Source organism: Streptomyces sp. 17_S59 (genome assembly GCF_056930295.1).
The window spans coordinates 1,773,646-1,830,340 of sequence record NZ_JBXOWD010000001.1 but is presented as its reverse complement, the minus strand read 5'-3'; the positions used below and the strand labels follow the sequence as shown (position 1 = coordinate 1,830,340).

The 56,695-nt window shown below is 71.8% G+C and carries 48 protein-coding genes and 1 pseudogene (2 of these 49 running past the window's edge); 16 read left to right on the top strand and 33 right to left on the bottom strand.

Features of this window, described 5'->3' with window-relative positions:
• Both AC1Z4A_RS07955 and AC1Z4A_RS07950 read right to left on the bottom strand, forming a co-directional pair.
• Positions 1–354 carry the start of an MFS transporter gene (locus AC1Z4A_RS07955; protein WP_483677150.1) on the bottom strand. The gene continues 975 nt to the left of window position 1, outside the view, so only the first 354 of its 1,329 coding nucleotides appear in the window; its start codon is at positions 352–354; its stop codon lies off the left edge, out of view.
• Positions 355–512: 158 nt separating this feature from the next.
• Positions 513–1,160, bottom strand: a complete 648-nt coding sequence (locus AC1Z4A_RS07950) for a hypothetical protein (protein ID WP_483677149.1) — start codon at positions 1,158–1,160, stop codon at positions 513–515.
• 131 nt (positions 1,161–1,291) lie between these two features.
• Here AC1Z4A_RS07950 and npdG point away from each other — a divergent pair, with 131 nt between their 5' ends.
• Positions 1,292–1,996, top strand: a complete 705-nt coding sequence (npdG, locus tag AC1Z4A_RS07945; protein ID WP_483677148.1) for an NADPH-dependent F420 reductase — start codon at positions 1,292–1,294, stop codon at positions 1,994–1,996.
• Positions 1,997–2,072: 76 nt separating this feature from the next.
• Complete coding sequence (locus AC1Z4A_RS07940; RefSeq protein WP_483677147.1) at positions 2,073–2,285, top strand: hypothetical protein; 213 nt, start codon at positions 2,073–2,075, stop codon at positions 2,283–2,285.
• 62 nt (positions 2,286–2,347) lie between these two features.
• Here the strand turns inward: AC1Z4A_RS07940 and AC1Z4A_RS07935 are convergent, their stop codons facing one another.
• Entirely contained in the window at positions 2,348–3,157 is an 810-nt protein-coding gene (locus AC1Z4A_RS07935; RefSeq protein WP_483677146.1) for a site-2 protease family protein, read from the bottom strand.
• 207 nt (positions 3,158–3,364) lie between these two features.
• On the opposite strand from AC1Z4A_RS07935, the gene AC1Z4A_RS07930 reads away from it, so the two are divergent.
• The gene (locus tag AC1Z4A_RS07930) at positions 3,365–6,763 is read left to right on the top strand and encodes an AfsR/SARP family transcriptional regulator (protein WP_483677145.1); all 3,399 of its coding nucleotides are present in this window, start codon (positions 3,365–3,367) and stop codon (positions 6,761–6,763) included.
• A 52-nt stretch (positions 6,764–6,815) separates the two neighbouring features.
• On the opposite strand, the gene AC1Z4A_RS07925 is transcribed toward AC1Z4A_RS07930, so the two are convergent.
• The 3 genes from AC1Z4A_RS07925 to panB form a co-directional block, all read right to left on the bottom strand.
• Positions 6,816–7,661, bottom strand: a complete 846-nt coding sequence (locus tag AC1Z4A_RS07925; RefSeq protein WP_483677144.1) for an ABC transporter permease — start codon at positions 7,659–7,661, stop codon at positions 6,816–6,818.
• Complete coding sequence (locus AC1Z4A_RS07920; protein WP_483677143.1) at positions 7,658–8,680, bottom strand: ATP-binding cassette domain-containing protein; 1,023 nt, start codon at positions 8,678–8,680, stop codon at positions 7,658–7,660. Before AC1Z4A_RS07920 ends, AC1Z4A_RS07925 begins: the two co-directional genes overlap by 4 nt.
• A gap of 256 nt (positions 8,681–8,936) precedes the next feature.
• Positions 8,937–9,815, bottom strand: a complete 879-nt coding sequence (gene panB, locus AC1Z4A_RS07915) for a 3-methyl-2-oxobutanoate hydroxymethyltransferase (protein ID WP_483677142.1) — start codon at positions 9,813–9,815, stop codon at positions 8,937–8,939.
• Positions 9,816–9,990: 175 nt separating this feature from the next.
• Between panB and AC1Z4A_RS07910 the strand changes: the two genes are divergently transcribed.
• The 5 genes from AC1Z4A_RS07910 to AC1Z4A_RS07890 all read left to right on the top strand — a co-directional run bounded on the left by AC1Z4A_RS07910 (position 9,991) and on the right by AC1Z4A_RS07890 (position 15,083).
• Positions 9,991–11,607 (top strand): MFS transporter, encoded by a 1,617-nt coding sequence (locus AC1Z4A_RS07910; protein WP_483677141.1) that lies wholly within the window; start codon positions 9,991–9,993, stop codon positions 11,605–11,607.
• Entirely contained in the window at positions 11,604–12,293 is a 690-nt protein-coding gene (locus AC1Z4A_RS07905) for a TetR/AcrR family transcriptional regulator (RefSeq protein ID WP_483677140.1), read from the top strand. Before AC1Z4A_RS07910 ends, AC1Z4A_RS07905 begins: the two co-directional genes overlap by 4 nt.
• A gap of 271 nt (positions 12,294–12,564) precedes the next feature.
• Entirely contained in the window at positions 12,565–13,596 is a 1,032-nt protein-coding gene (locus AC1Z4A_RS07900) for an endonuclease/exonuclease/phosphatase family protein (protein WP_483677139.1), read from the top strand.
• Between the two features lie 61 nt (positions 13,597–13,657).
• On the top strand, positions 13,658–14,884 hold the full coding sequence (locus AC1Z4A_RS07895; RefSeq protein WP_483677138.1) for an MFS transporter: 1,227 nt from the start codon (positions 13,658–13,660) through the stop codon (positions 14,882–14,884).
• Positions 14,841–15,083, top strand: a complete 243-nt coding sequence (locus AC1Z4A_RS07890) for a DUF2277 domain-containing protein (RefSeq protein WP_483677137.1) — start codon at positions 14,841–14,843, stop codon at positions 15,081–15,083. Before AC1Z4A_RS07895 ends, AC1Z4A_RS07890 begins: the two co-directional genes overlap by 44 nt.
• Positions 15,084–15,107: 24 nt before the next feature.
• Here the strand turns inward: AC1Z4A_RS07890 and AC1Z4A_RS07885 are convergent, their stop codons facing one another.
• The 3 genes from AC1Z4A_RS07885 to AC1Z4A_RS07875 all read right to left on the bottom strand — a co-directional run bounded on the left by AC1Z4A_RS07885 (position 15,108) and on the right by AC1Z4A_RS07875 (position 19,204).
• Positions 15,108–16,685, bottom strand: coding sequence for a S1 family peptidase (locus tag AC1Z4A_RS07885; protein ID WP_483677136.1), 1,578 nt, complete (start codon positions 16,683–16,685; stop codon positions 15,108–15,110).
• Positions 16,686–16,760: 75 nt separating this feature from the next.
• Positions 16,761–17,249 carry a hypothetical protein gene (locus AC1Z4A_RS07880; RefSeq protein WP_483677135.1) on the bottom strand — a complete coding sequence of 163 codons (489 nt, stop codon included), beginning with the start codon at positions 17,247–17,249 and terminating at the stop codon, positions 16,761–16,763.
• 200 nt (positions 17,250–17,449) lie between these two features.
• Entirely contained in the window at positions 17,450–19,204 is a 1,755-nt protein-coding gene (locus tag AC1Z4A_RS07875) for an NAD+ synthase (RefSeq protein WP_483677134.1), read from the bottom strand.
• Between the two features lie 233 nt (positions 19,205–19,437).
• Here AC1Z4A_RS07875 and gadC point away from each other — a divergent pair, with 233 nt between their 5' ends.
• From gadC to AC1Z4A_RS07855, 4 genes are all read left to right on the top strand, one after another.
• Positions 19,438–20,916 carry a glutamate/gamma-aminobutyrate antiporter GadC gene (gene gadC / locus AC1Z4A_RS07870; RefSeq protein ID WP_483677133.1) on the top strand — a complete coding sequence of 493 codons (1,479 nt, stop codon included), beginning with the start codon at positions 19,438–19,440 and terminating at the stop codon, positions 20,914–20,916.
• Between the two features lie 45 nt (positions 20,917–20,961).
• Complete coding sequence (locus tag AC1Z4A_RS07865) at positions 20,962–21,834, top strand: alpha/beta fold hydrolase (RefSeq protein WP_483677132.1); 873 nt, start codon at positions 20,962–20,964, stop codon at positions 21,832–21,834.
• A 182-nt stretch (positions 21,835–22,016) separates the two neighbouring features.
• Positions 22,017–23,378, top strand: a complete 1,362-nt coding sequence (glnA, locus tag AC1Z4A_RS07860; protein ID WP_483677131.1) for a type I glutamate--ammonia ligase — start codon at positions 22,017–22,019, stop codon at positions 23,376–23,378.
• Between the two features lie 93 nt (positions 23,379–23,471).
• Positions 23,472–26,570 (top strand): bifunctional [glutamine synthetase] adenylyltransferase/[glutamine synthetase]-adenylyl-L-tyrosine phosphorylase, encoded by a 3,099-nt coding sequence (locus tag AC1Z4A_RS07855; protein ID WP_483677130.1) that lies wholly within the window; start codon positions 23,472–23,474, stop codon positions 26,568–26,570.
• Positions 26,571–26,634: 64 nt separating this feature from the next.
• Here the strand turns inward: AC1Z4A_RS07855 and AC1Z4A_RS07850 are convergent, their stop codons facing one another.
• From AC1Z4A_RS07850 to AC1Z4A_RS07825, 6 genes are all read right to left on the bottom strand, one after another.
• Entirely contained in the window at positions 26,635–27,489 is an 855-nt protein-coding gene (locus tag AC1Z4A_RS07850; RefSeq protein ID WP_483677129.1) for a phosphatase PAP2 family protein, read from the bottom strand.
• A 55-nt stretch (positions 27,490–27,544) separates the two neighbouring features.
• Complete coding sequence (locus AC1Z4A_RS07845) at positions 27,545–28,621, bottom strand: LacI family DNA-binding transcriptional regulator (protein ID WP_483677128.1); 1,077 nt, start codon at positions 28,619–28,621, stop codon at positions 27,545–27,547.
• Between the two features lie 25 nt (positions 28,622–28,646).
• Positions 28,647–30,281, bottom strand: coding sequence for a glycoside hydrolase family 13 protein (locus tag AC1Z4A_RS07840; protein WP_483677127.1), 1,635 nt, complete (start codon positions 30,279–30,281; stop codon positions 28,647–28,649).
• 111 nt (positions 30,282–30,392) lie between these two features.
• Positions 30,393–31,286, bottom strand: coding sequence for a sugar ABC transporter permease (locus AC1Z4A_RS07835; RefSeq protein ID WP_483677126.1), 894 nt, complete (start codon positions 31,284–31,286; stop codon positions 30,393–30,395).
• Entirely contained in the window at positions 31,283–32,227 is a 945-nt protein-coding gene (locus AC1Z4A_RS07830; RefSeq protein ID WP_483677125.1) for a carbohydrate ABC transporter permease, read from the bottom strand. The genes AC1Z4A_RS07835 and AC1Z4A_RS07830 overlap by 4 nt, the downstream gene beginning before the upstream one ends.
• Before the next feature lie 6 nt (positions 32,228–32,233).
• On the bottom strand, positions 32,234–33,535 hold the full coding sequence (locus AC1Z4A_RS07825; protein ID WP_483677124.1) for an extracellular solute-binding protein: 1,302 nt from the start codon (positions 33,533–33,535) through the stop codon (positions 32,234–32,236).
• A 314-nt stretch (positions 33,536–33,849) separates the two neighbouring features.
• Between AC1Z4A_RS07825 and AC1Z4A_RS07820 the strand changes: the two genes are divergently transcribed.
• The gene (locus AC1Z4A_RS07820; protein ID WP_483677123.1) at positions 33,850–35,259 is read left to right on the top strand and encodes an alpha-amylase; all 1,410 of its coding nucleotides are present in this window, start codon (positions 33,850–33,852) and stop codon (positions 35,257–35,259) included.
• Between the two features lie 107 nt (positions 35,260–35,366).
• Positions 35,367–37,943: pseudogene (pulA, locus tag AC1Z4A_RS07815) on the top strand (pullulanase-type alpha-1,6-glucosidase); the annotation flags it as partial.
• Positions 37,944–38,182: 239 nt separating this feature from the next.
• On the opposite strand, the gene AC1Z4A_RS07810 reads toward pulA, so the two are convergent.
• From AC1Z4A_RS07810 to AC1Z4A_RS07785, 6 genes are all read right to left on the bottom strand, one after another.
• Positions 38,183–40,123, bottom strand: a complete 1,941-nt coding sequence (locus AC1Z4A_RS07810) for a hypothetical protein (protein ID WP_483677122.1) — start codon at positions 40,121–40,123, stop codon at positions 38,183–38,185.
• A 94-nt stretch (positions 40,124–40,217) separates the two neighbouring features.
• The gene (locus AC1Z4A_RS07805) at positions 40,218–41,030 is read right to left on the bottom strand and encodes a tyrosine-protein phosphatase (protein ID WP_483677121.1); all 813 of its coding nucleotides are present in this window, start codon (positions 41,028–41,030) and stop codon (positions 40,218–40,220) included.
• A gap of 67 nt (positions 41,031–41,097) precedes the next feature.
• Positions 41,098–41,748: a rhomboid-like protein gene (locus AC1Z4A_RS07800; protein ID WP_483677120.1), complete on the bottom strand. Its 651-nt coding sequence runs from the start codon at positions 41,746–41,748 to the stop codon at positions 41,098–41,100.
• Positions 41,749–41,818: 70 nt separating this feature from the next.
• Positions 41,819–42,391, bottom strand: coding sequence for a winged helix-turn-helix domain-containing protein (locus AC1Z4A_RS07795; protein WP_483677119.1), 573 nt, complete (start codon positions 42,389–42,391; stop codon positions 41,819–41,821).
• 399 nt (positions 42,392–42,790) lie between these two features.
• Positions 42,791–43,777, bottom strand: a complete 987-nt coding sequence (gene sph, locus AC1Z4A_RS07790) for a sphingomyelin phosphodiesterase (protein ID WP_483677118.1) — start codon at positions 43,775–43,777, stop codon at positions 42,791–42,793.
• A 161-nt stretch (positions 43,778–43,938) separates the two neighbouring features.
• On the bottom strand, positions 43,939–44,307 hold the full coding sequence (locus AC1Z4A_RS07785; RefSeq protein WP_483677117.1) for an arsenate reductase family protein: 369 nt from the start codon (positions 44,305–44,307) through the stop codon (positions 43,939–43,941).
• 142 nt (positions 44,308–44,449) lie between these two features.
• On the opposite strand from AC1Z4A_RS07785, the gene AC1Z4A_RS07780 reads away from it, so the two are divergent.
• Complete coding sequence (locus AC1Z4A_RS07780) at positions 44,450–44,728, top strand: hypothetical protein (protein WP_483677116.1); 279 nt, start codon at positions 44,450–44,452, stop codon at positions 44,726–44,728.
• Between the two features lie 79 nt (positions 44,729–44,807).
• On the opposite strand, the gene AC1Z4A_RS07775 is transcribed toward AC1Z4A_RS07780, so the two are convergent.
• The 4 genes from AC1Z4A_RS07775 to AC1Z4A_RS07760 all read right to left on the bottom strand — a co-directional run bounded on the left by AC1Z4A_RS07775 (position 44,808) and on the right by AC1Z4A_RS07760 (position 49,518).
• Positions 44,808–45,659, bottom strand: a complete 852-nt coding sequence (locus tag AC1Z4A_RS07775; RefSeq protein ID WP_483677115.1) for a geranyl diphosphate 2-C-methyltransferase — start codon at positions 45,657–45,659, stop codon at positions 44,808–44,810.
• A gap of 88 nt (positions 45,660–45,747) precedes the next feature.
• The gene (locus tag AC1Z4A_RS07770) at positions 45,748–46,884 is read right to left on the bottom strand and encodes a family 2 encapsulin nanocompartment cargo protein terpene cyclase (RefSeq protein ID WP_483677114.1); all 1,137 of its coding nucleotides are present in this window, start codon (positions 46,882–46,884) and stop codon (positions 45,748–45,750) included.
• Positions 46,885–46,904: 20 nt separating this feature from the next.
• Entirely contained in the window at positions 46,905–48,332 is a 1,428-nt protein-coding gene (locus tag AC1Z4A_RS07765) for a family 2B encapsulin nanocompartment shell protein (RefSeq protein ID WP_483677113.1), read from the bottom strand.
• 277 nt (positions 48,333–48,609) lie between these two features.
• Complete coding sequence (locus AC1Z4A_RS07760; protein WP_483677112.1) at positions 48,610–49,518, bottom strand: sigma-70 family RNA polymerase sigma factor; 909 nt, start codon at positions 49,516–49,518, stop codon at positions 48,610–48,612.
• 113 nt (positions 49,519–49,631) lie between these two features.
• Here AC1Z4A_RS07760 and AC1Z4A_RS07755 point away from each other — a divergent pair, with 113 nt between their 5' ends.
• A complete protein-coding gene (locus AC1Z4A_RS07755) occupies positions 49,632–50,399 on the top strand; it encodes an SDR family oxidoreductase (RefSeq protein ID WP_483677111.1) in 768 nt (255 codons plus the stop codon).
• A gap of 94 nt (positions 50,400–50,493) precedes the next feature.
• Here AC1Z4A_RS07755 and AC1Z4A_RS07750 read toward each other — a convergent pair whose 3' ends face one another.
• The 8 genes from AC1Z4A_RS07750 to AC1Z4A_RS07715 all read right to left on the bottom strand — a co-directional run.
• On the bottom strand, positions 50,494–51,063 hold the full coding sequence (locus tag AC1Z4A_RS07750) for a Uma2 family endonuclease (RefSeq protein ID WP_483683534.1): 570 nt from the start codon (positions 51,061–51,063) through the stop codon (positions 50,494–50,496).
• 86 nt (positions 51,064–51,149) lie between these two features.
• On the bottom strand, positions 51,150–51,338 hold the full coding sequence (locus AC1Z4A_RS07745) for a hypothetical protein (protein WP_483677110.1): 189 nt from the start codon (positions 51,336–51,338) through the stop codon (positions 51,150–51,152).
• Positions 51,339–51,623: 285 nt separating this feature from the next.
• A complete protein-coding gene (locus AC1Z4A_RS07740; RefSeq protein ID WP_483677109.1) occupies positions 51,624–52,214 on the bottom strand; it encodes a hypothetical protein in 591 nt (196 codons plus the stop codon).
• On the bottom strand, positions 52,159–53,091 hold the full coding sequence (locus AC1Z4A_RS07735) for a hypothetical protein (protein WP_483677108.1): 933 nt from the start codon (positions 53,089–53,091) through the stop codon (positions 52,159–52,161). The genes AC1Z4A_RS07740 and AC1Z4A_RS07735 overlap by 56 nt, the downstream gene beginning before the upstream one ends.
• A gap of 764 nt (positions 53,092–53,855) precedes the next feature.
• The gene (locus AC1Z4A_RS07730) at positions 53,856–54,542 is read right to left on the bottom strand and encodes a pentapeptide repeat-containing protein (protein WP_483677107.1); all 687 of its coding nucleotides are present in this window, start codon (positions 54,540–54,542) and stop codon (positions 53,856–53,858) included.
• 71 nt (positions 54,543–54,613) lie between these two features.
• Positions 54,614–54,808: a multiple cyclophane-containing RiPP AmcA gene (amcA, locus tag AC1Z4A_RS07725; protein WP_483677106.1), complete on the bottom strand. Its 195-nt coding sequence runs from the start codon at positions 54,806–54,808 to the stop codon at positions 54,614–54,616.
• Positions 54,805–55,959 carry a cyclophane-forming radical SAM peptide maturase AmcB gene (gene amcB / locus AC1Z4A_RS07720; RefSeq protein WP_483677105.1) on the bottom strand — a complete coding sequence of 385 codons (1,155 nt, stop codon included), beginning with the start codon at positions 55,957–55,959 and terminating at the stop codon, positions 54,805–54,807. The genes amcA and amcB overlap by 4 nt, the downstream gene beginning before the upstream one ends.
• A gap of 564 nt (positions 55,960–56,523) precedes the next feature.
• Positions 56,524–56,695, bottom strand: the 3' portion of a protein-coding gene (locus AC1Z4A_RS07715) for a hypothetical protein (protein WP_483677104.1). It continues 14 nt past the right edge of the window; 172 of the gene's 186 nt are visible here — the last part of the coding sequence; its start codon lies beyond the right edge, outside the window — the gene reads right to left on this strand; the stop codon is at positions 56,524–56,526.

Below are 56,695 nucleotides of genomic sequence, written 5' to 3'. Positions count from 1 at the left end.
CGTGTTGAGCAGGAGGATGCCGCTCAGGACCGCCAGGCCCGCCTCGGTCCACAGGATCAGATTGCGGCGGTCGAGCGCGTCGGCGAGGGCGCCGCCGTAGAGGCCGAAGACGATCAGCGGTACGAGTTCGACGGCGCCGACCGCACCGACGGCGAGCGCCGAGCCGGTCAGCTCCTTGAGCTGCAGCGGTACCGCGACGATGGTCAGGAAGCTGCCGAAGACCGTCACCAGGCCCGCCAGCCACATGCGCCGGAAGTCCGGCGAGGAGTGCCAGGGGGTCAGATCCGGCAGCAGCGCGCGCAGCCGGGACGTGCGGGGGGCAGGGGGAGAGGGAGGGGGATGGTGATCGGTCACGGGGAACCATGGTCCGGGCCGGGGGCGTGGCGCGGCAAACGATTTTCCGGGGCCGGGGCCGGGGCCGGGCCAGAGCCGGGCTTCCGCCTGCCGGGCGACACGTCCGGCCCCCGGGGCGCGGTTGCCGCAAAGCCCGGGCCCGCTCGCGGGCCCCTCGCTCACCAGCGGTTCGGCACCGGTGCCGTCAGCTGGTCCGCCAGTCGCGACAGGCGGTCGCGGAAGCGGCGGTGGCCGCGCGGGACCGGCAGGCCGTTCTCCCCGGCGGCCGCGCTCACCAGGTGCTGGACCGTGTCCAGGTCCACGGCCGCCGAATCCGGCACGACCAGCGCGTCATGGGCGAGCGAGAGCATCTCCGAATGATCTGAGTGCTCCGAGTGCTCCGGGTGCGCCGCGCCGGGCGCGTCGCCGCCGTCCAGCGCCAGTACCGTCGCCCCGCCGCGCCGGGCGTCGTGCACCCGCTCCAGCAGCCCCGCCCCGGCCTGCCCCTCCGTCACCACCAGCAGCGTCTCCCCGCGCCGGGCCGCCTCCAGCCGGCCCAGCCCCGTCGCCAGGTGCGGCGGGGCGCCGGGCGGGACCCGGTGCCGGACGAGCGTGGGGGACAGCTCCGGCAGCCCGGCCCAGGCCGCCTCGTCCTCCAGGTGCGCGGCCAGGTGCCAGGGCTCGTACTCCGCCGTGCCCACCAGGAGCAGCCCCCCGCCGTGCGCCCCGACCGAGGTCCGCAGCGCCCCGGCGAACCTCCGGGTGGCCTGCAGCCACTCCGTTCCGGCGAGCACCTCGCGCAGCAGTGCGACCCGTACGGCGTCCATGACCGCATGCTGCCCCAACCGCCGCTGGCAAAAGCGCAGTTGCGGTGCGCCTCACCCGTTCGGGCGCGGGGCCCCGCGGGGCTCGCACACCCGGGGTCAGGGGGCGGAACGGGCGTGACAGTATCGCTGTCATGACTACTTCTGATGAGGCGAAGAAGGCTCCCGCGAAGGACCCTTGGGACCTTCCCGACGTTTCCGGCCTGGTGGTCGGCGTGCTCGGCGGCACCGGGGACCAGGGGCGCGGCCTCGCCTATCGGCTGGCCAAGGCCGGCCAGCGGGTGATCATCGGCTCCCGGGCCGCCGAGCGCGCCGAGGCCGCGGCCGCCGAGCTGGGGCTGGGCATCGAGGGCCACGACAACGCCGAGTGCGCGCGGCGCAGCGACATCGTGATCGTCGCCGTGCCGTGGGAGGGCCACGCCAAGACGCTCGAGTCGCTGCGTGAGGAGCTGGCCGGGAAGCTCGTCGTCGACTGCGTCAACCCGCTCGGCTTCGACAAGCAGGGCGCCTACGCGCTCAAGCCGGAGGAGGGCAGCGCCGCCCAGCAGGCCGCCGCCCTGCTGCCGGACTCGCGGGTCACGGCCGCCTTCCACCACCTGTCCGCCGTGCTGCTCTCCGACCCGGAGATCGCGGAGATCGACACCGATGTGATGGTCCTGGGCGAGAAGCGGGCCGACACCGACGTCGTGCAGGCGCTGGCCGGCCGCATCCCCGGCATGCGCGGCGTCTACGCGGGCCGGCTGCGCAACGCCCACCAGGTGGAGTCCATGGTCGCCAACCTGATCTCCATGAACCGCCGCTACAAGGCGCACGCGGGCCTGCGCGTCACCGACGTCTGACCGCTCGGGGGCATGGGGGACAATGACCGGGATCGTACGCACATGCGCCCCCGGACACCGGACAGGAGCCGCCCCCATGCCCCGTCTCGCCATCTACGCCTTTGTCGTCTGCGCCCTCGCGACGGCGGCCGCCGTCGTCTCCTTCGCGCGGGGCAGCTGGCTCGGTGCGGTGTGGATCCTGCTCGTGGGCGTCTCGTCCAACATCGCCTGGTACTACATCCGCAAGCAGAAGAACGACCGGGCTGCCGCGGCCGCTGCCGCCGGGCAGGGCGGCGGCGCGGCGGGCTGAGGCCGGTCGGCCGGGGCTTTTACGGCGCCGGTCAGCTGGCGCCGGTCAGCTGGCGCCGGTCGTCAGCCGACGTTGACCGTGTTCAGCGGCGGTATGTCCGGCGTGCCGCGCCAGAACTCGAACAGCTCGCGGCCCCAGTAGGTGTCCCACTCGGTCACGCCCAGGGTCCGCAGGATCGCGTTGATCATGTCGAAGAAGGCGTGGTTCACCTCGGGGATCCGCAGGAAGCCGAAGACCGCGAGCAGACCGATCCACGCGTACGGCGCCAGCTGGCGGCGCACGTTGTACGGCAGCCAGGGCTCGATGATGCCGAAGCCGTCCAGGCCCGGGATGGGCAGCAGGTTCAGCAGCACGGCGGTCACCTCGAGCAGGACCATGAAGGCGAGCGCGTAACGGAAGTTGTCCGGCGCCCCGTCCATCACGCCCAGCCAGAACGGGGCGCTGACCACGGCCGCGAACACCAGGTTCGTCAGCGGGCCCGCCGCCGAGACCAGGCTCTGCTTCCAGCGGCTGCGGATGCGGTGCTGCTCGATGAAGACCGCGCCGCCGGGCAGGCCGATGCCGCCCATGATCACGAAGATCACCGGCAGCACGATGCTGAGCAGGGCGTGGGTGTAGAGGAGCGGGTTGAGGGTGAGGTACCCCTTGGCCCCGACCGTGATGTCACCGCCGTGCAGGGCGGTGCGGGCGTGCCCGTACTCGTGGAGGCAGAGCGAGACGATCCAGCCCGAGGTCACGAACAGGAACACGGCGAAGCCGGGGCTCGCCGAGAAATCGGTCCACACCGCCCATATGGAGACCGCCATGATGGCGACGAGGGCGAGGAATACGGGGCTTATGCGCCGTTCGCCGCGGGTCGCGGTGAATGACATTTCTGTGTGCTCCTGGTGTCGGGTGGGGCCAGTGGATCCCGGCGGATCTCAGTGGCGGGTGGATATGGGTGGGACTGCCGGGGCGGGCCCCGGGCGTACGAACGTACCGGGCGACGGTACTTCGTCGGCCTCGGGGAGACGAAGAGGCGTAGCGGGCGGCCGTTGCGGGATGTTCTGGCCCGAGGGCGGCCGGGGGACAATGGGCCGATGCGTTACGGCATCCTCGGCTCCACACAGGCGTTCTCCGACGACGGCCGGCCCCTGGCCCCCGGCGGGGCCCGGCTGCGCGCGCTGCTGGCCGCGCTCGCGCTGCACCCCGGGCGGGTCCGCGGGGTGGACGCGCTGATCGACGACGTCTGGGACGGCGAGCCGCCCGCGGACGCGGTGGGTGCGCTCCAGGCGCTGGTGGGGCGGCTGCGGCGGGCCCTCGGGCCCGGGGCGGTGGCCTCCGAGGCCGGCGGCTACCGGCTGTGCGCCGAGCCCGACGACGTCGACCTGCACCGCTTCGAGCGGCTCGCGGACGAGGGCGAGCGGGCGCTCGCGGACGGCGACCCCGCGAAGGCGGCGGGCCTCCTCGACGACGCGCTCGCGCTGTGGCGCGGGCGGCCCCTCGCGGACCTGCCGGGCGGCTCCGCCTATGCGGTGCGGCCCGAGGCCCGGCACTTCGCCGCGCGGCGGGCACGGCTGGCGGCGGGCCTGGCCCTGGGTCATGTGGATCAGGTCCTTCCGGACCTGGCCGGGCTGTGTGACGCCCATCCGCTCGACGAGCCGCTGCAGGCCCTGCGGCTGCGGGCGCTGCGGGCGGCGGGGCGGTCGGCGGAGGCGCTGGCCGCGTACGAGTCGATTCGCGCGATGCTTGCGGAGCGGCTGGGGGCGGATCCGGGGGCGGAGCTGAGGGCGCTCCACGCGGAGCTGCTGGCGCCGGGGGCGGGTTCGGCACCGCCGGTCTCCCCGGCGGGGGGTGCGCGCCGTCGCGGCGGGGATCAGCCATCGGCTGCGTTCCCGGCGGTGCCGGACCGGCCCCGGCCGCCCGTCACCCCACCCCGCGGCAACCTGCGCGCCCGCCTCACCTCCTTCGTCGGTCGCGAGGACGATCTCGCCCTCATCCGTGCCGATCTCGCCGCCCACCGGCTCGTCACGCTGCTCGGACCCGGCGGTGCCGGGAAGACGCGGCTGTCGCAGGAGGCCGCCGAGGCCGCCGCCTCGGCCGACGGGGCCTGGCCCGACGGGGTGTGGTTCGCGGAGCTGGCTCCTGTCGACGATCCCGCCACCGTGCCCGAAGCCGTCCTCACCGCACTCGGCGCCCGCGAGACCGTGGTGCGCGCCACCGCCGCCGAGGGGCTGCGGGCGGCCACCGACGCCACCGCCTCCGACCCGCTGGCGCGGCTCGCCGAGCACTGCGCGCCGCGCCGCATGCTGCTCGTACTCGACAACTGCGAGCACGTCATCGACGCGGCGGCCGGTCTCGCCGAGACCCTCCTCGCGCAGTGCCCCGGCATCACCGTGCTCGCCACGAGCCGCGAACCGCTCGCCGTGCCAGGCGAGTTGGTGCGTCCCGTGGAGCCGCTGCCCGACCCCGTCGCGCTGCGGCTGCTCGCCGACCGGGGCGCGGCGGCACGGCCCGGCTTCCGGATCGACGACGACCCCGAGGCGTGCGCCGAGATCTGCCGCCGCCTGGACGGCCTGCCGCTCGCCATCGAACTGGCCGCGGCCCGGCTGCGGATGCTCACCCCCCGCGGCCTCGCCGACCGCCTCGACGACCGCTTCCGCCTGCTGACCTCCGGCAGCCGGACCGTCCTGCCGCGCCAGCAGACCCTGCGGGCCGTGGTCGACTGGTCCTGGGACCTGCTGGACGAGCCAGAACGGGCCGTGCTGCGCAGGCTGTCCGTCTTCTCGGGCGGCAGCGACCTGGCGGTCGCCGAGAAGGTGTGTGCCGACGGCAGGAACGACGGCACGTCCGTCGCTGCAGCGGACGTGGCCGCCCTGCTCGGCTCCCTCGTCGACAAGTCCCTCGTGGTCGCCGCCCCCGCGGGCGACGGCGAGATGCGCTATCGCCTGCTGGAGACCGTCGGCGAGTACGCCGCTGAGCGCCTGGACGAGTCCGGCGAGCGGGCGGCCACGGAGCGGCGCCACCTGGTGGCCTACCGGGAACTGGCCCGCACCGCCGACCCGTTGCTGCGCGGCCCCGAGCAGCACGCGTGGCTGGACCGGCTGGAGCTGGAGCACGACAACCTCCGCTCCGCGCTCCGGCACGCCGTCGCCGCCGGGGACGAGCAGGAGGCGCTGTGCCTGGTGCTCTCCCTGAACTGGTTCTGGCAGCTCAGGGACCATGGCGCGGACGCCCGCAGCTGGTCGCGGGCCGTCGCCGAGCTGGGCCCGGACCCCTTCGCCGAGCCCGTGACCCCGGCCCCGCCGCTGCTGGTCTCGTGCACGGAGCAGCCGCCGCCGATGCCGCCGGACCTGCTGGAGGAGGCACGGCGCGGGGTCCGGCTGGTCGGGCTCTCCAACATGGAGTCCGACATGCGGATAGTCGAGACCCCGGAGATGCAGCACCTGCTGCGGGGCATCGTCACCGCCTACGGCGACGGGCAGCCGCAGAACTGCCGCATTCCCGGCATGATGTGGTTCTACGCACGGCTCCTGACGGGCGAGATCCGCCAGCTCTTCGATCTCGTCGACACCGCCGTGGAGCGCTGCCGCAGCTTCGGCTTCGACTGGGAGCTGGCCAACGCGCTCCAGCTGCGCGCCAAGCTGTTCAACGACAGCGTGGACAGAATGGAGCAGGGCGTCCTGGACGCCGACGAGAGCCTGGAGATCTTCCGTGGCCTGGGCGACTCCTGGGGCGTGGCCGAGGCGCTGTCCGGCCGCGCCGAGGCCCGCGAGCGCAGCGGTGACTACGCCGCCGCGGCGGAGGACTACCGGGAGGCCATCCAACGCGTCGCGGAGCTGGGCTCCACCGGGCAGGTGCCCCTGCTCCAGGCCCGGCTCACGGACGTGCTCATGGAGAGCGGGGCGATCGGCCTGGCCGAGGCAGAGCGGATGATCCGCGAAGCGCTCTCGGACAGCGAGCGTCTCAACGGCGACGCCGCCACCTTCGCCCGCATCCAGCTCGGCCTGATCGTCGGCCGGTCCGGTGACGTCGCCCAGGCGAAGGAGATCTTCGAGGAACTCGCGGCCGTCTTCGACGACCGCTCCATTGCCGTGTTCGAGGGCATGATGAGCGGCCTGCTCGCCTGGACCGACGTCCTCGACGGACGGCCGCGGGACGCCCTGCCGAAGGTCCGCCGGGCGCTGTCGAAGGGCCACGACCCGATCTCGGAGCTGGTCGCGCCGCAGCTGGAGGCGGTGCAACTGCTCCAGGGCGCCCACGCTTACGCCGTGCTGGGCGAGGAGCCGGGCGGCGAGGAACACGCGCGGAAGGCGGCCCTGCTGCTGGGCGCCTGCGCGGCGCTGCGCCCGGCCGGCTTCAACGTCACCTCGATGGAGCGCGAGATCCGGGACCGGTCGGCGGCCCGGGCCTCGGCGGTGCTGGGCGCCAAGGCGTACGAGCTCGCATACGCCGAGGGCGCTCGCCTCTCCCCTGCGGAGGCGACCGCCCTCGTCTGACGTGCCCGGGGCCGCCGGCCCCGGCTCCCCGTTCCCCTTGCCCCCTCGGACCTCAGGTCTTCTTGCGGAACTTGGAGATGGCCAGGGGTGCCGTCACCAGCGTGATGGCCGCCGACCAGGCCAGCGTCATCCACACCGAGTGGGCCACGGCGCCGCCGTTGATGAGGGCGCGGGAGGCGTCGGCCAGGTTGGACAGCGGGTTGTACTTGGTGAAGCCCTCCAGCCAGCCCGGCATGTTCGTGGTCGGGGCGAAGATGGAGCTGCCGAACTGAAGCGGCATCAGCACGATCATCGCCATCCCCTGCACGGCCTGGGCACTGCGCATCGTCAGCCCCAGCAGGATGAAGATCCACATCAGCGAGGCGCCGAAGATCATGGCCAGCGCGACCGCGCCGAGCAGGTGGAACACGGACGTGCTGACGGTCAGCCCCAGCAGCAGGCCCATGACCAGCAGGATCGTCACCGCCACCAGCATCCGGCCGACCTCGACCACGATCTTCGCGATGAGGACCGAGGACCGGGCTATCGGCATGGTGCGGAAGCGGTCCATCACCCCCTTCTTGAAGTCGTCGTTGACGCCCGTGCCGACGGCCATGGAGATGTTCATGCCCATCATCGCCATGAGGCCGGGGACCAGGTAGTTGATGTAGTCGTGCTCGTTGCCCTTGCCGGCGATCGAGCCGCCGAAGACATAGGTGAACAGGAGGATGAAGATGACCGGCATGAGCACCGCGTCGAACATCGACTCCGGGTCCGCCTTGATCTGCAACAGGTTGCGGCGCGCCAGCGCGCCGATGTGCCGCAGGTTGGCCCGCAGGCCGATCCGGCCCTCGTCGGCCGCTGCCGCTGCCGCGTTGGCGGGCGTCTGCTGCTTCGGGTATGCCGTTGCCGCGCTCATGCCGCGACCTCCTCGAGTGCGTCGGTGGGTTCCGCTGCCGCGGGGGCGGACGACTTCTGGCCGGTGACGGCCAGGAACACCTCGTCCAGGCTGGGCAGATGGGTGCTGATCCCGGAGATCCGGAACCCGCGCTCCGAGAGCAGCCCGACCACGGCGGTGAGCTGGTCGTCGCTGACGATCGGTACGTTGACCAGGCCCTCCGCCTCGTCGGCCGTGGCACCGGCGATGCCGTCCAGGCCCGCCTGGGCGATCGCGCCGACCATGCGGGCCAGCTCGCCGCGGTCCGCCGGGCGGATCTGCAGGGTGCGCCCGCCGACCTTGGCCTTCAGCTCGTCGACCCGGCCGCCGGCGATCACCCGGCCCCGGTCGATCACGGTCAGCTCGTCGGCCAGCTGCTCGGCCTCCTCCATGTACTGCGTGGTGAGCAGGACGGTGCTGCCCTCGCCGACCATCCGCTGGACCTCGGCCCACACCTCGTTGCGGGTGCGCGGGTCGAGGCCGGTCGTGGGCTCGTCCAGGTAGAGCACGGCCGGGCGGCCGATCATGGAGGCGGCGAGGTCGAGCCGGCGCCGCATGCCGCCGGAGTACTGCATGGCGGGGCGCTTGGCGGCCTCGGTGAGCGAGAAGCGCTCCAGCATCTCGTCGGCCCGCCGCCAGGCCTCCTTGCGGGAGAGATCGAGGAGCCGCCCGATCATGTAGAGGTTCTCGCGCCCGGCGAGCTTCTCGTCGACGGAGGCGTACTGCCCCGTCAGTCCGATCACGCGGCGCAGCTGGCGAGGCTGCGTCAGCACGTCGTAGCCCGCGACGCGGGCGGTGCCGGCGTCGGGCCGGACCAGGGTGGACAGGCACCGCACGAGGGTGGTCTTGCCGGCGCCGTTGGGGCCGAGGACGCCGAGGACGGTGCCTTCGGGGACGTCGAGGTCGACGCCGTCGAGGGCTTTGGTGTTGCCGAAGTGTTTGACCAGGCCCCGGACTTCTACGGCGTTGCCGCGGGGGGTGGGGGTGTTGATTCGCGTCATGCCGCTTACGGTGTCAGCGGCTGCCGACAGGGGGCCGACGTGGCTGCCGCCCCACCGACAGACGGCCGACAGGCCGCCGACAGGGGGGCGGGTGGCCTTTTCCCCAGTCCCGCCCCTTCCCGAAACCGGGGGCGGGGGACAAATCCAGCCCGTCCGGCGTTTGAGGACACCGCGCGGAGCGCGGTCCGGGGTCTGGGGCGCAGCCCCAGTTTCGGGAAGGGGCGGGGTGGGGAAAGAACCACCCCGCCCCCACCGCCTAGTGGAACGCGTGCTCCTTCGCCGGGTACGCCCCGCTCACCACGTCCTCCGCGAACGCCTTCGCCGCGCCCCCGAGCGTCTCGCGCAGCTGCGCGTACTGCTTCACGAAGCGCGGCAGACGGCCCGCCGTCATGCCCGCCATGTCCGTCCACACCAGCACCTGCGCATCGCACTCCACCCCCGCGCCGATCCCCACCGTCGGGATGTGCAGCATGCGCGTCACCTCGGCCGCCAGCTCCGCCGGGACCAGTTCCAGGACGACCGCGAAGGCGCCCGCGTCCTGGACGGCCTTGGCGTCGCGGAGCAGCTGCTGGGCCGCCTCCTCGCCGCGGCCCTGCACCGGGTAGCCGCCGTAGGCGTTGACGGACTGCGGGGTGAGGCCGATGTGGGCCATGACCGGGATGCCGGACTGCACCAGCAGCTCGATCTGGTGGGCCGAGCGCTCGCCGCCCTCCAGCTTCACCGCGCCGACGCCGGCCTCCTTCACCAGCCGGGTGGCGCTGCGGAGCGCCTGTACCGCGCCCTCCTGGTACGAGCCGAAGGGCAGGTCGCCGACGATCAGGGCGCGCTTGGTGCCCCGTACGACGGCGGCCGAGAGGATCGTGATCTCGTCCATGGTCACCGGGACCGTGGACTCGTAGCCGAGGTGGCAGTTGCCCATCGAGTCGCCCACGAGCATGACGGGTATGCCCGCCTCGTCGAAGACGGAAGCGGTCATCGCGTCGTAGGCGGTGAGCATGGGCCACTTCTCACCGCGCTCCTTGGCGGCGGCGATGTCGCGGACGGTGATGCGCCGGGAACTCGTACCGCCGTACAGCGCCTTGCTGCTCTGCTGGCTGCTCTGGCTGCTGTCGGGGGTCTTCAAGGCATGCGTCATTGCCGTGGCTCCTGTGTTCTGTCGTCTCGAGGCGCCCTGACGGCGTCCCCGGATCACCTCCATGCTTGCACGGCCCGTCCGGGCGGGGAAGTGACCCCCCGGCCCCCGTTCGACCAGTCGTTCAAAAAATCCGATACGAGACGGGTTCGTATCGAAATAGGCTTAGGCTGTGCCCATGGCAACTCCGATAGCTCCACCGCGCAAGGTGCCCGAGGCCGTGCACCGCAGGCGGTGGGCGATCCTGACCGTCCTGCTGTTCAGCCTGCTGATCGTCGTCCTGGACAACTCCATCCTCAACGTGGCGATGAAGACGATCGCCACGCCGGCCCCGACCGGCCTGGGGGCCACCCAGAGCGAGCTGGAGTGGGCGATCAACTCCTACACGCTGGTGTTCGCCGGAATACTGTTCACCGCCGGACTGCTGGGCGACCGGCTCGGCCGCAAGAAGGTCCTGCTCTTCGGCATGACCGTCTTCGGCATCGGCTCGGTGCTCTCCGCGCTGGCGGGCTCGCCCACCGAGCTGATCGCCTTCCGCGCGGTCATGGGCTTCGGCGGCGCCTTCGTGATGCCCACCACGCTGGCGATCATCATGAACGTCTTCGAGCGGGACGAGCAGCCCAAGGCCATCGGCATCTGGGCCGGCGCGGTCGGGCTCGCCATCGCCATCGGGCCGATCACCGGCGGCATCCTGCTGGACCACTTCTGGTGGGGCTCGGTCTTCCTCGTCAACGTGCCCATCGTGATCACCGCCATGACGGCGATGGCGATCCTGGTCCCCAACTCCAGAGACCCCAAGCCCGGCCGGCTCGACCCGGTCGGCGTGCTGCTGTCCGTCGTCGGGCTCGTCCTGCTGGTCTACGGCATCATCAAGGGCGGGCAGCTCGCCGACTTCACCGAGCCCGAGGTCTTCGGCACGGCCGGCGGCGGCCTGCTGGTGCTGGTCCTCTTCGTGCTGCACGAGCGGCGCAGCGACCACCCGGCCCTGGACGTGCGGTACTTCCGCAACCCGGCGTTCTCCGCCGCCGTCTCCTCCATCGCCCTGGTGTTCTTCGCCCTGATGGGCGTGACCTTCTTCACCGTCTTCTACACCCAGAGCGTGCGCGGCTACAGCCCGCTGCAGAGCGGGATGCTCCTGCTGCCGATCGCCGTCTCCCAGATGTTCTTCGCGCCGCGCGCCCGCCTCGTCGTCGAGAAGTTCGGGGCGCGGGCCGTGTGCACCTGCGGCATGCTGCTCGTCTCCTGCACCATGGCCGGTCTGACGCTGATGGGGCGGGACACCCCCATCTGGGTCCTGGAGGTGCTGTTCTTCTTCCAGGGCGCCGCGATGGCGCACATCATGCCGCCCGCCACCGTCTCGATCATGCAGTCCCTGCCGCGCGAGAAGGCGGGCTCCGGCTCCGCCGTGAACAACACCTTCCGGCAGATCGGCGGTGCGCTCGGCGTGGCCGTGCTCGGCTCGGTGCTCTCCACCACCTACCGCGACGGGATCTCCGGCCGGCTCGACGCCGTGCCGGGCCTGACGGGGGAGGCCCGGCATGTCGCCGGGGAGTCCGTCGAGGCCACCCTGGTCGTCGCCCGGCGGCTCGGCCCGGCGGGCCAGGGCCTCGTCGGCCCTGCCAAGGACGCCTTCATCCACGCCATGCACGTCACCGTCCTCTGCGCCTCCTCCGTCGCGGTGCTCGGCGCCGTCGTCGTCGCGCTCTTCCTGCCGGGCAGGGGCGGGGCGGGAGCCGGAGCGGGCTCGGCCCGGCCGGGGGCCGAGCGGCAGCAGGCGGCGGGAGCGGGCAAGTGAGCGCGGCGGGGTGCGGGGCGCGGGCCGGAGCGGCCGCCCCGGCCGCGAGCGCAGTCGCCGGCGGGGCGGACGGGCGGCGCGGGCGGCCCCGCAGCGCCGCCGTCGACGCGACCGTCGTCGAGACCGTGCTGCGGCTGCTCGAGGAGGGCGCCACCGCGGGCGAGCTGTCCATGGAGCGGATAGCCCGCGAGGCGGGCGTCGGCAAGGCGACCGTCTACCGCCGCTGGGCGGACCAGGAGGCGCTCATGCTCGACGTGCTGCGCTCCGTGGAGGAGACCGCGCCCGAGCCGGCCGGGCTCTCGGTGCGGGACGACCTCGTGACCCTGCTTCAGTTCGTACGCCGCCGCGTCCTCGCCAAGCGCTCGTCCGCCGTGATGCGCACGGTCATCGCCCAGGTGCAGAGCCGGCCGAAGCTCTGGCGGGAGTACCACGACACCGTCGTCGCGGCCCGCCGCCAGGCCTTCTTCGACGTGCTGCGGCGCGGCGCGGTCACCGGCGAGATCCGCGCCGGGCTGGACGTCGAGCTGCTCACCGATCTGCTGGTGAGCCCGATGCTCTCCCGGGTCATGCTCCACGAGTGGCGGGAGCTGCCCGAGGAGCTGGTCGAGCAGATCGTCGACACCGTGCTGGACGGAGTGCGGCCGGCGGGCGGCGTACGCCCGGTGGGCGGCCCTTCCGGCGGCTGATCGCCGGCCGGCCGCGCACGTCTCCGCGCACGTCTCCGCGCATGTCTCCGGGCACGTCTCCGCGCCCGCGGTCCGATTGTGCCCGTTGTGTCACAGCTCCCCGTCACGGCCTCCGCGCAGGAACCCGCGCCCGCCGGACGCACGTCCTCCACCCCGACACCCCCGCCAGGGGCGTCCGGTAAGCCCCGCCGCCCGTTGGTGATCAACACGACCGTTGATCGCCTATCGTCTGGTGGCGGGGGCGGAGCACACGAAGCAGTGAGGACAGCCGATGCCGCAGGCGCACATGGAGGAGACGGGTCTCGAGGGAGCCGCTCCGGAGCGGACCGGCTCCGGAGCCCGGCACTTCCTCGGCCGGTGGCAGGGAACGGGCCGGTGGCAGAGCCCCGGCATCTGGCGGCGCGGCATCGTCATCGCGGTGCTCGCGGCGCTGCTGGGCCTGCTGATGCTGCTGCATACCCACCTGCCCAACCGGGTCGGCAACCTCGGCAGCCTCACAGAGACGTTTCTGCCGTGGCTGGGGCTCTTCGTCCCGGTGCTGCTGGTCCTCGCCGTGCTCCGCCGCTCCGCGACCGCCCTGATCGCGCTGCTCCTGCCAGGCATCGTCTGGGTCAACCTCTTCGGCGGCCTGATCAGCGACAAGTCCGGCAAGGGCGGCAACTTCACGGTCGCCACCCACAACGTCAACGCCGAGAACCCCGACCCCGCCGCCACCGCCAGGGCGGTCGCCGCCTCCGGCGCGGACGTCGTGGCCCTGGAGGAGCTGAGCGACGCCTCCCGCTACGAGCGGGCGATGGCGGGCGCGTACAAGTACCACTCCGTGCAGGGCACCGTCGGCGTGTGGAGCAAGTACCCGCTGAGCGACGCCCGCCCCGTCGACATCAAGATGGGCTGGACCCGGGCGCTGCGCGCCACCGTCGAGACCCCGCAGGGCCCGGTGGCCGTCTACGTCGCCCACCTGCCCTCGGTGCGCGTGAAGTTCAACGCCGGCTTCACCGCCGGGCAGCGCGACAACAGCGCGGCCGCGCTCGGCCAGGCCATCGCCCACGAGTCCGTACGGAAGGTCGTCCTCCTCGGCGACCTCAACGGCACCATGAACGACCGCTCGCTCGCGCCCGTCACCTCGCAGCTGCGCTCGGCACAGGGCGCGGCGGGCGACGGCTTCGGCTTCAGCTGGCCCGCGAGCTTCCCGATGGCGCGCATCGACCAGATCATGGTGCGCGGCATGGACCCCGTCTCGGCATGGACCCTGCCCAAGACCCCGAGCGATCACCTGCCGGTCGCCGCCCGGATGAAGATCTGACGCCCTCGGACACGCCCTAAGCTGGAAGGCTGCCTCGTACACCCTTCCGAAAGGCCCTCTCATGCCCCTGGCGCTGCTGGCGCTCGCCGTCTCCGCCTTCGGCATCGGAACCACCGAGTTCGTGATGATGGGCCTGCTGCCCAACGTCGCCGACGACCTCGGAACCTCCGTACCCACCGCCGGTCACCTCGTCTCGGCCTACGCCCTCGGCGTGGTGGTCGGCGCCCCGCTGCTCGCCGCCCTGGGCGCGCGCCTCCCGCGCAAGCGGATGCTCGTGCTGCTCATGGCCCTCTTCACGGTCGGCAACCTCGCCTCGGCGGTGGCCCCCGACTTCGAGCTGCTCCTCGCGGGCCGGGTGCTCGCCGGGCTGCCGCACGGGGCGTTCTTCGGCGTGGGGTCGGTCGTCGCCGCCCGGCTGGTGAGCGAGGGCCGCCAGGCCAGGGCGGTCGCGACGATGTTCCTGGGCCTCACCGTCGCCAACGTCGTCGGCGTCCCCACCGCCACGCTCCTCGGCCAGCACCTCGGCTGGCGCGCCACCTTCCTGGTGGTGACGGGCATCGGGCTGGTGGCCATGGCCGCCCTCGCCCTCCTCGTCCCGCACATACCCCGGGAGCAGGGCGGGGGACTGGGCAGGGAGCTGCGCGCCCTGGGCGGCCGGCAGGTGCTGCTCGCGCTGCTCACCGCGGTCTTCGGCTTCGCCGGCGTCTTCGCGGTCTACAGCTATCTCGCGTCGATGAGCACCCAGGTCACCGGCTTCTCCGAGACCTCCGTGACGTTCGTGCTCGCCCTCTTCGGCACCGGCATGACCCTCGGCGCCCTCGCCGCCGGCCCCCTGACCGACCGGGCGCTGCGCCCCACCCTGTACGGCTCGCTGGCCGCGCTCGCGGTGGTCCTGCTGCTCTTCGACTTCACCGTGCACGTGAAGTGGGCGGCGCTGGTGACGGTCGTGCTGCTGGGTGCGGTGGGCTTCATGACGACCACTCCGCTGCAGATGCTGGTCATGCGCAAGGCCAGGCAGGCCCCGACCCTGGCGGCCGCCTCCAACCACTCGGCCTTCAACCTCGCCAACGCGGGCGGCGCCTGGCTGGGCGGCGCCGCCATCGCGGAGGGCTGGGGCTGGACGTCGCCCACGCTGGTGGGCGCGGTCCTGGCGATGGCGGGGCTGGCGATCGCGGCGGTGGCGGGGGCGCTGGACCGCGGGGAGGAAGAGGGCTCGCGGGTGGTCGCGGGTGCACACTTGGAGCATGTGCCGGAGCATCAAGACGCTGAGGCCGCCCGTCAGGCCTGAGGCGGGCGAGGAGGACATCCGGGCGGCGGCGCTGCAGTACGTGCGGAAGGTGTCGGGCTTCCACGCCCCGGCCGAGCACAACCGGGCCGTCTTCGAGCAGGCCGTCGACGAGGTCGCGGAGGCGACGGGGCGGCTGCTGGAGGGGCTGGTGGTGCGCGGACGGCGCGATGCCCCCACCGCCGGGTCGTCCCGGGAGTGAGGGCATCGTCGTGAGGGGCGTGCGTCAGCCGATGAGCTGGATCTCGTCGTGGGTGCCGGAGGCGTCCACGTCGACGTAGTAGCTCAGGTTGCCGTCGGCCCAGCGGACGAGGAGGTCTTCCTTGCCGCTGCGTCCGAAGGAGCCGGCCGTCACGGTCTTGGCGGACTTCCAGGACGAGCCGTCCGCGCGGAGGCTGGTGCTGCCGTGGAAGCCGGTCGTGTCGAGGCCGGGGAAGAGGTCGGCCTTGCCGTTCCTGGTGCGGATGATCAGATCGTCCGTGCCCTTGCCGGTGAACTGGCCGGAGGTGATCTGAGCGTCGACCCGGGTCTTGTCCGACCCGGTCAGCTGGGTCTCCTTGGAGACGCCGAAGGCGTCGGTGTCGGAGTACATGGAAGTCGAGCCGTCGGCCCACAGGACGACCAGGTCGTTGCGCCTGTACTTGTCGGTGTGACGGCCGGCTGCGATGGAGCGGGCGTACTTCCAGCTGTTGCTGTATGCCAGCGTGGTCTCGTAGTGGACGCCGTACGTGTCGACCTCGTTGTAGGTCGAGAGCTTGCCGGTGTTCCAGCGGACGGTGAGCCCGTCGTGGCCGGAAGGGCTGGCCTGGGTGCTGGTGATGGCCTCGGCGTTCTTCCAGTAGCTGCCCGGAAGAGCAATCTTGTACTCGTTCATGAACGGGTACTTGGGGTCCTGCTTGCCGGAGCTCTCGAAGATGCTGGCAGAGCCGTCGGCCCAGACGACGAAGAGGTCCGAGCGCTCACCGTCGAGCGAGGCGAAGTGGCCCGGGACGACATGGACCGCGTCCTTCCAGTTCACCCGGGACAGGACGTTGCGGGAGGCGACGGCCTGGATCCAGCCGGCGATGTCGTCGACGCGGGTCTCCGACGCGGTCCGGCGCTTCTCGGACTCGTCCGTGCCGAAGCAGCCGGCCTGGCCGGAGGTGCTGTGGATGCCGTACAGCTGGGCGTAGTCCTGTTCGTACGTGAAGACCGGGCCGCCCGTGTCGCCCTGGCACACGGCGGCGTCAGGGGACACGCCGTCGAGGCGCAGGGTGGTGGCGGTCGTCGAGCCGACCTTGAAGTCGGCGGAGTGCAGGCGGTCGGGAACCCACTCGTCCTTGGTCCGGCCGTAGCCGGTCGCCCGCAGGGTCTTGTTCGGCAGCGGCAGTTCGTACCCGAGGGCGTCCACCGGCTTGACGTTGGTGACCGGCTGCGCCAGCCGGGCCATCACCAGGTCGCGGTCCTCGCGCGGGACCAGCTCGACGACGTCCACGACCGTGCCGCTGTCCTCACGGCCGAGGTCGGTACGGCCGATGGTGGCAGTCGTCTTCCACTTCGGTGCGCCCGGGGCGACCTTGAAACCCTTTGCCGGGTCCTCGGTGAAGCAGCTGGCGGCCGTGATCAGCCACTCCTGCTGGACGAGGGCGCCGGAGCAGCTGCGCCTGCCGTCGTCGATGTCGAGCTTCGCCGTGAAGGCGTAGGCGCCGTCGGCAGCCGGTTCACCGACGACGGCGTGCGCCGGAACACTGGTCAGCAGGCTTGCCGCGACGGCGGAAACGGCAAGTCCGGTCATCCACGCGGCGCGCGGACGGATGGCAGTCATGCGGTTGTTCCTCCAGGGCCCCTTGTGTCACGGGGCCCGAGTAGTGAGCGTGCCTGGAACGCGAGCGCGGTGGCGTCAGAACTGGAGCGCCAGCAGCTCGGCGGGCTCGCCCCAGACCGGCTCACCGACGGCCTTGGCATCGTTCTTGGGCACGTTGACCATGCCGGTGGGGCCACCGACGGAGGCCCAGATCTCGCGGTCCCCGGCACCGATCATGAGCACGTCGGGGATGTCCAGGGAGAGGTAGCCCTTCTTGGCGCTCTTGCTGACCTTGAAGCAGATCTTGCCCTGGTTGACGTCGTCGCGCTTCTTCGTGATGACGGTGATGTCGCTGGCGGCCTTGCAGTCGGCCAGCAGGATGTGCCCGTCACCGCTGTAGAGCTTGATGCCGCGCTCCTTGAGGATCTTCGCGGCGCCCGGGTACTCGAACGTCTCGACCGCGGAGGGCAGCGTGTCGCCCTGCTGGTCGGGCGTGCCCGCGGCGATGCCGGGAGCAGCGGCCCCCAGAACGATGGAAGCGGCACCGAGGCCGCTGAAGAAAAGTGTGCGCGTACGCGAAATCAACGCGAATCCCCCGATTCGGTATGCATATAGCCATATGTGATGGCGGTCCGGGCAAACCTACCACGGAGTTCCGCTTCGTACGGCTGGCCCCCTGATGGGCCGTGAAGTGCGGAGTGGCCGGGATGTCCGGGCGAGTTGGGCGCCGAGAACGCACTGAGCGGGCCGCTCGGAGCGGCCCGCTCAGTCGTGGGTCGGACGGCTCAGCCCGACTCCCGCCACCGGTTGGTGATCGGCAGTCGCCGGTCCTTGCCGAAGCCCTTCGCCGAGATCTTCGTGCCCGGCGGGTACTGGCGCCGCTTGTACTCGGCCGTGTCCACCAGCCGCAGCACCCGCGTCACCAGCTCCGCGTCGAAGCCCGCCGCCACGATCGCCGCGCGGCCCTGGTCGCGGTCGACGTACAGCTCCAGGATGCGGTCCAGGACGTCGTAGTCCGGGAGGGAGTCCGTGTCCACCTGGCCGGGGCGCAGCTCGGCGCTCGGCGGCTTGGTGATGGAGTTCTCCGGGATCGGCGGGGTCTCGCCGCGCTCCGCGGCCGCCGCGTTGCGCCACTTGGCGAGGTGGAAGATCAGGGTCTTGTAGACGTCCTTGATCGGGCCGTACGCGCCCACCGAGTCGCCGTACAGGGTCGAATAGCCGCACGCCAGCTCGGACTTGTTGCCCGGCGCGAGGACGATGTGGCCCTCCTGGTTGGAGATCGCCATCAGCATGGTGCCGCGCAGGCGGGACTGGAGGTTCTCCTCGGACAGGCCGGTCAGGCCCAGCTCGCCCATGTACGCGTCGAACATCGGGGCAATGGGCCGCACCCGGAAGTGCAGGCCCGTACGGCGGGCGAGTTCCTCGGCGTCCGCGATCGAGTGCTCCGAGGAGTAGCGGGACGGCATCGCCACGCCGTACACGTTCTCCGCGCCCACCGCGTCGACCGCGATCGCGGCGACGAGGGCCGAGTCGATGCCGCCGGACAGCCCGATGAGGACGCTGCGGAAGCCGTTCTTGGCGACGTACGCGCGCAGGCCCGTGACCAGCGCCTTGTAGACCTCTGCGTCGTCGCTCAGGTGCTGCACCGCACCCGCCGCGGGCTCCGGCTCGTACGCCGGGAGCGGCTCCGCGGAGAGGGTCACGTGCTCGATGCGCAGTCCGTCGTCAATGGTTCCCGAGGGGGCCTCGGCGGCGGCCGCCGGCAGGTCGAGGTCGACGACGACGCAGGTCTCCTCGAACTGCGGGGCGCGCACCACGACTTCGCCGTCGCGGTCCACGACGATCGTGTCGCCGTCGAAGACCAGCTCGTCCTGGCCGCCGGTCATCGCGAGGTACGCGGTGGTGCAGCCCGCCTCCTGGGCGCGCTTGCGGACCAGTTCGAGCCGGGTGTCGTCCTTCTCGCGCTCGTACGGCGAAGCGTTGACGGAGAGCAGCAGCCCCGCCCCGGCGGAGCGGGCGCCGGGCACCCGGCCGCCCTCCTGCCAGAGGTCCTCGCAGATCGCCAGGGCGACGTCCACGCCGTGCACGCGGACCACCGGCATCGTCTCGCCCGGCACGAAGTACCGGAACTCGTCGAAGACGCCGTAGTTCGGCAGGTGGTGCTTGGCGAAGGTCAGCACGGCCGCGCCGCGGTGGAGCACGGCGGCGGCGTTGCGCGGGGCACCGGCGGGGCGGCCCAGGCGGGGCTCCGCCGCCTCGCTGCGGTCGAGGTAGCCGACGATCACCGGCAGCTCCCCGAGTCCCTCCGCCTCCAGGCGGACGGCGAGCGCGCGCAGCGCCTCCCGGCTGGCCTCCACGAAGGAGGAGCGGAGCGCGAGGTCCTCGACCGGGTAGCCGGTCAGCGCCATCTCGGGGAACGCCACCAGATGGGCGCCCCGCTCCGCCGAGCGGCGGGTCCAGCGGACGATCGACTCGGCGTTCCCGGCGAGATCGCCGACGCAGGAGTCGATCTGGTTCAGGGCGAGACGAAGCTGAGGCACATCCGTCAGTGTAATCGTCTGACTGACACAATGGGGGGTTGGGAAGGCGGCCGTGCCGCGAGCCGTCCCGGGGTGCCCCGGTGTGTGCATGGTCACGATGCCCGGCGCCGATGTGCGCGCGGCGCCGCCGAGGCCCGATCATTGGCCGGGGCATTCGGCGCGAATGCCCGACCGCACCACCGCACGACCGCACGACCGCACTACGCAAGGCCGAAGGACGCTCTTCCCCCACCATGACCACCACGCAACAGGTCCGGGACGAACGTCCCCCCGCCGCTGCCGCCGCCCCCCTCCCCGCCCCGGGTGCCCCGCAGACCCAGTTCATCTCCTGGGTCACCCTCGCGATGATGACCACCGCCTCGGTGGCGAACCTGCGGCCCGCCCCCTCCATGGCCCTCTACGGGCTGGCCGCCGTCTTCCTGTACCTCGTCCCCGCCGTCGTCTTCCTCCTGCCGACCGCACTCGTCTCCGCCGAGCTGGCCTCCGGCTGGCCCGGCGGCATCCACCGGTGGGTGAGCGAGGGGCTCTCCAAGCGGCTGGGCTTCCTCGCCGTCTGGTGCCAGTTCGCGATGACGATCGCCTACTACCCGAGCCTGCTGGCCTATGTGGCGAGCACGTTCGCGTATGTCATCGACCCCTCGCTCGCGAGCAACGGCCTCTATATCGCCGTCGTCATCGTCGTCATCTACTGGGCGGGCGTCCTGGTCTCCTCGCGCGGCACCAAGGCGGTGGCCGGGCTCGCCGGCATGGGCCTGGTCGTCGGCACCCTGATCCCCGGCGTCGTCCTGGTCGCCCTGGGCCTGGTCTTCCTCGGCCAGGGCAATCCGTCCGCGGCGCCCATGGACTCCGGCCACGTCCTGCCGCCGTGGACCGGGCTGGCCAGCCTCGTGCTGATCGTCAACAACTTCCTGTCCTACGCGGGCATGGAGATGAACGGTGTGCACGTCTCCGCGCTGCGCGAGCCCGGGCGGGAGTACCCGCGCTCGATGTTCACCGCCACCGGGCTCGTCCTGCTGATCTTCATCCTGCCCGCGCTGGCCATCAGCTGGGTGATGCCGGGCGAGAAGCTGAGCCTCACGGCCGGCGTGATGCAGGCGTTCCAGGGCTTCTTCGACCACTTCCACGTCGGCTGGCTGACCAAGGTCGTCGGCCTGCTGCTCGTCGCGGCCGCGCTGGGCGGCATGCTCACCTGGATGGCCGGGCCGTCCAAGGGGCTGCTGATGGTCTCCCGGCAGGAGGGCTATCTGCCGCCCGTCCTCCAGAAGACCGACAGGAACGGCGTCCCGCGCAACATCATGATCGCGCAGGGCTTCCTGACCACGCTCATCGCGCTGCTCTACGCCTTCCTCCCCGACGTCTCCAGCGCGTACTGGATCTTCTCGGTCGTGACCACGCAGATCTACCTCGTCGTCTACCTGCTGATGTTCGCCGCCGCCGTCCGGCTGCGCCGCACCCGCCCCGACCGGCCGCGCGGCTTCCGCGTCCCGGCCCTGCACCTCGTGGCCGGGACCGGCTTCGCGGCGTCGGTCGCGGCCATGTGCATCGGATTCGTGCCGCCGGAGCAGTTCGGCGGCCAGCCGCTGTGGCGCTATCTGCTGATCGTCGGCGGCGGGCTGCTGACGCTCGGCTTCGTCGCGCCGCTGGCCTTCCTGGCCTTCCGCAAGCCGCACTGGGCGGCGGCCGGGGACCGGGAGCCCGCCGCGGTCGAGTAGCTTGTCCGTGCCCTCCGCCGAGAGGGCCGGACCAAGGGGGACTCGATGACCGGTACCGAACGCCCGCCGGGGCGGATGCTGCGCGTCGGCGGGGTCGCCCTGCACGTCCTGAGCGAGGGCTCGGGGCCCGTGTGCGTGCTGAGCCCCGGGCTCGGCATGAGCTGGTTCGACTGGGAGCCCGTCGTGCCGCTGCTCGCCCCGTACCGCACGGTGGTCCGCTTCGACCGCCCCGGCCTGGGGTTCAGCGCCCCGGCCGTCGAGCCGCCCACCGCCGCCGCCGAGGCCGCCCGGCTGGCGGGCGTCCTCGGCGTCCTGGGCCTGACCGGGCCGGCCACGGTCGTGGGGCACTCCCTGGCCGGGTTCCACGCCGAGGCGTTCGCCCGGCTGTACCCCGAGCGCACCGCCGGGATCGTCCTGGTCGACACCAGCGTCGAGGAGGACGCCCGGCCGGTACCGGCCCGCGGGCTGCGCACCGCCGCCGCCCGGGCGCACGGCGCGGCCCTCGCCGCCGCCGGGCTGCCCCGCGCCCTGGGCCCCGCCCTGCGCCGGCTGACCGTCCGCTCCGCCTCCCTCCACCGGCACGACCCGGCCCCCGCCGAGCTGGTGCGCCGCACCTACGGCACCGGGCGCGTCGCCCGCGCCGTCCTCATGGAGAACGCCCGCTACCGCGACGTCGCCGCCGAGCTGGAGGAGCTGCGCGACCGGTGCGCACTGCCGCCCGTCCCGGTCACCGTCCTCGCCGCCTCCGCGGGCACCGGCTCCTGGCCGGAGCGCCGCCGGCTCCAGCGCCAGCGCGCGCTCGCCGAGCGGCTCGACGGCCGCTTCGAGGCCGTCGCCCCGGCCGGCCACCTGCTGATGTACGACCGGCCGCAGGCCATCGCCGCGGCCGTGCTCGCGACGCCCTACATACGGGCCTGAGCACCGCCCCGCGCCGATGTGCGGTGACGCGTTGCATACGGGCATCAGTACGATGCACCCATGAGGCGGAACGGTGCGGAGGCCGCCCGGAAACCCCCCGGAAACCCGGGGACGTGATACTCGGGTCCCAGCCTGCGTCCGCGAGCTGAAACGAGCCGTCTGACCTGCAAGGATAGGTAGCTATGGATAAGCAGCAGGAGTTCGTGCTCCGCACGCTCGAAGAGCGCGACATCCGGTTCGTTCGGCTGTGGTTCACCGACGTGCTCGGCTATCTGAAGTCCGTCGCCGTCGCCCCGGCCGAACTCGAGCAGGCCTTCGACGAGGGCATCGGCTTCGACGGCTCCGCGATCGAGGGCTTCGCCCGGGTGTACGAGTCCGACATGATCGCCAAGCCGGACCCGGGCACCTTCCAGATCCTGCCCTGGCGCGCCGAGGCCCCCGGCACGGCCCGCATGTTCTGCGACATCCTCATGCCGGACGGCTCGCCCTCGTACGCCGACCCGCGCTACGTCCTCAAGCGCATCCTGGCCAAGACCTCCGACCTCGGCTTCACCTTCTACACCCACCCCGAGATCGAGTTCTTCCTGCTCAAGGAGAAGCCCGTCGACGGCACCCGGCCGGTGCCCGCCGACAACTCCGGCTACTTCGACCACACCCCGACCGGCGTCGGCATGGACTTCCGCCGCCAGGCCATCACCATGCTCGAATCCATGGGCATCTCGGTCGAGTTCAGCCACCACGAGGGCGCCCCCGGCCAGCAGGAGATCGACCTGCGCTACGCCGACGCGCTCTCCACCGCCGACAACATCATGACCTTCCGGATCGTGATGAAGCAGGTCGCCCTGGAGCAGGGCGTGCACGCCACGTTCATGCCCAAGCCGTTCTCGGAGTTCCCCGGCTCCGGCATGCACACTCACCTCTCGCTCTTCGAGGGCGACCGCAACGCCTTCCACGAGTCGGGCGCCGAGTACCAGCTGTCCAAGGTCGGCAAGTCCTTCATCGCCGGCCTGCTCCGGCACGCGGGCGAGATCTCCGCCGTCACCAACCAGTGGGTCAACTCCTACAAGCGCATCTGGGGCGGCTCCCAGCGCACCGCCGGCGCCGGCGGCGAGGCCCCCTCGTACATCTGCTGGGGCCACAACAACCGCTCCGCGCTCATCCGCGTGCCGATGTACAAGCCCGGCAAGACCGGCTCCACCCGGGTCGAGGTCCGCTCCATCGACTCCGGCGCCAACCCCTACCTGACCTACGCGGTGCTGCTGGCCGCGGGTCTCAAGGGCATCGAGGAGGGGTACGAACTCCCCGCGGGCGCCGACGACGACGTGTGGGCGCTGTCCGACGCCGAGCGCCGCGCCATGGGCATCGAGCCGCTGCCGCAGAACCTGGGCGAGGCCATCGATCTGATGGAGCGCAGCGAACTGGTCGCCGAGACCCTCGGCGAGCACGTCTTCGACTTCTTCCTGCGGAACAAGAAGCAGGAGTGGGAGGAGTACAGGTCGGAGGTGACCGCGTTCGAGCGGCGCAAGATGCTGCCCGTGCTCTGACCCGGCCGCCCCGGCCCGCGGCCGGGGCCCGATCCACCCGGGTCCGTCCAACCCAGGTCCGTCCACCGAGGTCCGTCCACCGAGGGGAGTCCGATGACCGTGCCCGAGGGGCGTCGCAGCAGCACGTACACCCGGCTGCTGAGATACGGGTTCACCGACGCGGCCGCCGCCGAGCGGCTGCTGGACGAACCCGGCCTGGCGGCCGTGCGCGCCGACCCGGTGCTCCTCGACGCCTTCGGCGCCACCGCCGACCCCGACCTCGCGCTGCGCGGCCTGTCCCGGCTCGTGGACGCCCTCGGGGAGGCGGCGGACGAGCGGCGGACGCTGCTGGACACCCTGATCACCGCCAAGCCGCTGCGCGACCGGCTGCTGGGCGTGCTCGGCGCCTCCGAGGCGCTCGGCGACCACCTCGCCCGCCACCCCGCCGACTGGCACGCCCTGGACAGCTTCGAGTCGGCCGACCTCAACCCCACGACGGCCGACTTCGAACGGGCCCTGGCCGAGGGGCTGCGCGGCGAGCGCGGCGCCGGACGCACGCCCCCCGACGCGCTGCGCGCCGCCTACCGCCGCTGCCTGCTGGCCATAGCGGCCCGGGACGTCGGCGGCACCGCGGACCTCGCCCGGACCGCCGCCGAGCTGGCCGACCTGGCCACCGCCACCCTCCGCGCCGCCCTGGCGATCGCCGCCGAGGAGCTGCCGGAGGACGCCGCCGCCTGCCGGCTGGCCGTCATCGGCATGGGCAAGTGCGGCGGCCAGGAGCTGAACTACGTCTCCGACGTGGACGTCGTCTTCGTGGCCGAGGCCGCCGACGGCGCGGCCGAGGGGCCCGCGCTCCAGGCCGCCACCCGGCTGGCCTCCCGCATGATGCGCGTCTGCTCCGACGTCACGCCCGAGGGCACGATCTGGCCCGTCGACGCCAACCTCCGCCCCGAGGGCCGCAACGGCCCCCTGGTGCGCACGCTCTCCAGCCACCTCGCCTACTACCAGCGCTGGGCCAAGACCTGGGAGTTCCAGGCCCTGCTCAAGGCCCGGCCCGTGGCGGGCGACGCCGCCCTCGGGCAGAGCTATGTGGACGCGGTGTCCCCCCTCGTCTGGCAGGCGGCCGAGCGCGAGAACTTCGTCGCCGACGTCCAGCAGATGCGCCGCCGCGTCGTCGACTCCATCCCCGCCGGGCAGATCGAGCGCGAGCTGAAGCTGGGCCCCGGCGGGCTGCGCGACGTCGAATTCGCCGTCCAGCTCCTGCAGTTGGTGCACGGCCGCAGCGACGCGGGCCTGCGCTCCCGCAACACCCTGGAGGCGCTGGCCGCCCTCGCCGCGGGCGGCTACGTGGGCCGCGCCGACGCCAAGGCCCTCGACGCCGCCTACCGCTTCCTGCGCGCCATGGAGCACCACATCCAGCTCCACCGGCTGCGCCGCACCCACCTCGTCCCCGAGGACGAGGGCGACCTGCGCCGCCTCGGCCGCTCCCTGGGCCGCACCTTCCGGTGGCCGGGCGGCAAGGAGCCCGTCGCCGAACTCGACCGCCAGTGGCGGCTGCACGCCCGCGAGGTGCGGCGGCTGCACGAGAAGCTCTTCTACCGGCCGCTGCTCGACGCCGTCGCCCAGCTCGAGCCCGCCGAGGCCCGGCTCAGCCCCGAGGCCGCCGGACAGCGGCTGGAGGCCCTCGGCTACGCCGACCCGGCCGCCGCCCTGCGCCACCTGGAGGCCCTCGCCTCCGGCGTCACCCGCAAGGCCGCCATCCAGCGCACCCTGCTGCCCGTCCTCCTCGGCTGGTTCGCCGACTCCGCCGACCCGGACGCCGGGCTGCTCAACTTCCACAAGGTCTCCGACGCCCTCGGCCGCACCCCCTGGTACCTGCGGCTGCTGCGCGACGAGGGCGCGGCCGCGGAGAACCTCGCCCGGGTGCTGTCCGCCGGCCGCCTCGCCCCCGACCTGCTGCTGCGCGCCCCCGAGGCCGTCGCCCTGCTCGGCGACCCCGGCGGGCTGCACCCGCGCGGCCGGGAGGCCCTGGAGCAGGAGGTGCTGGCCGCCGTGGGCCGCGCCGAGGACGCCGAGGCCGCGATCGTCGCCGTGCGCGGGGTCCGCCGCCGCGAGCTGTTCCGCACCGCGGCCGCCGACATCATCGGCGCGTACGGGCACAACGGCACATACGCCCGCACCCACGCCTCGGGGGAGCGGGGCACCGGCTCGCGCGGCGTGGCCGAGACGGCGGGCCCCGACCACGCGGCGCGGGCCGACATCGTCGGGGCGGCCGTCTCGGACATCAACGCCGCCACCGTCGCGGGCGCCCTGCGCGCGGCCGTGCGGGCCGAGTGGGGCGACACCCTGCCCACCCGCTTCGCCGTCATCGGCATGGGCCGCTTCGGCGGCCGCGAGCAGGGCTACGGCTCCGACGCGGACGTGCTGTTCGTCCACGAGCCGCGCGAGGGCGTCGGCGACGAGGAGGCGGCCAAGGCGGCCTTCGCCGTCGCCGGGGAGATGCGCCGGCTGCTGCAACTGCCCACCACCGACCCGCCGCTGCTCGTCGACGCCGACCTGCGGCCCGAGGGCAAGTCCGGGCCGATTGTCCGCAGCCTCGCCTCCTACGCCGCCTACTACCGGCGCTGGTCGCTGGTGTGGGAGAGCCAGGCCCTGCTGCGCGCCGAGCCGGTCGCCGGGGATGCGGAGCTGGGGCGGCGGTTCATCGAGCTGGTCGACCCGCTGCGCTATCCCGCCGAGGGCCTCGGCGAGGACGCGGTGCGCGAGATCCGCAGGCTCAAGGCCCGTATGGAGAGCGAGCGGCTGCCGCGCGGCGCCGACCCCACCACCCACACCAAGCTGGGCCGGGGCGGGCTCTCGGACGTGGAGTGGACCGTCCAGCTGCTCCAGCTGCGGCACGGCTGGGCCGAGCCGGGGCTGCGCACCACCCGCACCCGCGAGGCGCTCGCCGCGGCCTGCGCGGCGGGCCTGATCGGCACCGAGGAGGCCCGGACGCTGGACGAGGCGTGGATCCTGGCGACCAGCGTGCGCAACGCCGTGATGCTGGTCCGCGGCCGGCCCGGGGACACCTTCCCCGGCGACGCCCGGGAGCTGGCCGCCGTCGCCCGCTGCCTCGGCTACGGGCCGGGCCACGTCGGCGACATGCTGGACGACTACCGCCGCACCACGCGGCGGGCCAGGGCCGTGGTCGAGGAGCTGTTCTACGGGGCTTGAGATGTACGGGGTTTGAGTTGCGCGGGGCCCGGATCGGCGGGTCCCGCTTCTCCCCAGGATCGCGCTAGGCGCCCTTGACCGCCACATGGCGGGCCAGCCGCAGCGGGAACGCCCCGTACCAGGCGCGGGAGAGCCCGAAGCCGAAGCCCAGGCACAGCAGGCCGCCCACGGCGTCCAGCCAGAAGTGGTTGGCGGTCGACACGATCACCATCAGCGTCGCCACCGGGTACAGCGCGCCCAGCACCTTGGCCCAGGTGCGCCGCGCCAGCGTCGCGATGGTGATCCCGCACCAGGTCGACCAGCCGATGTGCATCGACGGCATCGCCGCGTACTGGTTGGACATGTCCGCCAGGTTGCCCGAGGCCATCGAGCCCCAGGTGTGGTGCACCACCACCGTGTCGACGAAGCCGGTGCCGTCCATCAGCCGCGGCGGGGCCAGCGGATACAGGTAGTAGCCGAGCAGGGCCACGGCAGTGGTGGCGAAGAGGACCAGCCGCGCGGCCGCGTACCGCCCCGGATGCCAGCGGTAGAGCCAGACCAGCACACCGACGGTCAGCACGAAGTGCAAGGTGGCGTAGTAGTAGTTCATGCCCACGATCAGCCACGTCACCGAGTTCACCGCCCGGTTGACGGTGTGCTCGACGGCGATGTGCAGCGATTGCTCCGCCTGCCAGATCCAGTCGGCGTTGCGCATCGCCGCCGTTCTCTGCTCGGGCACGGCGTTGCGGACGAGGGAGTACAGCCAGTAACTCACCGCGATCAGCAGCACCTCGAACCACAGGCGTGGGTGCCGCGGTGAGCGCAGTTTGCGTACGAAACCCTGGACGGTACGGTCCGCCGGAGCCCGCTCCCCGCGTTCGTCGGTGGGTGGCGGGACGGCCGTCCTGCCTTCCAGGGTCCTTGCTGTCGCTTCACCCATAAGACACGAGTCTGCCAGAAAGCCCCTGGCGGCAGATCATCGCAAGGTCAGCTCTTCACCCGTTTTCGGCCACTTTCGCCGCCGCCTCGCGGGGGCTTGTACGAGCGTCCGTGCGCACCCCCGGAGCCGACGCCGTCGACCCCCGGACGACGAGTTCGGGAAGGAAGACGAACTCGCTGTGCGGAGCCGGGGTGCCGCCCACCTCCTCCAGCAGTGCACGCACCGCGGCCTGCCCCATCGCCTGCACGGGCTGCCGGATCGTGGTCAGCGGCGGGTCGGTGAACGCGATGAGCGGGGAGTCGTCGAACCCCACCACCGAGACGTCGCGCGGCACTTCGAGCCCGTGCTGCCGCACCGCCCGCACCGCCCCCAGCGCCATCATGTCGCTCGCGCACACCACCGCCGTGCACCCCCGGTCGATGAGTGCCGAGGCCGCGGCCTGACCACCCTCAAGAGTGAACAGCGAATGCCGGACCAGACCCTCCGCCTCCGGACCGGCCACCCCCAGCTGCTCCCGCATGCTCGTCAGGAAGCCCTCGATCTTCCGCTGCACCGGCACATACCGCTCGGGCCCCAGGGCCAGCCCGATCCTGCGGTGCCCCAATGCGGCCAAATGGGTGATGGCGAGCCGCATGGCCGCCCGGTCGTCCGGCGAGACGAACGGCGCCCGCACCTTCGACGAGAAGCCGTTGATCAGCACGAACGGCACGCCCTGGGCGCGCAGCCGCTCGTAGCGCTGCATGTCCGCCGAGGTGTCCGCGTGCAGCCCCGAGACGAAGATGATCCCGGCGACCCCGCGGTCGACCAGCATCTCCGTCAGCTCGTCCTCCGTGGAGCCGCCCGGCGTCTGGGTGGCCAGCACCGGGGTGTACCCCTGGCGGGTCAGGGCCTGCCCTATCACCTGGGCGAAGGCCGGGAATATGGGGTTCTCCAGCTCGGGGGTGATCAGCCCGACCAGCCCCGCGCTGCGCTGCCGCAGCCGCACCGGCCGCTCGTAGCCCAGCACGTCGAGCGCGGCCAGCACGGACTGGCGGGTGGAGGCGGCTACCCCCGGCTTCCCGTTGAGGACACGGCTGACGGTCGCTTCGCTGACACCCGCCTGGGCTGCGATGTCGGAGAGCCGGGCGGTCACAGGAGGTGACTGTACCGGTCGCATGTCAGACTGCCCACCACACGCATGAATCGGCAGGAATACGCACCGTTCCGCCACCGAATTCCAGGGCGGCGGACGAGAGCACCGGCCGTCCCGGCACCGGCAGTGCCACCTCGCCACCGAGCGTGTTCAGCGTGCACACGAACCCCGGCCGGGAGAAGGCCAGTACGCCCTCCGGCGCCTCCAGCCACGTCATCTCCCCGTCCCCGAGCCCGGGCAGCTCCCGGCGCAGCGCCAGCCCCGAGCGGTACAGCTCCAGCGTCGAGCGCGGGTCGCCCGACTGCGCCTCCACCGACAGCGCTCCCCACTCCGCCGGCTGCGGCAGCCAGCTGCCGCCCGGGCCGAAGCCGTACGGGGCCGAGTCGCCCGACCACGGCAGCGGCACCCGGCAGCCGTCCCGCAGGCCATCCTGGCCGTCCCCGCGGAAGAACGCCGGGTCCTGGCGCACCTCGTCCGGCAGGTCCACGACCTCCGGCAGCCCCAGCTCCTCGCCCTGGTAGACATAGGCCGACCCGGGCAGCGCCAGCATCAGCAGCGCGGCCGCCCGCGCCCGGCGCAGGCCCTGCTCGCCGCCGCCGTAGCGGGTGGTGTGCCGCACCACGTCGTGGTTGGACAGCACCCAGGTCGTGGGCGCCCCGACCGACTGGGTGGCCGCCAGCGACGCGTCGATGACCTCGCGCATCGCCGCCGCCTCCCAGTCGCAGGTCAGGAACTGGAAGTTGAACGCCTGGTGCAGTTCGTCCGGGCGCACGTACAGCGCCAGCCGCTCGGACGTGGGCGCCCAGGCCTCGGCCACGCCGATCCGCTCGCCCGGGTAGGAGTCCAGCAGCCGCCGCCAGTCGCGGTGGATCTCGTGCACCCCGTCCTGGTCGAAGAACGGCAGCACCTGGGCGCCGATCAGCTTCGCCTGCTCGCTCAGCCCGATGTCCGGCAGCCCGGCGGCCTTGACCATGCCGTGCGCCACGTCGATGCGGAAGCCGTCCACGCCCAGGTCCAGCCAGAACCGCAGCACCGACGCGAACTCGGCCCGCACCTCCGGGTGCTCCCAGTTGAGGTCCGGCTGCTCGGACGCGAACAGGTGCAGGTACCACTCGCCCGGCGTGCCGTCCGGCCCCGTCGTACGGGTCCAGGCCGGGCCGCCGAAGACCGACTCCCAGTCGTTCGGCGGCAGTTCGCCGTGCTCGCCCTTGCCGGGGCGGAAGTGGTAGCGCTCGCGGGCCGGCCCCCCGGCACGGTCCGCGAGCGCGTCCTGGAACCACGCGTGCCGGTCCGAGGTGTGATTGGGCACGATGTCCACGATCACCCGCAGGCCCAGCCGGTGCGCCTCGCGCACCAGGTCGTCCGCGTCGGACAGCTGCCCGAACAGCGGGTCCACGGCGCGGTAGTCCGCGACGTCGTAGCCGCCGTCCGCCTGCGGCGAGGCGTAGAACGGCGTCAGCCACAGCGCGTCCACGCCCAGGCCCGCCAGGTGGGGCAGCCGCTCGCGGATGCCGCGCAGATCCCCGATCCCGTCGCCGTCGCTGTCGGCGAAGGAACGCACGTACACCTGGTAGATGACGGCGCTGCGCCACCAGCCGTCCGCACGCTCGGCGGGGTCCCCGGCGGCCGGGCGGACGGAGGGCGCGAGATCCTGGGTCATGTACTTCCTATCGGCTCGTAGTCTCGTGGTACGTCGCGAGGTTGCGTCTCGCGGTTGCGTCTCGTGGTGCGTGGCGGCTGCCAACGGCTCAACGACGGCCGGGGGCCGAGGTCAGCCCTTGGTGCCGCCCGCGGTCAGCCCGGCGACCAGGTGCCGCTGGGCGAGGAAGAAGACCAGTCCGGCCGGGACGGTGATGAGCACGGCCGCCGCCGTCATCAGCCCCCACTCGGCCTTCTGCTGGCCCACGAAGGTCTGCAGGCCCACGGCCAGCGTGTAGTGGTCCTCGCTGCTCATGAACTGGCTGGCGAAGGCGACTTCGCCCCAGGCGGTGATGAACGAGTAGAAGCCGGTGACGGCCAGGCCCGGCCGGGCCAGCGGCACGATCAGCCGCCAGAAGGTGCCGAACGGCGTCAGCCCGTCCACCCGGCCCGCCTCGTCGATCTCGGGCGGTATCGAGTCGAAGTAGCCCTTCAGCATCCAGGCGCAGAACGGCACCGATACCGAGCAGTAGGTGAGGATCAGGCCCGCGTACGAGTCCAGCAGCTCCAGCTGCCCGAGGATGTTGTAGAGCGGCACGATCAGCACCGCCATCGGGAACATCTGCACGACGAGGAAGGTCCACATCAGCGGCCGGTGGCCGGGGAAGCGCAGCCGGGACACCGCGTAGCCCGCGGTCGCCGCGATCAGCACGCCGAACACGGTCGCGCCCAGCGCCACGACGAGCGAATTGCCGAACCAGGTCAGGAACTTGGTCTCGCCCAGGATGTGGCTGTAGTTGGAGAAGCCGAACCCGACGAACCGGGTGGGCTCCTGCCAGCCGTCGCGCCCGCGCAGCGAGACGAAGACGATGAACAGGACCGGGAAGAGCGAGACGGCCGAGGCGAGGATCAGTGCCGTGTGCAGGGCGACCGACGCGCTGCGCGAACGCTGTCCGCGCAGCCGCGGGGCCTTGCCGGCGGCCTTTGCGGTGGTCCTGGCGGTGGCCTTGGTGGTGCTGCCGCTCATCGCGTCTCGGCCTCCTGTCGAGTCAGCATCCGGCGGTAGAAGACGGCGAAGACCAGCAGCAGGGAGAGGATGAGGATCCCGTATGTCGCCGAGCCCGCGTAGTCGCGGATGCCCTGGAAGGCGAGCCGGTAGGAGTAGGTCACCAGGATCTCGCTGTCCGAGCTGGCCCCCTGCCCGATCAGCAGGTAGATGACCTGGAACATGTTGAACGTCCAGATGACGCCCAGCAGGATCACCGTCCCGCTCACCGACCGCAGCCCCGGCAGCGTCACGTGCCGGAACCGCTGCCAGGGCGAGGCGCCGTCCATCTCGGCGGCCTCGTGCAGCTCGCTCGGGATGGACTGGAGCCCGCCGAGGATGGCCACCATCATGAACGGCACGCCCAGCCACACGTTGACCGCCACTGCCGACACCTTCTGCAGCGTGCTGTCGCCGAGCCAGTCGACCGGGTCCATGCCCAGCTTCGTCAGGAAGGCGTTGAGCACGCCGTACTTCTCGTTGAACATCAGCCGCCACGAGAAGGTGGCGACGAACGCCGGCACCGCCCACGGCAGGATCAGCAGCACCCGGTACAGCGCCCGGAACCGCACCTTGCGGTTGAGCAGCAGCGCCAGCCCGAGTCCCAGCGCGTAGTGCAGGATCACGCAGGACGCGGTCCAGACGACGGTCCAGGTGAGCCGCGAGTAGAAGTGGCCCTCCTGGCCGGACAGCACCTTCCAGTAGTTGTCCAGCCCGACGAACCGGTAGGTGGACGGGATGTGGTTGACGCCGATGGTGCGGCCGACGTTGGCCTCGTTGGCATCGGTGAAGGACAGGTAGATGCCCCGCCCCAGCGGATAGCCGACGAGGACCGCCAGCACGATGACGACGGGCAGCACCATCGCCCACGCGTACCAGTGGGTGCTGAAGGAACGCCTGACCCGGGTGACGACTGTGGCCATGAGGCCCTACTCCTCGATGCCGTAGTCCTTGAGGAGCGCGGACTGCCAGGCCTTGGCCGTGGCGTCCAGGCCCGCCTTGGGCTCCTCCTTCAGCGTCAGGATCTTCGTGTAGTGCTGGAGGTACTCGGTGAACAGGTCGCCGCCCTGCGGGATCGGCGGCCGCGGGTGGGCCTTGTCCAGCGCGCTGTGGAAGGCGTTGCGGACCGGGTCGGCGAGCACGGTCGGGGTGTAGGCCGACTTGCGGGTCGGCAGCACGCCGATGGCGTTGGAGACGCCCTCCTGCTGCGCGGCGTCGGTCATGAACTGCGTGAAGAGGTAGGAGGCATCGAAGTTCTTCGAGCCCGCGTAGACGACGAGGTTGTGGCCGCCGACCGGGGCGCCCGCGGTGCCGGTGGAGCCCGCCGGAATGGGCGCGATGCCCAGGTTGTCCCGGGACTTGTAGGCGTCGCCGCCGAAGATCTCCTTGGTCGCCCAGGGACCGTCGATCATCATCGCCAGCTTGCCGTTCTTGAAGTCCGTCTTGAGGGCGTTGTAGCCGTCGGTGCCGGCGGGCTTGGGCGCGGCGCCGGACTTGACCAGGTCGACGGCGGTCTCGATGCCCTTGAGCGAGGCGGGGGAGGAGATGGTGATCTTCTTCTTGGCGGCGTCGACCATGTCGCTGTTCTCGCCGTAGAGGAAGGGCAGGGAGTAGTAGCTGTCCGGGCTGAGGCCGATGCCGTCGGCGCCCGTCTTGTCCTTGATCTTGGCGGCCGCGTCCTTCACCTCCTGCCAGTTGGCCGGGGCCTTGTCGATGCCGGCCTTCTGGAACAGCTCCTTGTTGTAGAGGAGCCCGAGGGTGTCGGTGACCTGGGGGACGCCGTACGTCTTGCCCTGGTATGCCGCGTTCTTCAGCGGGCCCTCGAGGAAGTCGTCGCTCTTGTCGAGGGCGGGGGTGCCGGTGAGGTCCTTGAGGTAGCCGAGCTGGGCGAAGCCCGGGGTCCAGCCGACATCGGAGCGCAGGACGTCGGGGGCGCCCTTGCCGGTGGCGGCGGCGGTCTTGAACTTCTGCTGCGCCTGGTCGAAGGGCACGTTGACGTAATCGACCTTGATCTTCGGGTACTTGGCCTCGAAGTCCTTGACCAGCTTCTTGAAGGCCGGTGCCTCGTTGGTCGCGTCCGAGGTGTCCCACCAGGTGATGGTGCCGCTTACGCTGCCCGGGTCACTGGCCGCCTTGGCGCCGTCGCTCTTGCTGTCGCCGTCACCGCCGCACGCGGTCGCGGTCAGGGCCAGCACGCCGACGATGGCAGCGGCCGATATGCCTCTTCGCATATGGACTCTCCTCTTCAGGGAGGCCGCCTGAGGGGCAGGGCGGCCCGAGCTGAGGAGGAAGTTAACAGGCTGAAATCTCTTGCGAAAGACCTTGCAAGAACGAAACGGCGAGATTTCTCGGTTGTAACCGTCTCGTGTCCAGGGGGTTGACCGGCGCTGACGGGGCTCGTACGGTCTCGTGCGCGGCAAGTTCTCAATGGCTTGCGAACGGCTTGCGCAAGAACCTTCATCGGCCTTACGGGCACGGTGCGTTGCCGGACGCGGCCCCCGCTGCCTCATTCGCTCCGCTTTCCCCCACCTCCGGGAGCCCCCTCATGCCCGCGTTGCCCGCGTTGCCCGTGAAAGCCCGAAGAAGCCTGGCCGCGACATTCGTCCTCGCGGCCGCCGCCACGGTCTGCGCCCCGCAGCCGCCGCAGGCGCGGGCCGCCGCCCCCGGCGACAAGGACGTCACCGCAGTCCTCTTCGAGTGGAAGTACGACTCCGTGGCCAAGGAGTGCAAGGACGCCCTCGGCCCCGCCGGATACGGCTACGTCCAGGTCTCGCCGCCCCAGGAGCACGTCCAGGGCCCGCAGTGGTGGACCTCGTACCAGCCCGTCGGCTACCGCATCGCGGGACGGCTCGGGGACCGCACTTCCTTCGCGAACATGGTGACCGCCTGTCATGCGGCGGGCGTGAAGGTCGTCGTGGACGCCGTCGTCAACCACATGGCCGCGGCGCCCGGCACCGGCACCGGCGGCACGTCGTATACGAAGTACTCCTACCCCGGCCTCTACGGGGACACCGACTTCCACACCTGCCGCAAGCCCATCAGCAACTACACCGACCGCGCGGACGTCCAGAACTGCGAACTCGTCGGCCTCGCCGACCTCGACACCGGCAGCGACCACGTCCGCACCGCAATCGCCGGATACCTCAACGACCTGCTGTCCCTGGGCGCCGACGGCTTCCGCATCGACGCCGCCAAGCACATCGCGGCCGCCGACCTCGCCGCAATCAAGGGCAAACTGGCCAAGCCGGACGTCTACTGGAAGCAGGAGACCATCTACGGCGCGGGCGAGGCCGTGCAGCCGGAGGAGTACCTGGGCACCGGGGACGCGCAGGAGTTCCGCTACGCGCGGGACCTGCGGCGGGTCTTCCTGAACGAGCGCCTGGCGTACCTGCGGAACTACGGCGAGGGCTGGGGCTACATGCCCGGCGACCGGGCGTCCGTCTTCGTCGACAACCACGACACCGAGCGCGGTGGCGACACGCTCTCCTACAAGGACGGCGCCGCCTACACCCTGGCGAACGTCTTCATGCTCGCCTGGCCGTACGGCTCGCCCGACGTGCACTCCGGATACGAGTTCACCGACCGGGACGCGGGGCCGCCGAACGGCGGCGCGGTGAACGCGTGCTGGCAGGACGGCTGGAAGTGCCAGCACAAGTGGCCGGAGATCAAGGCGATGGTGGCCTTCCGGAATACGGTGCGCGGCACGGCGGTCGGCGACTGGTGGGACAACGGCTACCAGGCGATCGCCTTCGGGCGCGGCGACAAGGGCTATGTGGTCGTCAACCACGAGGCCTTCGCGCTGACGCGCACGTTCCAGACGAGCCTGGCGGGGGGTACGTACTGTGACGTGCAGAGCGGTCGTGAGGTGACGGTGGGTACGGACGGCCGCTTCACGGCGACGGTTGCGCCGAACACGGCCCTGGCGCTGCATGCGGGCGCGCGTACGTGCGGTTAGTTTTCCCCGATCCCGCCGGGAAGGGGCGGGGTAGGGGAAAGAAACCCCTCCCACCCCAAGGAGCACCCTTGACCCGAATACGCCTCGCCGCCCTCGCAGCGGCAACCCTGCTACCACTGGCCGGCATCGCCACCGCCACCACCCAAACCCCGCCCGCCGACGCCCAAGTCCAGTGGATCGACCGCGACACCGTCGCCTGGCCCAAGGGCCTCGGCGATCCCACTCGCCCCCACCACCTCGTCCACCAGAACGGGCGGTTCACGCTCGCCCGGCAGGCCGGCGGGCTGACCCCCGGCCAGCGAGCCCGTTACCCCCACCTGGCAGCCGCCGACTACGACGCCTTCCACGTCGAGGCAGCCACCGACGAAGCGGAGAGAACCGCCCTCACCGGCCCCCTCACCGCCGAGACGGACGACGGCGTCACCACCGGCGTCCAGACCCCCGGCGTCCTGGACGACCTCTACGCCGCCCGGGCGGCCACCGCACACCTCGGCCCCGTCTTCGACCACGACGGCCGCCCCACCCTCTCCGTCTGGGCCCCGACGGCCCAAAGCGTCGCCCTCGAACTGGCGGGCAGCACAGTCCCCATGCACCGCGACCCCGCGAGCGGCGTCTGGAGCGTCACCGGCCCCCGCCAGTGGACCGGCAAGCCCTACCGCTACGCCGTCACCGTCTGGGCCCCGACCGTCCGGGAGACCGTCACCAACCACGTCACCGACCCCTACTCCACCGCCCTCACCGCGGACTCCACCCACAGCCTGGTCACCGACCTCGACGACCCCGCCCTCGCCCCGCAGGGCTGGGCGCGGCTGCGCAAGCCCCCGGCCGTGCCCTTCCGCGACGCACAGATCCAGGAGCTGCACGTCCGCGACTTCTCCGTCGCCGACCGGACCTCCCGCCACCCGGGCGGCTACCTCGCCTTCACCGACCGCGACTCGGCCGGCATGCGCCACCTGAAGCAGCTCGCCGACGCCGGGACCTCGTACGTCCACCTGCTGCCCGTCTTCGACTTCGCCACCGTCCCCGAGCGGCGCGCCGACCAGAGCGGGCCCGGCCCCGACTGCGACCTCGCCGCCTTCCCGGCCGACTCCGACCGGCAGCAGGAGTGCGTCTCCCGCACCGCCGCCCGCGACGCGTACAACTGGGGCTACGACCCGCTGCACTACACCGTGCCCGAGGGCTCGTACGCCTCCGACCCGGACGGGCCGCGCCGGACCCTGGAGTTCCGGCGCATGGTGCAGGGGCTGGCCGGGTCCGGGCTGCGGACCGTGATGGACGTCGTCTACAACCACACCGCCGCCTCCGGCCAGGACGACAGATCCGTACTCGACCGGATCGTCCCGGGCTACTACCACCGTCTCCTGGCCGACGGCACCGTCGCCACCTCCACCTGCTGCTCCAACACCGCGCCCGAGCACGCCATGATGGGCAAGCTCGTCGTCGACTCGGTCGTCACCTGGGCGAAGGAGTACAAGGTCGACGGCTTCCGCTTCGACCTCATGGGCCACCACCCCAAGGCCAACATCCTGGCCGTGCGCAAGGCCCTCGACGCGCTGACGCCCGCCAAGGACGGCGTCGACGGCCGCTCGATCGTCCTCTACGGCGAGGGCTGGAACTTCGGCGAGGTCGCCGACGACGCCCGCTTCGTGCAGGCCACCCAGCGCAACATGGCCGGGACCGGCATCGCCACCTTCTCCGACCGCTCGCGCGACGCGATCCGCGGCGGCGGCCCGTTCGACGCCGACCCCCGGATCCAGGGCTTCGCCTCGGGGCTGTTCACCGACCCCAACGGCGCGCCCGCCAACGGCTCCTCCGAGGAGCAGCGGGCGCGGCTGCTGCATGCCCAGGACCTCATCAAGGTCGGGCTGAGCGGCAACCTCGCCGGCTACCGGTTCACCGACTCGACCGGCCGTACGGTCCGCGGCGCCGACGTCGACTACAACGGCTCGCCCGCCGGTTACGCCGCCGCGCCGGGCGACGCGCTGTCCTACGCCGACGCCCACGACAACGAGACGCTCTACGACGCCCTCGCCTACAAGCTCCCGCCCGCCACTCCGCCCGCCGAGCGGGCCAGGGCCCAGGTCGTCGCCATGGCCACCGCCGCCCTCTCCCAGGGCCCGGCCCTCTCCCAGGCGGGCACGGACCTGCTGCGCTCGAAGTCGCTGGACCGCAACTCCTACGACAGCGGCGACTGGTTCAACGTCATCCACTGGGACTGCACCCAGGGCAACGGCTTCGGCCGCGGGCTGCCGCGGGCCGCCGACAACGCGGCCAAGTGGCCCTACGCCAGGCCGCTGCTGGCCGACCCCGCGCTGCGGCCCGGGTGCGGGCCGATCACCTCGGCGTCGGCGGCGTACCGGGATCTGCTGCGGATCCGCACGACGGAGAAGGCGTTCAGCCAGGCCACGGCGGAGGGTGTGCAGTCGGCGCTGTCGTTCCCGCTGTCCGGGAGGGACGAGACGCCGGGGGTCGTGACGATGCGGCTCGGTGACCTGGTGGTCGTCTTCAACGCGACGCCGCGCGAGCAGGGCCAGCGGATCGCCGACTCGGCGGGCACGCCGTACGCCCTGCACCCGGTGCAGGCCCGCGGGGCGGACGCGACGGTGAAGTCGGCGTCGTACGAGGCGGGAACGGGGACGTTCCGGGTGCCGGGTCGGACGGTGGCGGTGTTCCGAAAGGGGTGACTTCCCCCGATCCCGCCCCTTCCCGAAACTGGGGGCAAGCCCCCAGCCCCCGGACCCCCGGTCCTCAAACTCCCCCAGCTACCGCTGGGAGGTGCCCCCAGACGGGCTGGATTTCCAGCCCGTCCGGCGTTTGAGGACACAGCGCGAAGCGCTGTCATGGGGTCTGGGGCGGAGCCCCCCACGCGGCGGAGCCGCAAATCGATACAGCGGGAAGGGGCGGGGTGGGGAAGGAAAAACCCTCACCCCAGCTGCTCCAACGTCCCCCCATCCCGCAGCCGCGCCGCCAAATCTACATCCACCCCCTGCCGCGTCGGCACCACAAGCATCGCCCCCGCCGCACTCCCCCGCACCCCGCCCCCCGCCGTCACCGAGGCCACGTCCTCGCCCCCGGCCACAGCCAGCGCGTACCACGTGCCGCCCTGGGACTTCCACAGCACGCCCGTCAGGACGTGCGGCTCGCGGGGACCGCAGAAGGGGGAGTCCTCGGCGCGCGCCACGACCGTGGCCGGGGCGCCCGCCCGGGCACCGGGCGGCTGGAACTGGCCGAGCACCCGGCTGCCCGCGCCCCGCCACGTCTCCGCCCGGGTGCAGGACCACAGCGCGCTGCCCGCACCCCCGGGCAGCGGCTGCGTGGCGAACTGCCAGGAGTTGACCGAGCGCACGCCCTGGCCCCGCACGGTCGCCAGGTGGCAGGCGGTGTGGGCCCAGTCGGCCCGGTCGGCGGGGCTGTTCACGTCGTGCGGGGCGGTGGGGGCACCGGAGGTGAGCCGGGCGGGGACCAGCTCGGCCAGGTCGGTGACCAGGTGGGTGCCGAGCTGGAGCGCGTTCCAGCTGCGGCAGTCGTCCGTGGTGGCCGGGCTGGCCACGGGGTCGGTCACCCCGTCCGCGTCCCGGCGCAGCGGCAGCACGGAGCCGGAGGGGTCGAGGAGGTCGCGCACCCCGGCGCTCGTGAGCCAAGGGGCGGTCAGATAGCGGACGTTGCCATCGCTGCGGCCGAGTACGAGCGCGGTGGCGGTGGCGGCGTCGGCCGCGTCCACGCGGGCGAAGTCCAGCGCCGCGGAACCGTTGCCGCCGTTCCTGGCCTCGGCGTAGCGCACGATGCGCAGGCCGTCGTGGAGGAGGACGACCGCCGCCGCGTCGACCTCGCCCGCGTACAGCAGCTGCGGCGGCCCGGCAGCGGGACCGGTGGGGGTGCCGGGGGTCGCCGTGACCTGGACGGCGTGCCCGGGCCGGGCCCAGACCGCGAGGGCGCGGCGCAGCAGCGCCCGGTCGTCGGTGCGGTTGCCCCGCGCGGGCCAGGAGGCGAAGCCGGGGCGGTCGGCCTGCTTCCAGGCGGTGGCGCCGGCCCGGGTGAGCCGGGCGGGGTCCAGGGCCTGCTGGGCCGCGGGGTTCTGGGCGTACGGCGGTGCCGCGGGGCCGTCCGGGCCCCAGCCGTCGCCCGGCAAGGCCAGGAGCGTGCCGCACACGACGACGGCCGCGAGCGCCGCGAGCACGGCCCGGGTGTGCTGGCGGCGGCGCATCAGGTCGGTGGGCCGGGCCTGGAGGGAGCAGGGGTCGAACTCCACGGACTCCAGCAGCGAGGCGTCCCGGCTGCCCGCCGGCACGCGCACCAGGTCGGCCTCGGCCAGGGCCGCCGCGGGGTCGGCAACCCCGGCGGCGGACAGCAGCTGCCGCACGGCGTGGTCGCCCGGCAGCTCCAGGGCGTGCAGCACGTACGCGGCCCGGGCGGGCCCGGAGAGCGTGGCGAGCGCCTGGTCCAGGGCCAGTTCGTCGGCGCCCCCGGCGCGGGGGAACAGCCGCAGCCCCCACACCTGCGGCAGCAGCGGGGGCAGCTGCCCCGGGCGGGGCAGCCCCCACCGGCCGCGCGGGCGCCCGGCGTCCAGCGCCGCCCGCAGCACCCGCTGCCGCACGTAGGCGTAGCCCGGGTCGCCGGGCGAGGAGTCGCCGCCGCGCGGCAGCGGCACGGCCGGCTCCGGGCTGCCGGAGCGGTTGCGCGGCAGGGCGCGCTGGACGAGGGCGTGTGCGGTGAGGACCCGCCGGTTGCGGCCCAGGGCCGGGGGGAGCACGAGGTACGCGAGCCGCACCAGGCGGGGGTAGTGCTCGATGAGCGCGGCCTCGGCCTGCTCGACGTCGACGGGGGCCGGGGCGAAGGGCCGCGGTGCCGTAGCTTGCTGCTCCACGTCCGTAGAACGAGTGAATGATGAGATGGTCACTTCACCCGTGTGGGCGCACGCCCCCGGCGCGGCCCCCGTGGCGGACGCCCCCAGGAGCGTCCTAGGCCACGCAGCGGGCGCGGATGCGGTCGACCGCCGCGTCGGGGATGCCCAGCCCGTCGCGCACGTACCCCTCCACGTCGCCGTACGCCGCGTACATGGTCTCCAGGGCGGCGGCCAGGTAGGCCGGGCGCACGCCCAGGATGGCGTCGGCGATGTCGGGGTCGCCGCCCACCTGCGTGAAGCGGTCGATGACGGGCCCGAAGGCGGCCCGCACGGCCGGGATGACGTCGAGGTACTCGCGCTCGACCGCGGCCTCGTCCGCGCCGAGCAGCATGAGCACGACGGACGCGGCCCAGCCGGTGCGGTCCTTGCCCGCCGTGCAGTGGAAGAGCACCGGACCGCAGTCCGGCTCGGCCAGCGTGGACAGCAGCAGGCCGTAGGCCCGGCAGGCGGACTCGGAGGCCACGAAGCCGCGGTAGGTGTCGCACATCAGCTTCTCCGCCTTGCCGCCGCCCAGGTGCTCCTCGGCCGCGGCCGGGCTGCCCAGGACGTCCTCCAGGCGGGCGGGCGCCTCGCCGCCCAGCGGGGCGCCGCCGGAGCCGTCGAACATGCCTGCGAGGACGTCCGCGACGACCATCCGGGCCCCCTCGGGCAGCCGGTCGGGCCGCTCGGTGCGCTCCTTCTCGGTGCGCAGGTCGACGACCGTGTGGATGCCGAGGGCGGCCACGGCCGGGTCCACCGCTGGGTCCAGGCGGTCCAGCTGGCCGGAGCGCAGCAGCAGGCCCGGGCGGACGGCGGAGTTGCCGACGAGCGCGATGCCGCCGAGGTCGCGGAGATTGGTGATCGTCGAGGCATCGAACTGCTGCGGCATGGGCCGTCTCCCTCTGTCTGCCGTATGGGGCTTGTCTGCTGTAGCGGTTTTTCGTGTTTTCTGCCTTTTATTGTGGGGAACGGTAGCCGACTCCGCGACGGCTCCGGCAGGCGAGGCCGGGGCCGATTCCCATGCCCAGCAGCAGGGCGAGCAGATGCCCGGTGTCGGTGAAGGTCGCGCGGCCGCGCCCGCGCACGAAGGGGCGCGCACCCAGCGCGAGCAGCGCAGCGCAGGCGCCCGTACGAATGTATCCGCGGGGCAGCACGGCGGCGAGCGCACCAGCCACGGCGTTGAGGCCGTAGCTGGGGCCCACGTCGACGGCGGAGCGCGTCCCCGCCCCCGCCCGGACGGCGCGCAGGCCCCCGTACACCAGGAGCGAGGCGCCCACGTGCCCGTAGGCGAAGGCGGCGGCCGCCCACCAGGCGCCGTACGCGTACTCCGCGTAGCCCAGCACGGCCAGGAGCAGCAGCGCGTAGGGCAGTTCCAGCGGGCTCCCGACCACCAGGGCGCTGTCGGCCAGGGTGTGCCAGCGGCCGGCGCGGAGGTTGTCGACGTTGGTCGAGCAGCGGCGCAGCACCCGCTCGCGCGCGGCGGGCGTGAGCAGCCGGCGCATGGCGCAGGCGCCGAGCTGCACACCCCCGACGTACAGCGGGGCGAGACGGGGGAGTTGGGGGAGGGCCGGGAGTTGCAGGTGACGGGCGGTGAGGGCTATGGCCATTCGGCAATGATCGGACGCCGGCCGCCGGTCTGTCAGCCCCGGTCCTTCGGTTGGTTACCCGCTCCGGCGGTCAATGGCCGGTCGGGGGCGCGTACTTGTAGCCGACGCGGCGGACAGTGACGATCGACGAGCGGTGCTCGGCGCCCATCTTGCGGCGGAGCCGGGCGACGTGGACGTCGACGGTGCGGCCGTCGCCCACGTGGCCGTAGCCCCATACGGTGTTCACCAGCTGGTCGCGGGTGTGCACCCGGTGGGGGTTGGCCACCAGGTGGGCCAGCAGCTCGAACTCGAGGTAGGTGAGGTCCAGGCGGCGGCCCGCCACGTGGGCGGTGCGCTCCTCCGGGTCGATGCGCACCAGCTCGTCCCCCTCGGTGACCGCCCCGGCGGCCCCGGGCGGCGCCTGCTCGGCCGGCACGAGCACCAGATAGCCGATCATGGGCGGCTGGCCGGGCAGGGTGGGCAGCGCGTGCTGCGGGGCCGGCAGCCAGGTGGCCCGCGGGTGCAGCAGCTCGGCGACCGGCGGCACCTCGTCCGGGGCCACGGCGCGCAGCCGGTGGCGGTGGGCGAGGTGGCCGCCGGCGGCCGGGAGGGCGGGAGCGGTGGAGGCGGCGGGGGCCGCGGCGAGGGTGCGGACGTTCGTCATGGGGCTCAGCTCTTTCGCGCGAGAGGCCGTCGAGAAAGGACGTGCTGTGCGCGGGCCGCTTTGCCGGGACCGGTGCCGGCGGCTGACTTCGACGTGGGGGTCAGCGGGAGGAGTGGGCCTGCGCGAGGGGCGCGCGACAACACACTCGGTCGAAATCGTCATGCTGACGAGAAGGCCAGAAGGGCTCGAGGTCGTGGCGACCCGTCGCGGTGTTCTGGTAGCTGGCCATGCCCCCTATTGAAACACGAGCCGCCCCGGGACAGCAGACCCCCTTCGGCCACTTGATCCGGAACCTTGACGGCCGGAAAACGATCAACGCACCCGGGAACCGGGCCCGGGGCGCCGTCCCCGGCACCGCTCGGCCGGGCAGCGGCCACCGACAACGACCTGTCCGTACGGTCAGCCCGCCGAGGCGATCACCGGGTAGTGGTCGCTGAGGTCGGTGTACGTGTACTTCTTGCCCCAGCTGGAGACGGTCCACGGCGCGGACTGCTCCTTGATCACCGTGTTGTGCCAGCCCTGCGGCCGCGCATGCCCGTTGCGGTGGAGCACGTAGTCCAGGTCCTCGCGGGGGTCGGCCGGGTAGCGGTAGGACGTGATCGAGTTCTCCTTCGTGTCGAAGGAGTACGGGTGGCCGTCGCGGGCGTCCGCCGGGGCGACGTCGGCGTCGGCGAGCAGGGAGCGGTACTCGGCGCTGCGCGAGTCCACGTTCAGGTCGCCGACGAGCATGACCTGCTCGTCGGCCGGGATGTTCTTGGCGTCCAGGAACGCGTCGATCTGCTGGAACTGCTTCGAGCGGTCCGCGGCCGCCTCGCCCGCCTTGCAGCCGCTGTCGGTCGACTGGGTGTGCGTGCCCACGACGTGCACCCGGGCGCCGTTGACGTCCAGGACGACGTACGCGAAGCCCTTGTTGGACCACCAGTCCGAGCCGCACGCGTCCTTGTAGATCACCTGCTCCTTGCGGAGGATCGGCCACTTGCTGAGCACCGTCACGCCGCCGTCCTCCGGCGTGGTCGCGGAGTAGCTGCCGCCGGTGGCGTCCCAGCCGTCCTTGCTGCGCCCGACGACAGGCGTCTGGTACGGGTACCGGCCCGCCGCACGCGCCTTGAGGTGGTCCGAGGCCGCGTTGTCGAAGGCCTCCTGGAGCACGACGACGTCGTTCCCCTGGAAGAAATCGGCCGCGGCTATCTCCTGGGCCCGGTGCTCCTGGCCCCAGTTGGGGTAGAGATTGGTGCTCATGAGGAAGGTGTTGTACGTCAGCACCTTGAGGCGGGGCGTGGGGGCGGCCGCGTCCGCGGCCCGGGCGCTCTGCGGAAGGGACACGGCGAGCGCGGCCGCCGCGGCGGCGGTCAGCGCGGCGGATCTGACGGTCTTCGAGAACGGCACTGTGACTCCCTCGGCGGGTGGGGACCCTCTGCGGGCGGGCTGGTGCGGAACGAGCCTGGCACATCAGATCAGTTGCCGTTAGCTCCGCGTGACCGCCGGATGGCGCCCCGGGAACCGCAGCCGTAACCCTGTTCACCGCCCCCGCGATACCGCCCCGCCGCTCAGCGACCGGACCGGGACAGCGCCTCCCGGACCGCCTCCTCCGAGCGCCCCACGACCGCGGTGCCGTCGTCGGCCGTGATGATCGGCCGCTGGATCAGCTTCGGGTGCCGGGCGAGGGCCTCCACCCAGCGGTCCCTCGCCGCCGCCTCGCGCGGCCAGTCCTCGATCCCCAGCTCCTTGGCCTCCGCCTCCTTCGTCCGCGTGATGTCCCACGGCTCCAGCCCGAGCCGCCCGAGCACCGCCCGGATCTCGTCCGCGCTCGGCACGTCCTCGAGGTAGCGGCGCACGGTGTAGCCGGCCCCCTCGGCATCGAGCAGCGAGATGGCGCTGCGGCACTTCGAACATGCGGGATTGATCCAGATCTCCATGGCCCACACGGTAGCGCGTACTCCGGGCAAAGGGCGTCGCAAAGGGCGTCTGACCAGCGCTGATCAGGGCCGGTTGTCAGTGCCCGGCAGTAAAATTGAACCCAGTTGAGAGAGGGACCGTGGCCCTGTCAGGAGGACGCCGATGGCCGTAGCAGCAACACCTCTGCCGGATCTGCCGACCCTTGCGACCCTGCCCAAGAAACGCCTGCCCGCCGGCCGCCCGCGCGACTGGTACGAGGCCCACAACCGCCAGCTGAAGGCCATGCGCCTGGCCATCGCCCTGCTCCACGCGGGAGTGGTCCGCCCCCAGCAGGCGGACAACCGCCGCATACGCCGCACGGCCGTCCGTATCGGGGTGCACCGCCCGTCGAACACCACGTGCCGGCTGGTGCGCTCGCTGATCCCGGCCGACGCCGCCTGAGCCGGGGGCCCGGCGCCGGAGAAAGGACCGGCCGCCCCTGCTTCCGCGGGGGCGGCCGGTCCGTATCGGGGGCGTGCGCTCAGACGCGGTCCGCGGCGATGAGCAGGTAGTGGAAGCTGCCCTCGCGGTACGCGGTCAGGAACGGCTCCTCGACGCCGGTGGCCAGCGAGGACTTGGCGCGCAGCTCCCAGTACGGGATGGCCGCGGGCGTGAGGTCGACGACGTTCATGGGGACGAGACCGTTGGCGGCCATGGCCTTGAAGTAGGCGCTGCGCGGGTGGATGTTGCAGGTGTAGTGCTCGTCGATGCGGCTGACGGCCTTGGAGCGGCCGCCGGTCACGTCGTTGGAGCAGCCGGTGATGACGACGTAGCGGCCGCCGAAGGCCAGCTGGCGGGCGTGCTCGGCGAAGAGGTCGAACAGGTCCACGTACATGGTGGACTCGTTGTTCCAGATGCCCTGGAAGGCACCGGTCGGCAGGCCGGTGTCCAGCATGTTGGCGAAGTGGTAGCGCACCTTGTCGTCCACGCCCCGCTTGCGGGCCTGCTCGTTGGCGAAGTCGACCTGTGCCTGGGAGATGGACACGCCGTCCGTCCGGCAGCCGAAGCGCGCGTTGGCCATGATGCTGGTGCCGCCGCGCCCGCACCCGGCGTCCAGCAGGCGCTGCCCGGCGGTGACGGGGCCCAGGTGGTCGAGGAGGACGTCGGCCTGGGCCGACTCGAGCCGGTGCAGCTCCTCGACGATGCGCTCGTCGCGCGTCTCCTGCGGACCCTCCAGGACGGAGGGGTCGTAGTCGCCGAGCCCGTAGTGGTGGTGGTAGAGGCCGTCGACGTCGCCCAGGCGCAGGTTGACCGGGTCCTTCTCGTTGTTCCAGTACTCCGCGACGGACTTCTGGTACGCGGTGCGCAGGACGGGCGTGGGGACGGTGCTCATGGACGTGCTCCTTGGGACGGGCAGGGGAAATGCAGAGAAATGCAGAGAAATGCAGGGGAATGCGAGGGGTAGGGGAACGGGGTCCGGCTCAGGCGTTGTTGTAGCGGGGGCTGCCGCTGTGCCATGCGCGGTTGCCGCCGAGCCAGGCCCACACCCCCGCGAGGAAGCGGCGCAGCAGGGGCGAGCCGGTGAGGGCAAGGGCGGCCGCCTCCGCCTCGTAGGCGCGCACCAGCTCGTCGTGGACCTCCGCGCTCCGCTCGATCGCCTCACGGGGCGAGCACCGCTCCTGCTCGGCGATCACGGTCGGCAGGTTGAACTCCACGCCGGAGGCGTGGTGTTCCTTGGTCATGGAGTAGAGGTCGTTGACGAGCGTGGCGGCGGTGGCCGCCATGGTCACGGCGCGGCGCACCCGCGGGTCGGCGTACTCGCTCGCGGGCAGCGCGTAGCCGCCCACCGCGTCGGTCAGCGCGATGCAGGGCAGGAAGCTGTTGATCTGCCGGTGCGCCAGGTATTCGGGAACGGTGGGCATGTGGCCGCGCGAGCGCCAGGAGCCCTCCTGCCCGTAGCCGACGAAGAGGACGGCCACCTCGTGGCGCAGCCGGGCCAGTTGGGACGGTTCGGCGTAGCGGGCCAGGTGCTCCATGCCGGCGCGCAGGGCGACCCGGACGGGGTCCTCGCGCATCTCCCGCTCCCAGGCGAGGGCGTAGCGGGCGGGGAGGTGGGACGGGTCGACGGCTGCGTACGCGGGGCCCAGGTGCGAGCCCAGGAGGTCGGGGCCGGCCCCGTCGTCGCAGTAGTAGTCGTCCGTGGCCCACTCGGCCAGCGCGCACTTGCCCGCCGCGAGCAGCCGGTCGGGGTCGTCGGTGTCGGGGTGGGCCAGCATCATCAGCCGCCCGAAGTCGGCGGCGCGGACGCGGTCGAGCCGGCCGGCGTAGATGCCGGTCTCCTCGGCCCAGGCCAGCAGCCGCTCGTTGACCTCCCCGCCGAGCGCCGGGTCGTCCCGGAGCGCGGGCGGGCAGTACAGCTCCGGGACGCCGGAGGCGGACGCGGCGGCCGGCTTGCGGGCCGCGACGCGGGCGGCGGAGGTGCCCAGGCCGGTCGGCCCGGAGGGCAGCCGGAGGGCCCTGGGCGCGGCCGGGACGCCCTGGCGGTCGAGCAGCGCCGCCGCGAGCCGCGCCACGTCGTGCCGGGCCGCGGGCGCGGACATCCGCGACAGCAGAGACACCGATGCTCCTCTTCGATCCGTCAGGAGGGAGTGTGGAAGACCTCGACGTTCTCGAGCACGCCGAGCGCGTCGGGCACGAGGACGGCCGCCGAGTAGTAGGTGCTGACCAGGTAGGAGATGACGGCCTGGTCGTTGATGCCCATGAACCGCACGTTCAGGCCCGGCTCGTACTCGTCCGGGATGCCCGTCTGCCGCAGCCCGACCACCCCCTCCTCCTTCTCGCCCAGGCGCATCGCGAGGATCGAGGAGGTGCCCTCCTCCGAGACCGGGATCTTCCCGCAGGGGAGGATCGGCACGCCCCGCCAGGCGGGCACCGCGTGGCCGCCCACGTCGGCGCTGTCGAAGGACAGCCCCCGCTTGTTGCACTCGCGGGCGAGGGCGGAAACGGCCCGCGGATGAGCGAAGAACGCCTTGGTCCCCCGCCGCATGCTGAGCAGCTCGTCCATGTCGTCCGGGGTGGGCGGGCCGGAGTGGGTGGAGATGCGCTGGCTGTAGTCGGCGTTGTGCAGCAGCCCGAACTCGGGGTTGTTGACCAGCTCGGACTCCTGGCGCTCGCGCAGCGCCTCGATGGTCAGCCGCAGCTGCTGCTCGACCTGGTCCATCGGCTCGTTGTAGAGGTCGGCGACCCGGCTGTGCACCCGGAGGACCGTCTGGGCCACGCTCAGCTCGTACTCGCGCGGCCGGAGTTCGTAGTCGACGAAGGTGCCCGGGATGACGGGCTCACCGGTGTGGCCTGCGGCCAGCGCGATGTCGGCCTCGCCCTTCTTGTTCCGCGGCCGCGCCCGCTCGGCCTCGCGCTGCCGCACGTGCTCCCGGAGCCGCTCGCTGCGCCCGGCCACCTCCTCGTACGCGGCCCGGGGCAGGGACAGCACGGTGCACGCCGTCAGCGCGCGTGCCGTGAACTCCCAGGTGCCCGGCTCCCCGGCCAGCGCCTGCCCGCCGAAGAAGGCACCGTCGGCGAGCACGCCGCGCCGGGTCTCCGCGCCGTACTTCCCGGAGCCGGCCTTCTCCACCTTGCCGTGCGCAAGGAGGTACACGTGGTCGACGGCCCGCCCACGCTCGGCGATGACCTGCCCGGCCTCGTACGTACGCTGCTCGCAGCGCCCGGCCAGCGCCCGCAGCACCTCGTCGTCGGCGAAACCGCGCAGCAGCGGCAGCTCGGCCAGCTCGGCGGGCACGACCTTGACCGCCGCCCCGTCCTGGACGAAGGTCACCCGCCCGTCCCCGACCTCGTACACCAGCCTCCGGTTGACCCGGTACGTACCGCCCTTGACCTCGACCCAGGGCAGCATGCGCAGCAGCCACCGCGAGCTGACTCCCTGCATCTGCGGGACGCTCTTGGTGACGGTCGCCAGATTCCGCGCGGCGGCGATCCCCAGACTGAGCTGTGCCCGGCCTGCTGACTGCTCGGCTCGCTCCGGCTGCTGCCCGTGCACTGCGGTCGACATCCCGGTCCCTCCATCTGGGCGCATGCGTCAAGAAGGAGCCCCTGGAACGGCCCGTTCGGGCGAGGAGGGACTCCCGGCGCGTAAGTGAAGCAGCGTCAGATGATGTTGGTCGAGGTGAGTGGGGGAGAGACGGTGGATTCGAGCCATGGGGTGGGGGCGGGCCACGTGTGGCGATCAGGTCCACTATGCCGCGATGACCTGCACTTTGATCACGGCTGACAGGTGGCTGAGGCCCCGTGCCCCATGGGTGAGGTGGCCGATAATGTGCGGTCGCGCGTCAGCTGTCGAGCACCGGCAGGTCGAGCACCGACAGGTCAAGGTCGCGCAGGCGGTCCGAGTCGGCCAGGACGTCGATGGCGGCAATCCTGCCGTCCGTGACGGTGAAGGCCATGACGGACAGCGGACGGCCGTTCGCGACCACGACGACTCCCGCGGTGCCGTTGATCAGGGCGGGACGGACGAAGGGGGCGAGGCCGCTGAAGGTGACGGCCTGGGAGGCCACGGTGCGGGCACCGGAGAGGGCGACGGAGAAGCGGGAGCCCCGGCCTGCGTCGGAGCGGAGGACGACCTCGGGGTCGAGTACGGCGACGAGCGCGTCGAAGTCGCCGTCGCGGGAAGCGGCGAAGAAGGCGTCGACGACCTCGCGCTGGCGCGTGAGGTCGGGGTCGGGGGCCGGGGACCGGCCCTGGACCCGGCGGCGGGCGCGGCTGGCGAGCTGGCGGGTGGCGGCCGGAGTCCGCTCGATCACCGCGGCGATGTCGTCGAAGGGCACGGCGAACATGTCGTGCAGCACGAACGCCAGCCGCTCGGCCGGCGACAGCGATTCGAGGACGACCAGCAGCGCCAGACCGACCGAGTCGGCCAGCAGGGCCTCCTGCTCCGGGTCGACCCCGGAGACTGGCGCGATGAGCGGGTCGGGCACGTACACCTCGAGGGGCTCCTCGCGCCGGTGTTCGCGCGAGCGCAGCATGTTCAGGCACACGCGGGCCACTACGGTCGTCAGCCACCCACCAAGATTCTCTATCTCTTCGGCATCGGGATCGGCCTCGGTTCGAACGAGCCGCAGCCAAGCCTCCTGAACGGCGTCGTCGGCCTCGCTCACCGACCCGAGCATCCGGTAGCCCACGGCCCTCAGCCGGGCCCGGTGCTCCTCGAACCGCCCCGTCGGATCCTCGTGTTCGTCCACCGTGTCACATTCCTTCCGCACCGGGTGTCATAGCAGCGGAAACCACGAAACAGCAGCCCTGGCCGGAGATCAACTTCCGGCCAGGGCACACGGGAAGCGAACGGGAAGAAGCCATGACGACGTCCACGATCCTGGTCACCGGCGGCACGGGCACGCTCGGACGCCTGGTCGTCCCGCTGCTGCGGGACGCCGGCCGCGAGGTGCGGGTGCTCAGCCGGCACCCGCACGAGTCCGCGGACGGCATCGCCTACGTCACCGGCGACCTGCTCAAGGACGAGGGGGTCGAGGCCGCGGTCGAGGGCGCCGGCATCGTCCTGCACCTCGCGGGCGGCCCCAAGGGCGACGACGTGGCGACCCGGAACCTGGTGCGGGCCGCGCAACGCGCCGGGGTGGGACACCTGGTGTACATCTCGGTCATCGGTGCGGACCGCGTCCCGCTGGGCTACTTCAGGGCCAAGCTGGACGCGGAGCGGGCTGTGGCCGAGTCCGGGCTGCCGTGGACGACACTGCGCGCCGCCCAGTTCCACGACCTGGCCCTGAAGGTGGTGGAGAAGATGGCGAAGCTGCCGGTGCTCCCGGCCCCCGGCGGAGTCCGCTGGCAGCCGGTCGACGCCCGCGAAGTGGCCGCCCGCCTCGTGGAACTGACCCTAGGCGCCCCGTCCGGCGCGGTCCCCGACCTGGCCGGCCCGGACGTCTACGAGCTGGCCGAGCTGAGCCGCGGCTACCTGCGCGCCCGGGGCAAGAAGCGCCCGATGCTCCCGGTCCGCGTACCCGGCAAACTCGGCCGCGCGTACCGGGCCGGGGAGAACCTCGCCCTCAGCGGGGCGGTCAAGGGGGAGCGGACGTGGGAGGGGTTCCTGGCGGAGCGGGTGGGAGGGTGAAGGCCGGAATCGGGATCTACGAGGCAGTCTCGCTCTCGTCCGTCACGTCCGGGATGGATACGCTGGCGGCGCGCACCCTTGGAGGACACCGACTCTACTGGAGGCCCGGGTCGGGCCTGCCCGTGTAGTTCTTGAGTTCCTCGGTGTCGAGTGTGATGTCGAGGCCGGGAATCTCCACCCGGTCGCCATAGCCGTATGAGGGGGCGCTCTCGTACTTGCCGTCCACGGGGTCGCTGTAGACGGTGATCCTTTCCACGTCCCGGTCGATCAGGATGAACGCCGGGATGCCGGACTCCGCGTAGGCGCGGGGCTTCTCGTGGCGGTCCCGTGTGTCGGTGTCGGAGTCGAAGGAAGTGATCTCCGCGACGAGAAGCACAGGTGCGGGGTCGCCCCACTCGCCTGTGCCCGCGAAGGCGCCGGGCGGAGCGAGGGCGATGTCCGGGCGGGCCATCCCCTTGCGGTAGGCATCCACGCGCAGGCCCCGGTTTCCGTGGACGCGCAGGTCGGGCCGGAACTGCATGCACTGCGCGGTGAGCCAGGTGGCGATCTCGTCGTGGTTCCCGTCCCCCACCGGCTTGACCCCGATCCGTCCGTTGATGAACTCCAGCGTCACGTCCTGGCGCGCCGCTTCTCTGGCGATGTGCTCGAACTGCTCGGGGGTCATCTGCGGGCGCGGAGCCGACACGTCGTGCAGCGGTGCCCGGCCCCGGCGGGCGGGCGGCTGCGGACCGTGGCCGATGGGCTGCGCGGTCACGACGTCCTCCTCTCGGTTACACGACCGACGGTATCGCGCCGGTACAGCTGCTGGCGCAGGTCATCCGTCCGCTCCCAGGTGAGCGGCACGTCTTTGGCCGACTCCTTCGACCGCCTGGGCTTCACGCGCTTGACCGACCCGATCTCGCAGGGGTTCTTCGGGATCAGGTCGTCGTTTACCGCCATGGCCAGGATTGACGACAGGTGGGTGAAGATGAGGCCGAATGTGGTCTCGTCGAGGACCTGCAGTCGGCACTTTTCCGTGGGCCTTGCACCTCTCGTCGCCGGGTTGAGGGCGCTTCTTGTACCAGCGGTCGTACGGCTCAGCCAAGAAGGGCCTCCTGTATGGGGTTGAAAGTATGGGCGGCGGAATGAGAGGCGGCACCGTGAGCCACCCACTGGGGTAGCGGAGCACCAGGGGATACGCCGACGGTGGCGGAAATGCCGTGGGTCATACCCGCCATCGTTCGTTCATGCGGTCGGGCCTGTGACCTGTGCGAGGAAGTCGGTGTTCGCCTTCACGTCGTGCCCCAGAGCCAGGACGTTCCGGGGAAGTTCGCCGAGCAGTTCGAGCAGGGGCTGAGTGTCGGGGAGGTCGGTAGGCAGGAGGTCGAAGACGTCGGGGTAGCGGTCTTCGGTACCGGCGGTGAAGAAGTCGCCGGCCCCTACACTTCGGTCCTCGCCGAGGAGGGAGGGCTCGGTGCCGGGGGTGATCTTGGGGAAGAGGATGCGGGCGGCGTGTCCCTCGGTGGCCAGGCTCAGGCCGAGCCAGGAGTGGAGCTGGTCGGGGAAGAACTGGGGCTTGAGTTCCTTGCCGGACTCCTTCCATAGGGGTGTGCGGCTGCCGGAGTGGAGGGCGTCGGTGACCTTCTGGTGCTGGGTGGGGTGGAGCTGTTCGCCGCTGCGGAGACGTTCACGGACGGTCTCGTACCAGTCGAGGGCGTCCAGAAGCCCCAGGCCGATGGCGGCGGCGGACGGCCAGGGCAGGACCCGCAGCCGGTCGCCCTCACGACGGATGAAGACGCGGTCGTTGGCCAGCAGCTGCCAGCTGCCAGCTGGCACGGGCCAGGATGAGGGCGGTGGTGGTCTTCCCGGCGCCCTTGCCGCCCAGGGCCAGCACGGTCTGCCCGTCGTGGACGACGGCGGAGGCGTGCAGAATCGACCAGCCGTCCGCCAGGAGCTGCCCGCGGACGACCTCGCGGGCGAGGCGTGCGGCGGCCAGGGCGATGGGAACATCTTCGCACCCGTAGATGCGCAGGGGGCCGCCGCCGGGCTCGGCCCGGTAGACGAGCTTGTCGTCAGGCTGGTAGGCGAGGACGGTGCCGTCATCGTCCCGGCGGAAGAGCATGGTCGAGTTCGCGTAGACGGTCTCCTCGTGCGCGTGGTCGGCCACACGCTGGGCGATCTCGGTGACTCGGTCGGGGTTCACGTCGGCGATCACCGCTGCGTTGGCGTCAGGGGCGGTGCTGGTGGCATTCCACCAGGGGCCGAAGTAGCGACGAGTCCAGTCGGTGATCACCGGCGCGTTGCTGGTGACGGTCGCGGCCTGGGTGGCCGTGGCGATACGGACAGCGGTCTGGAGCACTGCGGTCTTCTCCTTCTGCCGGGGTGTGTGGGGACGTACCGGCGGGCCAGGGGGCTCGTAGGCATCACGGAGCTTGGCGTCGGCGGCAATCAGCTGACGGGCCTCGGCGGCGTACAGCCAGGAGAGGCACACGGTCGGGGTTACGGCGGTGAAGTGCAACGGAATTCCCCTCCACTGCCCCACGTGGTTGACGCACAGCTCCGTCACCGCGTCGTCCAGGCCCAGGCCCGCGCGGAGGGCAGCGATCACCGCTCCGGCCGGTCCGCAGCGGGTACGGCCCAGCCCTGCGTTGATCCGCCGGGGACGGCCGGTCAGCTCGTCGCGGACCTGGCGCAGGGGCACCGGAGCAGGCACCGAGGTGCCCCCGCCCGCGCCGGCCACCGGCCCAGCCAGAAAGCGGCTGTGGAGGGCAGAGCCTGGCCCGCGGTCGAGCCGTCATGCGGCAGGAGTTCGGTGGGGGCGATGTAGCCCTCGCCGGGGTCCAAACGTATGCGCAGGCAGCGCAGGGGCCGACCCTCTGCGACGTATTGGCGCAGGTCATTGGTGTGGGGGTAGAACGGCCCGCGCCCGTCATGCGGTGGCTGGCTCACCTCTTCGATGTCCCGGTCACCCAGCAGGAGGTACCGCCGTCCTGGGCCGAGGTTCAGGCACAACCTGCGTCGGCCTTCGCGACGGGCTCCGTGGGAGAGACGGTCCCAGTTGTCGACGTGGAGCCCGAGTCGACGGCCGGTGGCGGGGTCCACAGTGACCGTACGGGCATTCGCAGGGCTGGTAGCGCAGCCCAGGAACTTCGCAGGCCATCGGCCTTCGAATGGATGGCGTCGAGCGGTCGGCTCGTAAAAGTCCTGCTCACTGTCAAGGGGCAGGCCAAGCACAGGCCCTCTCACCAACTCGACCAGAGTCCCGTTGTGGTTGTCGGTGCACGCCCGAAAGTGAAGAGCTTCCCTGGGGCTCAGCGGTTGCCAGTCCCCGACCGGCAGCACGGCCCCGTCATCGTAGTTCGGTTCCCCCGCGTACTGGCGGACGGGGCCGATCTCACACCGTTCCAGCAGGCCCTTGCAGTCGTCGAAGGCCAATCGTGTTGCCATGCCGGTCCCTCCCGTCGGCACTGCCGGGCATTATTCGTCGCCGGTGTCCTCGCCGTAGGTGACGTCCAGCTCGGCTGCCAGGGCCTCGGCCAGCTGAAGCGTCTGGTTGCGGTCGATGATGATTCCCTTCAGGGCTCCCACGCCCCGCACGGAGGCCAGGTCGTTCCCTCGCAGGTCGAAGTCCCAGTACTTTCCACCGTCGAACTCAGCCAGCCCGAGATCGCATGCCTCGAGGAGGGCGGCGGTGAGGTCGGACGACTTGAACGTCGCCTCCCGCAGGGTGCACTTGGAGAAGATCACGGGGCCGGCGGCCCGGACCCGGTCGAAGGTGGTGTAGTCGATCTTGCAGTTGTCGAAGAGGACGTTGTCGAGGATCACTTCCTCGAACAAGGCGCCCATGATCTTGCAGTTGGTGAACGTGACGCGGGACAACTTGCTTTCCATCCACTGCACCGAACCCAGATCGCAGTCCGAGAATTGGACTGAGTCGACACGGACCTCATGGAGCCGGGTGCGCTGGGTCGTCACCCTGGTGATGCGCCCGTCCAAGAGGTGGGTGGCGGCGAGGTCCAGCTCGCGGAGGTCGGCATCGGCGTACTGGAACTCCGAGAGCCTGCCCCGGCCGGCTTCCAGAGATGTCACGTTCGACAGGTACAGGCCCGGCGCGTCCAGAGCCGGGAGGGTGACGCTTGTGCTGCGTACCGTGCGGGTTCCCATGGCTTCTTTCCTAGCTCAGATCGTCCTCTGCCTGTCGGCGCCCGCGAGGGGCACCGACAGGCAGAGGGTGTCTACTTTTTCTTGTTCCAGTTGTCCCAGGTCGGCCGGTTGTCGAAATGCGTTGGTGACTTCGCCCAGTTGTCCCAGGTGGGCTGGTTGTTGAACTTGGCGATGCAGGCGGGGCCGGACTCCGCGTCGTCGTAGGCGCTGACCAGGTCACGGACGACAGGCGCGTCGGTGGTGACGAGCTGTTCCAGCAGGGTCATGCGGCTTGCTCCCTCTCTGCAGCTGTGGATAGGTCCATGACCAGTGCTTGCCTTGAGACGCGGCAGTAGTTCGTTTCCGTGGTGGCCAGGCTGCCGTTCTCGAAGTAGCGATTGCCTGCCTGGGCTCCCCGGCAGAAGTCGAAGAACTCGCACTCGGCCCGGCAGCGGTCCAGGCCCACGAGGAAGTCACGCACGTAGCGGAGACGGTGGGCGTTTCGCAGTATGGCCGCGATGCTCTGCTCCCGCACATTTCCGGCCAGGAAGTCGCCGTACCCGGCGTCGGTGGTGTCCGCCAGTTCCGGGGACAACAACACGACATCGCCGTTCCAGGTCACGGTTGGTATCGGGTCGAGACGGCGCCGATCCCAGTCGGCCCGGTGGCCCCTGCGCGCGAGGCTCAGATACTCGGACAGCCGCTCCAGTTCTCGGATCGGCAGACCGCCGTGGGTGCGCGACCAAGCGAGCACCCGTCGCCAGAATTCCTCGGCTTGCTCTCGGCTGGGTGGCCGACGCGCGGTGTTGACACCCTCGACCTCCTCCACGTTCAGCCCTACTGAGTGGCAGCCCAGGCCGGCCAGGAAGTCGAGGAGTTCCTCGGGGTGCCCGATGGCTTCCGCAGCGACCACCGCGATGACCGAGAACGGGATACCGCGATCGCGCAACCGGACGATTCCGCGTGTGATCCGGTCGAAGGCGGGGCGACCGTGCCGGTCGACGCGCTGGGCATTGAGCCCATCCGGCCCATCGATGCTGATGCCCACGCGGAACTCGAACTCCGTCAACAGGTCGCACCAGGCATCGGAGACGAGCGTGGCGTTCGTCTGCACGTAGTGATGGACCCGGCCTTGCAGCCGCAGGACCTCGAATGGGGCGAGCAGATGGGAGAACTTTCGCGCCCCCAGCGCCAGTGGCTCCCCGCCATGCCACACGACGTCGATCGGATGCCCCTCGGTGGCGAGGCCGGCCACGGACGACGCCACTGCCTCGGCAACCTCGGGAGACATGTTGTTCTTCACACCTCGGTGCGGCAGATAGCAGTAGAGGCAGTCCAGGTTGCAGAAGCTGGTCGGCTGAACCACGACCGTCTGCGGCCTGGGGGCGATCCACTGGCTGTACCAGGCGCGATACCAGCCACTCGAGTGCGTTGCCATATCGCTCCTCACTGACTCAAGGCGCCGGTTCAGGGCTGGACGGTCTGGTGGTCGGCGGTCCAGTGGGCTACCAGGTTGATGGCGTGCTGTTCCTCGGCACGGACATCGCCATATTGTCGGGCGATCCGGAGAGCCTCGTATTTCGTCAAACAGAAACGGCAGCGCTTCTTGACGAGGGTGGCCTGGCCGGGGCCGGCAGTGTGAGGAAGGGTGACGACGAAGCGCCAGGCTTGGTCGAGGTCGGGCCGTCGGGCCCTACCAATAGGGCTGTTGTCCCCTGTGGCCAGGGCACGGGGCGGGTGGGGTTTGATCACAGTGGGACAGCCTTTCGTCGGTGGTAGAAGGTGATCGCTCGTCCCCCAGGTCATGGAAAATCTCCGCGGGGATTCAAGCCAAGGGCGGCGCGGTCGGTCGGGGATGCGAGGACCAGGTGATCCTTGGGACAGGCCCACGGAGGCATCTGTTTGTCCGGAGAAGTTAGGAGTACGGACCGTCCTTCGTCGCTCCGGACCACCCCGACACGGCCAGTACAGGTGTCCTTGACCAGCCGACCTGGGAGAACGTTCACTGTTCGTCCTCGCTGGGCTGGCCCTCCGCACGCGGCTCGATGTCGGCGACGTTGGCACGCCATTCGTGACCGCCGCCGATGGGCAGAAGCCAGACACAGGAGCGGTCGGAATCGGTGGCGAATTTCACCGGGTCGCCGATGCCATGGATCACACCGGTCCGGTTGTTG

What these genes read in the sequence shown, in the direction of transcription:
- AC1Z4A_RS07865 (WP_483677132.1), top strand. Translation starts at nt 20,962, where the DNA reads ATGACCGGTACCGAACGCCCGCCGGGGCGGATGCTGCGCGTCGGCGGG.
- AC1Z4A_RS07890 (WP_483677137.1), top strand. Translation starts at nt 14,841, where the DNA reads ATGTGCCGGAGCATCAAGACGCTGAGGCCGCCCGTCAGGCCTGAGGCG.
- amcB (WP_483677105.1), bottom strand. Translation starts at nt 55,959, where the DNA reads ATGGCAACGCACTCGAGTGGCTGGTATCGCGCCTGGTACAGCCAGTGG.
- AC1Z4A_RS07835 (WP_483677126.1), bottom strand. Translation starts at nt 31,286, where the DNA reads ATGAGCGGCAGCACCACCAAGGCCACCGCCAGGACCACCGCAAAGGCC.
- panB (WP_483677142.1), bottom strand. Translation starts at nt 9,815, where the DNA reads ATGACGCATGCCTTGAAGACCCCCGACAGCAGCCAGAGCAGCCAGCAG.
- AC1Z4A_RS07750 (WP_483683534.1), bottom strand. Translation starts at nt 51,063, where the DNA reads ATGACCCCCGAGCAGTTCGAGCACATCGCCAGAGAAGCGGCGCGCCAG.
- AC1Z4A_RS07910 (WP_483677141.1), top strand. Translation starts at nt 9,991, where the DNA reads ATGGCAACTCCGATAGCTCCACCGCGCAAGGTGCCCGAGGCCGTGCAC.
- AC1Z4A_RS07925 (WP_483677144.1), bottom strand. Translation starts at nt 7,661, where the DNA reads ATGAGCGCGGCAACGGCATACCCGAAGCAGCAGACGCCCGCCAACGCG.
- AC1Z4A_RS07850 (WP_483677129.1), bottom strand. Translation starts at nt 27,489, where the DNA reads ATGGGTGAAGCGACAGCAAGGACCCTGGAAGGCAGGACGGCCGTCCCG.
- AC1Z4A_RS07785 (WP_483677117.1), bottom strand. Translation starts at nt 44,307, where the DNA reads ATGGAGATCTGGATCAATCCCGCATGTTCGAAGTGCCGCAGCGCCATC.
- AC1Z4A_RS07830 (WP_483677125.1), bottom strand. Translation starts at nt 32,227, where the DNA reads ATGGCCACAGTCGTCACCCGGGTCAGGCGTTCCTTCAGCACCCACTGG.
- AC1Z4A_RS07855 (WP_483677130.1), top strand. Translation starts at nt 23,472, where the DNA reads ATGACCGTGCCCGAGGGGCGTCGCAGCAGCACGTACACCCGGCTGCTG.
- AC1Z4A_RS07775 (WP_483677115.1), bottom strand. Translation starts at nt 45,659, where the DNA reads ATGAGCACCGTCCCCACGCCCGTCCTGCGCACCGCGTACCAGAAGTCC.
- AC1Z4A_RS07800 (WP_483677120.1), bottom strand. Translation starts at nt 41,748, where the DNA reads ATGGCCATAGCCCTCACCGCCCGTCACCTGCAACTCCCGGCCCTCCCC.
- AC1Z4A_RS07840 (WP_483677127.1), bottom strand. Translation starts at nt 30,281, where the DNA reads ATGACCCAGGATCTCGCGCCCTCCGTCCGCCCGGCCGCCGGGGACCCC.
- AC1Z4A_RS07920 (WP_483677143.1), bottom strand. Translation starts at nt 8,680, where the DNA reads ATGACGCGAATCAACACCCCCACCCCCCGCGGCAACGCCGTAGAAGTC.
- amcA (WP_483677106.1), bottom strand. Translation starts at nt 54,808, where the DNA reads ATGACCCTGCTGGAACAGCTCGTCACCACCGACGCGCCTGTCGTCCGT.
- AC1Z4A_RS07940 (WP_483677147.1), top strand. Translation starts at nt 2,073, where the DNA reads ATGCCCCGTCTCGCCATCTACGCCTTTGTCGTCTGCGCCCTCGCGACG.
- AC1Z4A_RS07930 (WP_483677145.1), top strand. Translation starts at nt 3,365, where the DNA reads ATGCGTTACGGCATCCTCGGCTCCACACAGGCGTTCTCCGACGACGGC.
- AC1Z4A_RS07895 (WP_483677138.1), top strand. Translation starts at nt 13,658, where the DNA reads ATGCCCCTGGCGCTGCTGGCGCTCGCCGTCTCCGCCTTCGGCATCGGA.
- AC1Z4A_RS07825 (WP_483677124.1), bottom strand. Translation starts at nt 33,535, where the DNA reads ATGCGAAGAGGCATATCGGCCGCTGCCATCGTCGGCGTGCTGGCCCTG.
- AC1Z4A_RS07780 (WP_483677116.1), top strand. Translation starts at nt 44,450, where the DNA reads ATGGCCGTAGCAGCAACACCTCTGCCGGATCTGCCGACCCTTGCGACC.
- AC1Z4A_RS07950 (WP_483677149.1), bottom strand. Translation starts at nt 1,160, where the DNA reads ATGGACGCCGTACGGGTCGCACTGCTGCGCGAGGTGCTCGCCGGAACG.
- AC1Z4A_RS07765 (WP_483677113.1), bottom strand. Translation starts at nt 48,332, where the DNA reads ATGTCGACCGCAGTGCACGGGCAGCAGCCGGAGCGAGCCGAGCAGTCA.
- glnA (WP_483677131.1), top strand. Translation starts at nt 22,017, where the DNA reads ATGGATAAGCAGCAGGAGTTCGTGCTCCGCACGCTCGAAGAGCGCGAC.
- AC1Z4A_RS07745 (WP_483677110.1), bottom strand. Translation starts at nt 51,338, where the DNA reads ATGGCGGTAAACGACGACCTGATCCCGAAGAACCCCTGCGAGATCGGG.
- AC1Z4A_RS07900 (WP_483677139.1), top strand. Translation starts at nt 12,565, where the DNA reads ATGCCGCAGGCGCACATGGAGGAGACGGGTCTCGAGGGAGCCGCTCCG.
- AC1Z4A_RS07755 (WP_483677111.1), top strand. Translation starts at nt 49,632, where the DNA reads ATGACGACGTCCACGATCCTGGTCACCGGCGGCACGGGCACGCTCGGA.
- AC1Z4A_RS07885 (WP_483677136.1), bottom strand. Translation starts at nt 16,685, where the DNA reads ATGACTGCCATCCGTCCGCGCGCCGCGTGGATGACCGGACTTGCCGTT.
- npdG (WP_483677148.1), top strand. Translation starts at nt 1,292, where the DNA reads ATGACTACTTCTGATGAGGCGAAGAAGGCTCCCGCGAAGGACCCTTGG.
- AC1Z4A_RS07805 (WP_483677121.1), bottom strand. Translation starts at nt 41,030, where the DNA reads ATGCCGCAGCAGTTCGATGCCTCGACGATCACCAATCTCCGCGACCTC.
- AC1Z4A_RS07730 (WP_483677107.1), bottom strand. Translation starts at nt 54,542, where the DNA reads ATGGGAACCCGCACGGTACGCAGCACAAGCGTCACCCTCCCGGCTCTG.
- AC1Z4A_RS07935 (WP_483677146.1), bottom strand. Translation starts at nt 3,157, where the DNA reads ATGTCATTCACCGCGACCCGCGGCGAACGGCGCATAAGCCCCGTATTC.
- gadC (WP_483677133.1), top strand. Translation starts at nt 19,438, where the DNA reads ATGACCACCACGCAACAGGTCCGGGACGAACGTCCCCCCGCCGCTGCC.
- AC1Z4A_RS07820 (WP_483677123.1), top strand. Translation starts at nt 33,850, where the DNA reads ATGCCCGCGTTGCCCGCGTTGCCCGTGAAAGCCCGAAGAAGCCTGGCC.
- AC1Z4A_RS07795 (WP_483677119.1), bottom strand. Translation starts at nt 42,391, where the DNA reads ATGACGAACGTCCGCACCCTCGCCGCGGCCCCCGCCGCCTCCACCGCT.